At 73.3% G+C, this 57,671-nt stretch carries 45 protein-coding genes (2 of these 45 running past the window's edge); 30 read left to right on the top strand and 15 right to left on the bottom strand.

Translation table 11 applies throughout. The features are described from left to right. From ABD332_RS17075 to ABD332_RS17060, 4 genes are all read right to left on the bottom strand, one after another. Positions 1-1,791, bottom strand: the 5' portion of a protein-coding gene (locus tag ABD332_RS17075; protein ID WP_344502913.1) for a CheR family methyltransferase. The gene continues 111 nt to the left of window position 1, outside the view; 1,791 of the gene's 1,902 nt are visible here — the first part of the coding sequence; it begins with the start codon at positions 1,789-1,791; its stop codon lies off the left edge, out of view. 82 nt (positions 1,792-1,873) lie between these two features. Then, a complete protein-coding gene (locus ABD332_RS17070) occupies positions 1,874-2,722 on the bottom strand; it encodes a chemotaxis protein CheB (protein ID WP_344502912.1) in 849 nt (282 codons plus the stop codon). A 5-nt stretch (positions 2,723-2,727) separates the two neighbouring features. Next, positions 2,728-3,858: a sigma-70 family RNA polymerase sigma factor gene (locus tag ABD332_RS17065; RefSeq protein WP_344502910.1), complete on the bottom strand. Its 1,131-nt coding sequence runs from the start codon at positions 3,856-3,858 to the stop codon at positions 2,728-2,730. Positions 3,859-3,986: 128 nt separating this feature from the next. Continuing rightward, complete coding sequence (locus tag ABD332_RS17060) at positions 3,987-4,382, bottom strand: hypothetical protein (protein ID WP_344502909.1); 396 nt, start codon at positions 4,380-4,382, stop codon at positions 3,987-3,989. Between the two features lie 248 nt (positions 4,383-4,630). On the opposite strand from ABD332_RS17060, the gene ABD332_RS17055 reads away from it, so the two are divergent. The 9 genes from ABD332_RS17055 (at position 4,631) to ABD332_RS17015 (ending at position 24,416) form a co-directional block, all read left to right on the top strand. Beyond that, positions 4,631-7,684, top strand: coding sequence for an amino acid adenylation domain-containing protein (locus tag ABD332_RS17055; RefSeq protein ID WP_344502908.1), 3,054 nt, complete (start codon positions 4,631-4,633; stop codon positions 7,682-7,684). Then, positions 7,681-13,179, top strand: coding sequence for a non-ribosomal peptide synthetase/MFS transporter (locus ABD332_RS17050; RefSeq protein ID WP_344502907.1), 5,499 nt, complete (start codon positions 7,681-7,683; stop codon positions 13,177-13,179). Before ABD332_RS17055 ends, ABD332_RS17050 begins: the two co-directional genes overlap by 4 nt. Beyond that, positions 13,176-14,810 (top strand): class I adenylate-forming enzyme family protein, encoded by a 1,635-nt coding sequence (locus ABD332_RS17045; RefSeq protein ID WP_344502906.1) that lies wholly within the window; start codon positions 13,176-13,178, stop codon positions 14,808-14,810. The genes ABD332_RS17050 and ABD332_RS17045 overlap by 4 nt, the downstream gene beginning before the upstream one ends. Then, positions 14,807-17,740, top strand: coding sequence for a non-ribosomal peptide synthetase (locus tag ABD332_RS17040; RefSeq protein ID WP_344502905.1), 2,934 nt, complete (start codon positions 14,807-14,809; stop codon positions 17,738-17,740). Before ABD332_RS17045 ends, ABD332_RS17040 begins: the two co-directional genes overlap by 4 nt. Continuing rightward, positions 17,737-17,928, top strand: coding sequence for an MbtH family protein (locus ABD332_RS17035; RefSeq protein WP_344502904.1), 192 nt, complete (start codon positions 17,737-17,739; stop codon positions 17,926-17,928). The genes ABD332_RS17040 and ABD332_RS17035 overlap by 4 nt, the downstream gene beginning before the upstream one ends. Continuing rightward, a complete protein-coding gene (locus ABD332_RS17030) occupies positions 17,925-18,275 on the top strand; it encodes a hypothetical protein (protein WP_344502903.1) in 351 nt (116 codons plus the stop codon). The genes ABD332_RS17035 and ABD332_RS17030 overlap by 4 nt, the downstream gene beginning before the upstream one ends. Continuing rightward, positions 18,268-19,629, top strand: a complete 1,362-nt coding sequence (locus ABD332_RS17025; protein WP_344502902.1) for a condensation domain-containing protein — start codon at positions 18,268-18,270, stop codon at positions 19,627-19,629. The genes ABD332_RS17030 and ABD332_RS17025 overlap by 8 nt, the downstream gene beginning before the upstream one ends. Then, positions 19,626-21,506: a N,N-dimethylformamidase beta subunit family domain-containing protein gene (locus ABD332_RS17020; protein WP_344502901.1), complete on the top strand. Its 1,881-nt coding sequence runs from the start codon at positions 19,626-19,628 to the stop codon at positions 21,504-21,506. Before ABD332_RS17025 ends, ABD332_RS17020 begins: the two co-directional genes overlap by 4 nt. A gap of 1,347 nt (positions 21,507-22,853) precedes the next feature. After that, positions 22,854-24,416: a PucR family transcriptional regulator gene (locus ABD332_RS17015; protein ID WP_344502900.1), complete on the top strand. Its 1,563-nt coding sequence runs from the start codon at positions 22,854-22,856 to the stop codon at positions 24,414-24,416. A gap of 1 nt (position 24,417) precedes the next feature. On the opposite strand, the gene ABD332_RS17010 is transcribed toward ABD332_RS17015, so the two are convergent. Beyond that, entirely contained in the window at positions 24,418-25,422 is a 1,005-nt protein-coding gene (locus ABD332_RS17010) for a coiled-coil domain-containing protein (protein WP_344502899.1), read from the bottom strand. 44 nt (positions 25,423-25,466) lie between these two features. Here ABD332_RS17010 and ABD332_RS17005 point away from each other — a divergent pair, with 44 nt between their 5' ends. From ABD332_RS17005 to ABD332_RS16975, 7 genes are all read left to right on the top strand, one after another. After that, positions 25,467-26,744, top strand: coding sequence for an aspartate aminotransferase family protein (locus ABD332_RS17005; RefSeq protein ID WP_425552222.1), 1,278 nt, complete (start codon positions 25,467-25,469; stop codon positions 26,742-26,744). 352 nt (positions 26,745-27,096) lie between these two features. After that, positions 27,097-28,110, top strand: a complete 1,014-nt coding sequence (locus ABD332_RS17000; protein ID WP_344502897.1) for a MurR/RpiR family transcriptional regulator — start codon at positions 27,097-27,099, stop codon at positions 28,108-28,110. Further along, on the top strand, positions 28,107-28,859 hold the full coding sequence (locus tag ABD332_RS16995; RefSeq protein WP_344502896.1) for a sugar isomerase domain-containing protein: 753 nt from the start codon (positions 28,107-28,109) through the stop codon (positions 28,857-28,859). The genes ABD332_RS17000 and ABD332_RS16995 overlap by 4 nt, the downstream gene beginning before the upstream one ends. A gap of 21 nt (positions 28,860-28,880) precedes the next feature. Next, complete coding sequence (gene ngcE, locus ABD332_RS16990; RefSeq protein WP_344502895.1) at positions 28,881-30,326, top strand: N-acetylglucosamine/diacetylchitobiose ABC transporter substrate-binding protein; 1,446 nt, start codon at positions 28,881-28,883, stop codon at positions 30,324-30,326. 13 nt (positions 30,327-30,339) lie between these two features. Further along, positions 30,340-31,248, top strand: a complete 909-nt coding sequence (locus ABD332_RS16985; RefSeq protein WP_344502894.1) for a carbohydrate ABC transporter permease — start codon at positions 30,340-30,342, stop codon at positions 31,246-31,248. 11 nt (positions 31,249-31,259) lie between these two features. Further along, the gene (locus ABD332_RS16980; RefSeq protein WP_425552221.1) at positions 31,260-32,177 is read left to right on the top strand and encodes a carbohydrate ABC transporter permease; all 918 of its coding nucleotides are present in this window, start codon (positions 31,260-31,262) and stop codon (positions 32,175-32,177) included. A gap of 84 nt (positions 32,178-32,261) precedes the next feature. Beyond that, a complete protein-coding gene (locus tag ABD332_RS16975) occupies positions 32,262-33,917 on the top strand; it encodes a bifunctional 3'-5' exonuclease/DNA polymerase (protein ID WP_344503239.1) in 1,656 nt (551 codons plus the stop codon). A 24-nt stretch (positions 33,918-33,941) separates the two neighbouring features. Here ABD332_RS16975 and ABD332_RS16970 read toward each other — a convergent pair whose 3' ends face one another. Next, positions 33,942-34,445 (bottom strand): NUDIX domain-containing protein, encoded by a 504-nt coding sequence (locus ABD332_RS16970; RefSeq protein ID WP_344502893.1) that lies wholly within the window; start codon positions 34,443-34,445, stop codon positions 33,942-33,944. Between ABD332_RS16970 and ABD332_RS16965 the strand changes: the two genes are divergently transcribed. The 4 genes from ABD332_RS16965 to ABD332_RS16950 all read left to right on the top strand — a co-directional run bounded on the left by ABD332_RS16965 (position 34,444) and on the right by ABD332_RS16950 (position 38,332). Next, entirely contained in the window at positions 34,444-35,103 is a 660-nt protein-coding gene (locus ABD332_RS16965) for a nucleotidyltransferase family protein (protein WP_344502892.1), read from the top strand. The two genes, ABD332_RS16970 and ABD332_RS16965, sit on opposite strands and share 2 nt — an antisense overlap. Positions 35,104-35,297: 194 nt before the next feature. Beyond that, entirely contained in the window at positions 35,298-36,167 is an 870-nt protein-coding gene (locus ABD332_RS16960) for an AAA family ATPase (protein WP_344502891.1), read from the top strand. After that, the gene (locus ABD332_RS16955; RefSeq protein WP_344502890.1) at positions 36,157-37,221 is read left to right on the top strand and encodes a vWA domain-containing protein; all 1,065 of its coding nucleotides are present in this window, start codon (positions 36,157-36,159) and stop codon (positions 37,219-37,221) included. The genes ABD332_RS16960 and ABD332_RS16955 overlap by 11 nt, the downstream gene beginning before the upstream one ends. Then, on the top strand, positions 37,214-38,332 hold the full coding sequence (locus ABD332_RS16950) for an XdhC family protein (protein ID WP_344502889.1): 1,119 nt from the start codon (positions 37,214-37,216) through the stop codon (positions 38,330-38,332). The genes ABD332_RS16955 and ABD332_RS16950 overlap by 8 nt, the downstream gene beginning before the upstream one ends. A gap of 3 nt (positions 38,333-38,335) precedes the next feature. On the opposite strand, the gene ABD332_RS16945 is transcribed toward ABD332_RS16950, so the two are convergent. Continuing rightward, positions 38,336-38,617 carry a LysR family transcriptional regulator gene (locus ABD332_RS16945; protein WP_344502888.1) on the bottom strand — a complete coding sequence of 94 codons (282 nt, stop codon included), beginning with the start codon at positions 38,615-38,617 and terminating at the stop codon, positions 38,336-38,338. Positions 38,618-38,834: 217 nt separating this feature from the next. On the opposite strand from ABD332_RS16945, the gene ABD332_RS16940 reads away from it, so the two are divergent. The 4 genes from ABD332_RS16940 to ABD332_RS16925 all read left to right on the top strand — a co-directional run bounded on the left by ABD332_RS16940 (position 38,835) and on the right by ABD332_RS16925 (position 43,714). Next, positions 38,835-39,374 (top strand): (2Fe-2S)-binding protein, encoded by a 540-nt coding sequence (locus tag ABD332_RS16940; protein ID WP_344502887.1) that lies wholly within the window; start codon positions 38,835-38,837, stop codon positions 39,372-39,374. A 174-nt stretch (positions 39,375-39,548) separates the two neighbouring features. After that, positions 39,549-41,933, top strand: a complete 2,385-nt coding sequence (locus ABD332_RS16935; protein WP_344502886.1) for a xanthine dehydrogenase family protein molybdopterin-binding subunit — start codon at positions 39,549-39,551, stop codon at positions 41,931-41,933. Further along, on the top strand, positions 41,930-42,781 hold the full coding sequence (locus tag ABD332_RS16930; protein WP_344502885.1) for an FAD binding domain-containing protein: 852 nt from the start codon (positions 41,930-41,932) through the stop codon (positions 42,779-42,781). Before ABD332_RS16935 ends, ABD332_RS16930 begins: the two co-directional genes overlap by 4 nt. 180 nt (positions 42,782-42,961) lie before the next feature. Continuing rightward, positions 42,962-43,714, top strand: coding sequence for an SRPBCC family protein (locus ABD332_RS16925; RefSeq protein WP_344502884.1), 753 nt, complete (start codon positions 42,962-42,964; stop codon positions 43,712-43,714). A gap of 117 nt (positions 43,715-43,831) precedes the next feature. Here ABD332_RS16925 and ABD332_RS16920 read toward each other — a convergent pair whose 3' ends face one another. The 5 genes from ABD332_RS16920 to ABD332_RS16900 form a co-directional block, all read right to left on the bottom strand. Further along, complete coding sequence (locus ABD332_RS16920) at positions 43,832-44,425, bottom strand: hypothetical protein (protein WP_344502883.1); 594 nt, start codon at positions 44,423-44,425, stop codon at positions 43,832-43,834. Next, positions 44,422-45,291 carry an amidohydrolase family protein gene (locus ABD332_RS16915; protein ID WP_344502882.1) on the bottom strand — a complete coding sequence of 290 codons (870 nt, stop codon included), beginning with the start codon at positions 45,289-45,291 and terminating at the stop codon, positions 44,422-44,424. Before ABD332_RS16915 ends, ABD332_RS16920 begins: the two co-directional genes overlap by 4 nt. Then, a complete protein-coding gene (locus tag ABD332_RS16910) occupies positions 45,288-46,097 on the bottom strand; it encodes a metal-dependent hydrolase (RefSeq protein ID WP_344502881.1) in 810 nt (269 codons plus the stop codon). Before ABD332_RS16910 ends, ABD332_RS16915 begins: the two co-directional genes overlap by 4 nt. 54 nt (positions 46,098-46,151) lie before the next feature. Further along, positions 46,152-46,766, bottom strand: coding sequence for an SDR family NAD(P)-dependent oxidoreductase (locus ABD332_RS16905; protein WP_344502880.1), 615 nt, complete (start codon positions 46,764-46,766; stop codon positions 46,152-46,154). Between the two features lie 397 nt (positions 46,767-47,163). Then, positions 47,164-47,673: a DUF1707 SHOCT-like domain-containing protein gene (locus tag ABD332_RS16900; RefSeq protein WP_344502879.1), complete on the bottom strand. Its 510-nt coding sequence runs from the start codon at positions 47,671-47,673 to the stop codon at positions 47,164-47,166. Positions 47,674-47,858: 185 nt separating this feature from the next. Here ABD332_RS16900 and ABD332_RS16895 point away from each other — a divergent pair, with 185 nt between their 5' ends. Then, positions 47,859-49,679 carry a histidine kinase gene (locus ABD332_RS16895; protein ID WP_344502878.1) on the top strand — a complete coding sequence of 607 codons (1,821 nt, stop codon included), beginning with the start codon at positions 47,859-47,861 and terminating at the stop codon, positions 49,677-49,679. A gap of 70 nt (positions 49,680-49,749) precedes the next feature. Continuing rightward, entirely contained in the window at positions 49,750-50,415 is a 666-nt protein-coding gene (locus ABD332_RS16890; protein WP_344502876.1) for a response regulator transcription factor, read from the top strand. A gap of 334 nt (positions 50,416-50,749) precedes the next feature. Here ABD332_RS16890 and ABD332_RS16885 read toward each other — a convergent pair whose 3' ends face one another. Together ABD332_RS16885 and ABD332_RS16880 are read right to left on the bottom strand one after the other, a co-directional pair. After that, complete coding sequence (locus ABD332_RS16885) at positions 50,750-52,168, bottom strand: GH1 family beta-glucosidase (protein ID WP_344502875.1); 1,419 nt, start codon at positions 52,166-52,168, stop codon at positions 50,750-50,752. 152 nt (positions 52,169-52,320) lie between these two features. Further along, the gene (locus ABD332_RS16880) at positions 52,321-52,527 is read right to left on the bottom strand and encodes a hypothetical protein (RefSeq protein WP_344502874.1); all 207 of its coding nucleotides are present in this window, start codon (positions 52,525-52,527) and stop codon (positions 52,321-52,323) included. A 128-nt stretch (positions 52,528-52,655) separates the two neighbouring features. On the opposite strand from ABD332_RS16880, the gene ABD332_RS16875 reads away from it, so the two are divergent. The 4 genes from ABD332_RS16875 (at position 52,656) to ABD332_RS16860 (ending at position 56,371) form a co-directional block, all read left to right on the top strand. Beyond that, positions 52,656-53,630, top strand: a complete 975-nt coding sequence (locus tag ABD332_RS16875; RefSeq protein WP_344503238.1) for an LLM class F420-dependent oxidoreductase — start codon at positions 52,656-52,658, stop codon at positions 53,628-53,630. After that, positions 53,630-54,445 (top strand): SDR family oxidoreductase, encoded by an 816-nt coding sequence (locus tag ABD332_RS16870; RefSeq protein WP_344502873.1) that lies wholly within the window; start codon positions 53,630-53,632, stop codon positions 54,443-54,445. Before ABD332_RS16875 ends, ABD332_RS16870 begins: the two co-directional genes overlap by 1 nt. Continuing rightward, a complete protein-coding gene (locus ABD332_RS16865; protein ID WP_344502872.1) occupies positions 54,442-55,071 on the top strand; it encodes a nucleoside/nucleotide kinase family protein in 630 nt (209 codons plus the stop codon). The genes ABD332_RS16870 and ABD332_RS16865 overlap by 4 nt, the downstream gene beginning before the upstream one ends. Positions 55,072-55,159: 88 nt before the next feature. Then, entirely contained in the window at positions 55,160-56,371 is a 1,212-nt protein-coding gene (locus tag ABD332_RS16860; protein WP_344502871.1) for an alginate lyase family protein, read from the top strand. Between the two features lie 2 nt (positions 56,372-56,373). Here ABD332_RS16860 and ABD332_RS16855 read toward each other — a convergent pair whose 3' ends face one another. Continuing rightward, a protein-coding gene (locus tag ABD332_RS16855) for a transglutaminase TgpA family protein (RefSeq protein ID WP_344502870.1) crosses the window boundary here: on the bottom strand, positions 56,374-57,671 show its 3' portion. 916 nt of this gene lie beyond the right edge of the window; only the last 1,298 of its 2,214 coding nucleotides appear in the window; its start codon lies off the right edge, out of view; it ends in the stop codon at positions 56,374-56,376.

The following is a 57,671-nucleotide window of genomic DNA, read 5'->3' as shown; positions in this document are numbered from 1 at the left end:
GCCGTCGACCAGCAGGTTCGCGGCGATGCGCAGCGAGGTCGGGCGGCCGCGGCGGTTGATGGCGCTCAGCGTCAGGTGGTCCTGGGCCGGGCCGGGGCCGAGGACCGAGCGGATCAGCGGCCGGAGCCGGTCGGTGGGCAGGCCGATGTCGAGGTTGAGGAAGTGCTGGCCGACGGCCTCCTCGGCGCGGATGCCCCACAGGTCGTCCATGCGCCGGTTCCAGACCATGACGCGCAGCTCCGGGTCCAGCACGACGACCCCGGAGCGCAGGCTGCTGAGGATCGCCTGGAGGAAGACGTTCGACTCGTGCACCTCGCCGGTGCGGTCCTGCAGCTCCTCGTTGATGGCCTGCAGCTCGTCGTTCGTGGACTGCAGCTCCTCGTTCATCGTCTCCAGCTCCTCGTTCGTGGACTGGAGCTCCTCGTTGGTGGTCTCCAGCTCCTCGACCGTGGACTGCAGCTCCTCGTTGGTGGTCTCCAGCTCCTCGTTGGTGGACTGCAGCTCCTCGTACGCCGCCTCCAGCTGCTGGTTCGAGTGCTCCAGCTCCTGCTGCAGGCGCCGCGCCGTGGTGATGTCCTGGAAGACGATCGCCACGCCGAGCAGCTCGCCGGAGCCGGCGGTGAGCGGGTGGATCTGCACGTCGAGGTGGAACTTCTCACCCTGGCCGGTGGTGTACTGCACGTCGGCGACCCGGACGACCCGGCGGTCGGTCCTGGCCTTCTCGATGTGCCCGCGCAGCTCCACCGGCCGGTAGGAGAGGTCCAGGTCGCGGAACGGCCGGCCGCAGTCCGAGGACGACAGCCCGAACAGCGTCTCCGCCTGATGGTTGACGAGCGCGACCACCCCCCTGTCGGTGATCACGATCTGCGCGACCGGGCCGGCCGTGAACGCCTCGTGCCGCAACAGGTCCAGGCCGGTGAGCCGCGAGGCGTCGAGCGCCGGCGCCGGGACGGCGAGGACCGGGTCGCCGAGGAACGCCGGGCGGGCGGCCCGGCGGAACACCCGCCGCTTCAGGTCGACCGGCGCGAACAGGCTGGTGTGGCTCAGCAGCATCTCCGCCTTGCCGAGGAACAGCAGCCCGGCCGGCGCCAGCGCGAAGTGGAACCTGGTGAGGATCCGCGCCTGCGTCTCGGCGTTGAAGTACATCAGGGTGTTGCGGCAGACGAGCAGGTCGATGCGCGAGATCGGCGCGTCCTGGACCAGGTCGTTGCGGCCGAAGATGACCGACCGGCGGAGGTCCTTGCGGAAGCTGTACCGGTTGCCGGTGACGTCGAAGTAGCGCTCCAGCATCCCGTCGGGCAGGGCCTGCACGTCGCGCTCGTTGTAGACGGCCTGCCGGGCCTGGGCGAGGCCCTCCTCGTCGACGTCCGTCGCGTAGATCTTGACCCGGCGCCGGAACTCGTCGGGGCCGAGCACCTCGCACAGCAGCATCGCCAGGGTGTACGCCTCCTCGCCGGACGCGCACCCGGCGCTCCAGATCCGCAGCGGCGCGTCCGGCTTCGACTCGGCCAGCATCCGCGGGATCAGCTCGGTGCGCAGGTAGTCCCACGGCTCCGAGTCACGGAAGAAGCTCGTGACGTTGATGAGGATCGTGTTGAACAGCGTCGTGAACTCGTCCGGGTGCACCTGGAGCTGGTCGAGGTACTCGCTGTAGCCGTGCATGCCGAGCTGCGTGATCCGCCGGTCGACCCGGCGCATCAGGCTGGAGCGCTTGTACCCCGTGAAGTCGAAGCCCCGTGCCTCCTTGAGGTACGTGAGCAGCGCCTCAAAGGCATAGTCCGGCCCGGTCATCGTCACCCTTCCGTAGAGCCGCCACTGACGAACCGTACCGCCAGGGGCCGGCGTCGACACGGTCGCCACAGGGCGCGTCGCGCTACTGCCCGGCGGCGCCGATCCGGATGATCAGCTCGCGGATCACCGCGCCGGCGCGGGACGCCTCGGCGCCGGCCCTCTGGTAGCGCTCGGCGGTCGTGACGCTGCCGCGGTCCAGCGCCGTCGCCGACATGCGCTCGCTCAGCTCGGCCTTCTCCTCGAGACTGCGCACCGCCACCCGGAGCGCGTCCGTCACCCCCGCCGGCAGGTCCGGCAGGCCGGGCACCGGTCGCGGCGGCTCGGTGGGCAGCGGGTCCGGACGCGTGACGCCGGCGCCGGCGACAGCCGCGGCGAAGGCCGCCAGCGCGGGGGCGAGGCGGGCCACCGGCAGGACGTGGCAGCCGGAGACGCGCTCGGCCGCGTTGCGGGGCATCCGCGGGAACAGCGCCTCCTGCGGTGCCTGCGCGAAGGCCGCACCGCCACGGGCCACGACCGCCCGCAGCCCGCCGGTGCCGTCGTCGCCGCTGCCCGACAGCACCACCCCGGCGACCAGCGGCCCCCAGTGCCGCGCCGCCGACCGGAACAGGGGGTCGATCGCCGGCCGGTGCCCGTGCTCCTGCGGATCCGGCGACAGCCGGACGTGGTCGCCGTCGAGCAGCAGGTGCCGGTCGGCGGGTGCCACGTACACGTGACCGGCCAGCAGCGGCGCGCCGTCGGGCGGATGGCTGGCGGGCAGGGCGCCGGCCCGCGACAGGATCCGTGGCAGGGCGCTGACCATGGTCGGCGGGATGTGCAGGGTCACGCAGACTGCGGCCGGCAGGCCGGCGGGCAGGCCGGCGATCAGCGTCCGCAGCGCCTCGACGCCGCCCGCGGACGCGCCGACCACGACGACGGCCCTCGGGGCGGCCACCGTGCTCACTCCGTCAGCCGTCGGCGCAGCAGGTCGAGCGTCTGCTGCAGCAGCCGCGAGACCTGCATCTGCGACAGGCCGAGCTCGCGGGCGATCTCCGCCTGGGTGAGGTTGCCGTAGAAGCGCAGGCCGATGATCCGCCGGGCGCGCTCCGGCAGCTCGGCCATGACGACCGCGATCGAGCTGCGGTACTCCACCAGGCCGAACGCCGGGTCGTCGCCGCCGAGGGCGTCGATCAGCGTCGCGTTGTCGAAGTCGGACCCGGGGCCCGGCGCGTTCAGCGACAGCGGCCGGTCCGCGAACGTCGCGCCGAGCATCTCCACGACCTCCTCCTCGCCGACGCCCAGGTCCGCGGCGACGTCGGCGGCGGTCGGCGAGCGGCCGAGCCGCTGGGTGAGGTCGTCGCGGGCGAGTCCCGCGGCGAGGCGCAGCTCCTGCAGCCGGCGCGGCATCCTGATGCCCGGGGTCTGGTCGCGGAAGAACCGCTTGAGATCGCCGACGACGGTCGGCGTCGCGTACGCACCGAACTCCACCCCGCGGGACGAGTCGAAGCCGTCGACGGCCTTGACCAGCGCCAGCGACGCGATCTGCGTGAGCTCGTCGAGGTGCTCCCCGGCACCGGCGTAGCGCCGCGCCAGCCGGTGCGCGGCGGGCAGGCACAGCTCGATGATCGACCCGCGGGCCCGGCCGTGGTCGGGCCCGCCGGCCGGCATCGCGTGCAGCCGGTCGAGCAGGCCGGTCACCTCGATGGGCCACTGGTCGGGACCGGGGCGCAGGCTGCCGAGGTCGACGACGCGACGGTCGGCCCGCTCGGACCGGCAGACCCGGTCGTACGCCCCGAACTGCTTCGCGACCCCGGTGATCTCCAGCGCGGTCAGCGCGGCGCCGGTCGCGCCCACCAGCCGCAGCTCGCCGCCGAGCTGCCCGGCGCGCTCGCGCAGCCACAGCAGGTTCCTGATCGACGCGGCGTCGATGACCCGCAGCTGGGAGGCGTCGACGACGATCCGGCACCGTCCGGCGTCGAACAGCTCGAACAGCACCTGCCGCACGTACGGCACGGTCGCGTAGTCGACCGAGCCGGCGACCTCCACGAGGTCCTCGTCGCGCTGGGATGACACCGTGATCGTCAGGTCCATCTGACTCCCTGTGGCGGCACGCGGGGGCGGTCGCGCCGCGCGCTCCCTCAAGTCTCCCTCTCGCCGGGGCGCTTGAAGAGGTGATACCCGCGGATGGCCGCCGAATCGCAGCAATCACCCCGAGTCGATCACGCCTGGGTCGGTGACCGCCGGTCCTGCCCGGGCGGCGGCGCGGTGTTCTCGACGGCGGGTGGGACGCGGGTGGCCGCCCCCACCGGGAAGGAGCCGGGCGCGCGGGCGAGGCGGGGGGCCACCTGCTCGAACAGCTCCAGCAGCCGGGCCCGGGCCGCCGCGACCTCCCGCTGCCGCTCCCGCAGCATCGCGGAGGCCAGCCGCGCCTGCCCGGCGGCCGCCCGGCTCGCCTCCGCGGCGACCCGCGCGCTCGCCCGGGCCGCCGACCCGCTCAGCCGCAGCGGCTCCGTCTGTGGCTCCGTCTGTGGCTCCGTCTGTGGCTGGGTCCGCGGCTGGGTCCGCGGTGCCGCGGGAGAGATGTCTGGTCGGTCGACGGATCGATACGCGGACATGAGGCGCATTCCTCGGAGCTCACAGCCGACCCACTCGGCCCGTGCACGGAATGGGCGCTGTCGCGCCCGCGGCTCATGTCCGAACCGGCCCTCATCGTACCGCCGCGCGACGATGCGGGCCCGCCTCGGCGCGTACCGGCATCGACGGGCTCATCGTCGTCGATTCACTAGGTTAATCGTAAGGATTGTTGACAGTTTACGTATCGACTCGTACCTTACCGATGGTCACGCCGACGAGAGGGGGACTCGTGTCGGGAGCTTTGTCTTTTGGGCAGGAACGGCTCTGGTTCCTGGACCAGCTCGACCCAGGTGACGCCTCCTACAACATCCCGCTGGTGCTGCGGCTCGCCGGTGAGTTCGACCCGGCCAGGCTGCGCGCCGCGCTGGACGGGCTGGTCCAGCGGCACGAGACGCTGCGCACCAGGTTCCCGGCCGTCGACGGCCGCCCGTTCGCGACGGCCGGCCCGGCCCCCGTCCTGGACGAGGTCGCCTGCGCCGAGGAGGACCTCGCCGCGCTGCTCGCCGAGCGCAGCAACGCCCCGTTCGACCTCGCCGAGGGCCCGCTGTTGCGTGCCACGCTGGTCACTGTCGGTGACGAGCACGTGCTCAGTCTCGTCGTGCACCACATCGTTGCCGACGGCTGGTCGCTCAACGTGCTGCGCGACGAGCTCGCCCGCCGCTACGCCGGCACCTTCGACGAGCCGCCGCTGCCCACCACGTACACGGCCTACGCGCGGGCCCAGCGCGCCGCCGGCGCCGAGCAGGACACCACGTTCTGGCGCGAGCAGCTCGCCGGCGCCGCCGCGCTGGAACTGCAGCCCGACCTGCGGCGGCCCACCTCGAAGACGTCCGACGGCGCCTTCCACACCCGCCGGGTCCCGGGCGCCGCGGCGCTGGACGCCTTCGCCCGCGAGCAGCGGGTCAGCTCGTTCATGGTGCTGCTCGCCGCCTACCAGCTGCTGCTCCAGCGGCACACCGGGCAGGACGACGTCAGCGTCGGCGTGCCGGTCGCCGGCCGCAACGACCCCGACCTGGAGCCGCTCGTCGGCTACTTCTCCAACACCCTCGTCATGCGCGCCGACCTCAGCGGCGGCGGCACGTTCCGGGACCTGCTGAAGGCCACCCGCCGGACCGCGCTCGGCGCGTTCTCGCACCAGGACATGCCGTTCGAGCGGCTCCTCGACGAGCTGCGGGTCGAGCGGGACCTGTCGCGCAACCCGCTGTTCCAGACCCTGCTCACCGTGCACAGCCAGGACGGCGACCGGCACGGCGGGCCGCACGCGTTCGGCCCGCTGACCGCGGTGGAGATCGACGGCGGCCACGCGCAGACGAAGGTCGACGTGATGCTCGACGTCTGGCGCTCCGGCGACGAGCTCGTCTGCGTCTTCGGCTACCGCAGCGACCTGTTCCGCCCTGGGACGGTCGCCGCCCTCGCCGAGCGCTTCGAGGTGCTGCTGCGCGCCGCGGTCGCCGCCCCCGACACCCCGGTCCGTGACCTGCCGGTCCTCACTGAGGCCGACGAGGTGTTCCTGAGCTCTGCGGTCTTCGCCGGTACGGCCGGCGCCCCGCCGACCGGCACCGTCCTGGACGGGGTCGCGTCCCGTGCGGCCGGGCACCCGGACAAGGTCGCCCTCGACGGCATGACCTACGCGCAGCTCTGGGACGCGTCGGGCCGCCTGGCGGGCGCCCTGCGGGAGGCGGGCGCGACCGGGATCGTCGGCGTCTGCCTGCCGCGCGGCCCCGAGGCCGTCGTCGCGATGCTCGCCGCCTGGCGGGCCGGCGCCGCCTACCTGCCGCTCGACCCGTCGTACCCGCCGGCCCGCCTCGCCTTCATGGTCGCCGACAGCGGCGCGGGCGTCGTCGTGACCGACGGGCAGCACTTCGACGGCGTCCGGACGATCCCGGTGACGGCGACCGGCGCCGCCGCGCCCGTGGCCCCGGACCCCGAGGACGCCGCCTACGTCATCTACACCTCCGGCTCCACCGGCACCCCGAAGGGGGTCCTGGTCCCGCACCGGGCCCTGGCCGCCCGCGCCGCCTGGATGCGCGACGGCTACGGCATCACCGCCGCCGACACCGTCGCCCAGTTCGCGGCGCTGAGCTTCGACACACACGCCGAGGAGCTGTGGCCGGCGCTGACCGCCGGCGGCACCGTCGTCTTCGCCGACGCCGACCTGCCCGACTTCCTCGCGTCCCCGGCCGGGGCGGGCGTCACCGTCCTGGACCTGCCGACGCCGTACTGGCACCGCCTGGTCGACGACCTCGGCGGCGTGCCGTGGCCGGCCGGGCTGCGCCTGGTCATCCTCGGCGCCGACCAGGTCGAGGCGGCCGCCGTCGCCCAGTGGACCGCGGCCTTCGGCGACCGGGTCCGCCTCGTCAACTCCTATGGCCCCACCGAGACGACCATCATCGCCACCGCCGCCGACCTCACCGGCGACCGGTCCGGCGAACGGCCGCCGATCGGCCGTCCACTGTGGAACACCACCCTCGCCGTCACCGACCGGCACGGCCGCCGCGTGCCGCCCGGCGTCCCCGGGGAGCTGCGTATCGGCGGCGCCGGCCTCGCCCACGGCTACCTCGGCCGCCCCGGCCGCACCGCTGAGGCGTTCGAACCCGACCCCGACGGCCCGCCCGGCGCCCGCCGGTACCGCAGCGGCGACCGCGTCCGGTGGCGCCCCGACGGGCAGCTGGAGTTCCTCGGCCGGCTCGACGAGCAGGTCAAGGTCCGCGGCTACCGCATCGAACCCGGCGAGGTCACCGCCGCCCTGCTGGCGCTGCCGGACGTCGGCCAGGCCGCCGTCGTCGCCCGCACCGACGCCCTCATCGGCTACGTGACACCAGCGTCACTGGACCCGTCGGCCGTGCGGCAAGCGCTTGCCGCGACGCTGCCGGCGCACCTCGTGCCGACGGCGGTCGTGCCGCTGGAAGCCCTGCCGCTGACCGTCAACGGCAAGCTCGACAAGGCCGCCCTCCCGGATCCCGAGGTCCGCTCGTCGGCCGGCTACGTCGCGCCCCGCACCGACGCCGAGGACCTCGTCGCCGGGGTCTGGGCCGAGGTGCTCGGCGTGGAGAAGGTCGGCGCGCACGACGACTTCTTCGACCTCGGCGGCCACTCGCTGCTCGCCACCCGCATGGTCGCCCGGGTCCGCGCCGCCGTCGACCTGAGCGTCCCGATCCGCACGTTGTTCACCCACCGCACCGTCGCCGGGTTCGCCCAGGCCGTCGAGGCGCTGCTCATCGCCGAGATCGAGGCGATGGACGAAGAGACTGCACGGCACATGCTCACGGGGGACCTGTTATGACCGTGGAAGACCTGTCCGCCACCAAGCGGGCACTGCTCACCGCACGACTGCGCAGACGCCCGGCCGAGACCGGGCCCACCGTCCCGGCCCGGCCCGAAGGCACCGTCCCGCCCCTGTCGTTCGCCCAGGAACGACTCTGGTTCATGGAGCAGTTCGCGCCCGGGACCGCCGCCTACCACATCCCGGTCGCCCGCCGGCTGCGCGGCGCCCTCGACGAGGCCGCGCTCGCCCGCTCGCTCGACGACGTCGTCGCCCGGCACGAGTCGCTGCGCACCCGCTACCCCGTCACCGACGACGGCCGGCCCGTCCTGGAGCTCGCCGAACCGGGGCCGGTCACGCTGACGGTCGTCGACGCCGCCGGCGAGGACGCCGCCGCCAGGATCGTCGACGAGGCCGTCGGTCGGCTCTTCGACCTCGTCCACGGCCCGCTGCTGCACGCGCTGCTGGTCCGCATGGCCGCCGACGACCACGTGCTACTGCTGGTCACCCACCACAGCATCAGCGACGGCTGGTCCAGCGAGGTGCTCGTCGGCGAGGTCCTCGCCGGCTACGACGCGCACGCCGCCGGCGTCCCGTCACCCGTGCCGCCGCTGCCCGTCCAGTACGGCGACTTCGCCGCCTGGCAGCGCGGGCGGCTCACCGGCGACGCGCTCGCCCGCGAGGTGGACTACTGGCGCACCGAGCTCGCCGGCGTCGAACCCCTCGCGCTGCCCACCGACCGGCCGCGCCCGAAGCAGCAGACGTTCGAGGGCGCCGGGTACGGCTTCGACATCGACCGGGAGCTGCTCGACGGGCTCACCCGCCTCGCCAGGGCCCACGGCGCCACCGTCTACATGGTGCTGCTCGCCGCCTTCCAGGTCGTGCTGTCCCGGCACAGCGGCCAGCGGGACTTCGCCGTCGGCTCACCCATCGCCGGGCGGCCCGAGCCGGAGCTCGAACGGCTCATCGGCATGTTCGTCAACGTCCTCGCGATGCGGGCCCGCCTCGACGGCGACCCCACGTTCGACGAGCTGATCGAGCGCACCCGCGAGACGTGCCTGTCCGCGTACGCGCACCAGGAGCTGCCCTTCGCGCAGCTGGTCTCCGAGCTCAACGTGCCCCGCGACGTGAGCCGCTCACCGGTGTTCCAGGCCGTCCTCGCGGTGCAGAACTACGCCGCCGCCAACCTCGCCGGGGGCACCGGCCCGCTCGACGTCACCCCGTTCGGGCTGCGCGCCACCGGCACCCGCTTCGACCTCGAACTGTTCGTCATGGAGGACCCGAGCGGGCTGCGCGGGGCGTTCAACTACAACGTCGACCTGTTCGACGAGGCCACCATCGCCCGCCTCGGCCGGCACCTGGACAAGCTGCTGCGCGCCGTCGTCGCCCGGCCCGGCCTGCCGGTGTCCACCGTGGACCTGCTGGAGGCGGACGAGCGCGACCAGGTGCTGCACCGCTGGAACGACACCGCCGCCGACTTCCCGGACGGCGCGACCCTGCCCGGGCTCATCGCCGCGCAGGCCGCCCGGACCCCCGACGCCGTCGCCGTGCAGTTCCAGGACCGGCGCCTCACCTACCGCGAGCTGGAGGCCGCCGCCGACCGGGTCGCCCGCCGCCTGCGCGTCGAGGGCGCCGGCCCCGGCGGGCTCGTCGCGGTCAGCGCCGAACGCTCCACCGACCTCGTCGTCGGCCTCCTCGGCGTGCTCAAGGCCGGCGCCGCCTACGTGCCGCTCGACCCCGACTACCCGCCGGACCGGCTCGCGTTCATGCTCGCCGACGCCGACGCACCGGTGCTGCTGACCCAGTCCCGGCTGCCCGTGCCGGACACGACCGCGACCGTCATCTTCCTCGACGACCCGTCGGCGTTCGCCCGGAAGCTCCCGCCCGTGCCGGACACGCCCGAGGCCGGCGACGTCGCGTACATGATCTACACGTCGGGGTCGACGGGGAAGCCGAAGGGCGTGCCGAACACGCACCGCGGCATCGTCAACCGCCTCGACTGGATGCAGCGCACCTACCGGCTCGACGGCACCGACGTCGTGCTCCAGAAGACCCCGGCGAGCTTCGACGTGTCGGTGTGGGAGTTCTTCTGGCCGCTCATCACCGGCGCGCGGCTCGTCCTCGCCAAGCCCGGCGGGCACAAGGACGCCGCCTACCTGCGCGACCTGATCGTGCGGGAAGGCGTCACCACCACCCACTTCGTGCCGTCGATGCTCGCCATGTTCCTCGCCGAGGACGGCGTCGCCGCCTGCACCGGCCTCCGCCGGGTCGTCTGCAGCGGCGAGGAGCTCCCGCTCGACGCCGTCCGGGCCTTCGCCGCCGCGCTGCCCGGCACCGAACTGTGGAACCTGTACGGCCCGACCGAGGCCGCCGTCGACGTGTCCGCCTTCCGGTGCTCCGGCGACCTGGACACGGTCCCGATCGGCGCCCCGATCCAGAACATCCGCCTCTACGTCCTCGACCCCGCCGGCCAGCCGGTGCCGCCCGGCGTCCCCGGCGAGCTGCACATCGGCGGCGTCGGCCTGGCGCTGGGCTACCACGACCGGCCCGGGCTCACCGCCACCCGGTTCGTCCCCGACCCGTTCGGGCCGCCCGGCGGCCGGCTGTACCGCACCGGCGACCTCACCCGCTGGCGCACCGACGGCACCATCGAGTTCCTCGGCCGCATCGACCACCAGGTGAAGCTCCGCGGGCTGCGGATCGAGCTCGGCGAGATCGAGGCCGCCCTGCGCGCCCAGCCCGGCGTGACCGAGGCCGCCGTCACCGTCCGCGAGGACCGGCCCGGCGACAAGCGGCTCGTCGCCTACCTCACCGGAATCGCCGAGCCGGACGCGCCGGCGCTGAAGTCGGCGCTGAAGGCGAGCCTGCCCGACTACATGGTGCCCAGCGCGTACGTCGGCCTCGACAAACTCCCGCTCGGCCCCAGCGGCAAGCTCGACCGCCGCGCCCTCCCGGCACCCGTCGCGGCCGCGAGCGGCTCCGGGTCGGCCCCGCCGACCACCCCGGCGGAGCTGGTCTTCGCCGCCATCTGGGCCGACGTCCTGGGACTGCCGTCCGTCGGCGTCGACGACGACTTCTTCGACCTCGGCGGACACTCGCTGCTCGCCACCCAGGTCGTCGCCCGCGCCCGCAAGCAGCTGGACGGCATCGGGCAGCCGGTCAGCGTCATGGACGTGTTCACCCTCAAGACGATCCGCGAGCTGGCCACGTTCGCGTCCATGTCCGAGGACGACCGCGGGCCGCGGCGGCTGCTGCACAAGCTCACCAAGGCCTCGTCCACGCCGGACCTGTCGCTGGTCTGCGTCCCGTACGGCGGCGGCAGCGCCGTCGTCTACCAGCCCCTCGCCGACGCGCTGCCGGCCGGGCACGCCCTCTGGTCCGTCGCGATCCCCGGGCACGACGTCGGCCTCACCGAGGAGCGCCTGCCCTTCGAGGAGCTCGCCGACCGCGTCGCCGCCGAGATCCAGGAGCGCGTCAGCGGCCCGATCGCCCTGTACGGCCACTGCGGCGTCGGCAGCGCCCTCATCGTCGCCGTCGCCCGCCGCCTCGAGAACGCCGGCCGGGACCTCGAAGCGGTCTACATCGGCGCCCAGTTCCCGTTCGCCCGCCCGCGCAGCCGCGTGCTGAGCGCCCTGAGCCGGTTCGCGGCCCTCGAACCGCTGCTCGGCAACCGGGTCTACGAGAACTGGCTCACGTCGATGGGCGCCGACGTCGCCGACCTCGACGACACCCAGAAGCGGTTCATCATCGGCAACATGCGCCGCGACTCCGTCGCCGCCGAGGAGTACTTCACCGCCACCCTCGACGGCGGCGGTGGTCATGCGGCGGCCCGCCTCCGCGCGCCGATCGTGTCCGTCATGGGCACCCGCGACCCCGCCGCCGACTTCTACCAGGAGCGGTACAAGGAGTGGCTGCTCGTCTCCGACCGGGTCGCGCTCGTGCTCCTCGACGAGGCCGGGCACTTCTTCCTCAAGTACCGGGCGAAGGAGCTCGCCGACATCGTCAGCCGCACCCACCCGACGCTCGCCCCCGGCGGCCCCGCACCCGCGGACGTGCTGCCGGCGACGGCGGGGGACACGTCGTGGTGGCTGCACGGCACCGGCGCCGCGGCACCCGCACTCGCCGACCCGGCCGCGGCGAAACCCGTCGCGCAGCCCGGAATGGCGCGGTTCCTCATCGTCGCGCTCAGCCAGCTCGTCTCCATCACCGGCTCCGCGCTCACCGAGTTCGCCCTGCCGATCTGGATCTACCTGGAGACCGGGTCCGTCGCCCGGTACGCCCTCTACGCCGTCATCGGCATGCTCCCCGGCATCCTCGCCGGGCCCGTCGCCGGCGCGATCGTCGACCGGTTCGACCGGCGCAAGGTGATGCTCGCCGGTGACATCGCCGCCGGCGCCACCCAGGCCGCGCTGCTCGCCCTGCTCGTCGCCGGCGCGCTCGTCCCGTGGCACATCTACCCGCTGCTCGCCGCCCTGTCGATCGCGCTGACGTTCCAGCGGCTCGCGTACGCCTCCGCGGTCCCGCAGCTCGTGCCGAAGCAGTACCTCGGCCACGCCAACGGCATCGTCCAGCTCGCCGGCGGCGTCAGCGCCTTCGTCGTGCCGCTGATCGCCGTCGGGCTCATGGCCGGCATCGGCCTGCGCGGCATCCTCGTCATCGACGTGCTCAGCTACACCGTCGCGATCACCGTCCTCGCCGTCGTGAAGTTCCCGCGGACCCTGCCGTGGCGGCGCCGCGAGACGCTCCTCGCGGAGATCCGGCACGGCTTCGCCTACTCGTGGCACCACCGCGGCTTCCGGGCCATGCTGCTGTGGTTCGCCGGGCTGAACATCTTCCTCGCCCCGCTGTTCCTGCTCATGACCCCGCTCGTGCTGTCCTTCGCCGACCTCGGCACCGCCGCGCGGGTCGCCATGTGCGGCGGCGCCGGCGTCATCGTCGGCGGCATCGCCATGGGCTTCTGGGGCGGCCCCCGCCGGCAGCGGCTGCGCGGCATGCTCGGCCTCGCCGCCCTCCTCGCCGCCGCCGCCGTCCTCGGCGGCACCCACGCGAGCGTGTGGGTCGTCGGCGCCTGCGCCTTCGGCCTCTCCGCGGCGCTGTCGCTCGTCAACGGCGTCTACACCACGATCGTGCAGGTGAAGGTGCCGCAGCGGTACCACGGCCGGGTCTTCGCCCTGAACACCATGGTCGCCTGGTCGACGCTGCCGATCGGCCACGGCATCGTCGCGCCCCTCGGCACGAAGCTCTTCGAGCCGCTCCTCGCCCCCGGCGGCGCGCTCGCCGGGACCGTCGGCGCGGTCATCGGCACCGGGCCGGGCCGGGGGATCGCCCTCATGTACGTCGTGTTCGGGCTCGCGATGGCCGCGATGGTCGCCGCCGGGCTGCGGATCCCGGTGCTGCGCCGCTTCGACGCCGACGTGCCCGACGCCCTGCCCGACGACCTCGTCGGCATCCAGGAGCTGCGCCGCCGCGACCAGTCCGCTCCTGAGGACGCCCGGCGGCTGGAGCCGGCCCGATGACCACCACTTCCGCGGCCATCCCCGCCCCCAGGGCGGGCGGACGGGCGCCGGCGGTGCCGGCGACCCTGGTGGAGCTGCTCGCCCATCGCGCTTCGAGCGAACCGGCCCGGGTCGCGCTCGTCGCCGGGGACGAGCGGGTCACGTTCGGCGAGTGGCACACCCGCGCCGGGGCGGTCGCCGCCGGGCTCCGCGACCGCGGCCTCGCGCCCGGCGACCGGGTCGCGCTGCACTACGGCACCGGCGGCTGGCACGAGTACGCCGTCGCGTTCACCGGTGTCCTGCGCGCCGGGCTCGTCGCCGTGCCGATGTCGGACCGGCTCGCCCCCGCCGAGGTCCGCCACGTGCTCACCCACAGCGGCGCCCGTGCGGTCCTGCACCCCGCCGGCGCGGTCCCGCCCTCCGCCGGCGCGGTCCCGTTCCCCGACGGCGTCTGGGCCGCGGCCCTGGCCGACCTCGGCGGCGGGACCTTCGACGGGCCGCCGCCCTCGCCGCGGGACCTGGCGCAGATCCTCTACACGTCGGGCACCACGGGCGTGCCGAAGGGCGTCGGCGCCAACCACGCCAACCTCGCCCACGGCTGCACCCTCGACCCGCGCCGCCGCCCGCTCGCGCACTCCGCGCATTTCCTGCACGCGTTCCCCGTCGGCAGCAACGCCGGCCAGACGATGCTCGTCAACGCGCTCAACGCCCGCGCCGCCGCCCTCACCGCCGGCACCTTCACCCCCGGCCGCTTCGCGAAGCTCGTCGAGCGCCACGCCGTCGGCACCGTGTTCCTCGTCCCCGCCATGGCGATCGAGCTGCTGCACGCCGGCGTGCACAGGACACACGACCTGTCCACGGTGCGGCTCATCGGCTCGACCGCCGCCGCCCTGCCGCCGGCGGTCGCCCTGGAGCTCACCGCCGCGTTCCCGGGCGCGACGATCGTGAACTACTACACCTCGACCGAGGCCGCCCCGGCGCAGACGTCGATGGTGTTCGACCCCGAACGACCCGCCGCGCTCGGCCGTCCGACCGTCGCCGCCGACCTGATGATCGCCGGGCCGGACCGGCGGCCGCTGCCGGTGGGGGAGGCCGGCGACGTGTGGCTGCGCTCGCCGGTCGCCGCCCGCTCGTACTACGGCGACGGCGAGGCCACGGCGGAGGTCTTCCACGGCCGGTGGGTCCGGATGGGCGACGTCGGCCGGCTCGACGACGAGGGCTACCTGTACCTCGTCGACCGCGACCGCGACGTCATCAAGTCCGGCGCGCACAAGGTGTCGACGCTGCAGATCGAGCACGCCCTGCACGAGCACCCCCTGGTCAGGGAGGCCGCCGCGTTCGGCGTGCCGCACCCGGTCCTCGGCGCCGCCGTCGCCGCCGCGGTCGTCACCGACGGCCCGCTGACCGCGCCGCAGCTGCGCACGTTCCTGCTCGAACGGCTCGCCGGGCACGAGATCCCCGGCCGCGTGCTGTTCCTGGACCGGCTGCCCCGCAACGACAACGGCAAGATCCTCAAGCGCTCGCTCCGCGAGCTTCTCGAGCCTCCCTCGTCTCCCTCTTCCCACTCTTCTTCCTCTCCTTCTTCGCCTTCCTCTCCTTCTTCGCCTTCCTCTCCTTCCGAGCTTCCCGACGACGACAGGGCGGGCCGATGACCACCGTGACCACCGTGACCGCCCCAGCCGTGTTGACGCCCGCCCAGCACGGCGTGTGGGTCACCGAGCAGACCCTGCCCGCCGGGCCCGCCTACCACCTCGCGGTGACGATCCGGTTCACCGGCGCCCTCGACGTCGACCGGCTGAGCGCCGCCGTCGCCGCGGTCGTCGCCCGCCACCCGGTGCTGGCCGGGGCCGTCGACGAGGACCTCGTCGCGCTGGCGCCGGGCAGCGCCGAGGTCACCCTCGTGGTCCGGTCCGGTGGCGTGGCGGACGTGGCGGACCTCGTCGCGGCGCCTTTCGACCTGCGCCGCGGGCCGCTGGCCCGGTTCACGCTGCTGCGCACCGCGCCCGGCGAGCACCTGCTGTGCGTGGTCGCGCACCACCTCGTCTTCGACGGCACCTCCAAGCAGGTCCTCGTCGCCGACCTCGCCACCGCGTACAACGGCGGCACCCTGCCCATCGGGGACACGCCGGCAGCTTCGTCCATCGTGGACACCGCCGCCGCGGCCGCGTTCTGGGCCACGCGGTGGCAGGAGCCGCTCCCGCCGCAGCTGCCCGGCCTCCGGCACCCCGCGCCCGGCGCCGAATCCGTCGCGGTCCCGTTCACCGTCGGCACGGCCGCCCTCGCCGAGACCGCCGCCACCCTCGGGATCACCCACTTCGAACTGCTCCTAGCCGCCTGGCACGCGCTGCTGCGCCGGTACGGCAACGGCACCGTCACCACCGCCCTCGAACTGTCCACCGCGGACCGGGCGGTGCCGCGGATCGGCCTGCACGTCAACGAGCTGCCCGTCAGCTCCACGCCGGACCCCGCGCAGCCGTTCGCCGCGTTCGCCCGGGCACTGCGGACCCAGCTGCGGGAGCTGTACCCGCACCGCGCCGTCCCGCTCAGCCACGCCGTCCGGCTCACCCCGCGCGCGGCGCTCGCCCCGCTGACGGTCAGCTACCGGCGGCGGGCCGAACCGCCCACCTTCGACGGCGTCGACACCACCGTCGACTGGCTGGTGTTCCCCGGCGCCGTGCGCGGCACCGCCAACCTGCAGCTCGTCGAGGGCCCCACGGTCGTGGAGGGCAGCCTGCACCTCGTCGCGGGATCGTTCGCCGCCGAACAGGTCGCGGCGGAGTTCCAGGCGTTGCTCGCGGCCGCCGTCGCCGTCCCCGAGACCCCTGTCGCCGACCTGGCCCTGCCGTCCACGGTGGACGTGTCGACGGTCGGCCCCGCGCCGCGGGACACCGTGGTGGACAGGTTCCTCGCCCGGGCCGCCGCCGACCCGACCGCCGAGGCCGTCGTCTGCGGCGACCGGCGGGTCACGTACGGGCGGCTCGGCGCGGCGGCGGCGGGCCTCGCGGACCGGCTGCGGCAGCAGGGGATCGGGCCCGGTTCCCTCGTCGGGATCGCACTGCCGCGCACCGCGGAGCTGCTCGTCGCGGTGCTCGGCGTGCTGGAGACGGGTGCGGCGTACCTGCCGCTCGACCCGTCCTACCCGGCGGAGCGGATCGCGTTCATCCGCGACGACGCGGGCGCCGCGCTCGTCCTCACCCCGTCCGACGTGTCCCTCGACCACACCGGCGCGCCGGACGCCGGGGTGCCGGCCGCGGACGACACCGCGTACGTCATCTACACGTCGGGCTCGACGGGGAAGCCCAAGGGCGTCGCCGTCCCGCACGGCGCGCTCACCAACCTCGTCGACTCGATGCGCGACCACCTCGGCTCCGGCGCCGGCGACACCTGGCTCGGCCTCACGTCCCTGTCGTTCGACATCTCCACCGTCGAGCTGCTGCTGCCCCTGACCGTCGGCGCCCGGATCGTCCTCGTGCCGCCGGACCGGCACCGCGACGCCGCCACCCAGCTGCGGCTCGTCGAGCGGCACGGCGTCACCCACGTGCAGGCCACCCCGTCCGGCTGGCGGCTGCTGCTCGAGGCCGGGCTGACCCGCGGCGACCTGGTCGCCGTCACCGGCGGCGAGGCCCTTCCGGCGGACCTCGCGGACCAGCTCGCCCCGCTCGTGCGGCGGCTCGTCAACGCGTACGGGCCGACCGAGACCACCGTGTGGTCCGCCCTCGCCGACATCGCGCCCGGCGCCCCCGTCACCATCGGCGGGCCCGTCGCCAACACCACCCTGCACGTGCTCGACGACGCGCTGCGGCCGGTCCCCGACGGCATCGCCGGGGAGCTGTGGATCGGCGGGGTTGGCGTCGCTCACGGGTACCGCGGCCGGGGCGGCCTGACCGCGGACCGGTTCCGTCCCGACCCGTTCGGCGCGCCCGGCGCCCGCGTCTACGGCACCGGCGACCGGGTCCGGCGCGGGCCTTCCGGACTGGAGTTCCTCGGCCGGGTCGACAACCAGGTGAAGCTGCGCGGCCACCGGATCGAGCCCGGCGAGATCGAGGCCCGGCTCGCCACCCACCCCACGGTCGCGCAGGCCGCGGTGGTACTCGCCGACCCGCACGGCCCCCGAGCCCGCCTCGTCGCCTACGTCGTGCCCGCCGGCGGCACCGTGGACCCGGCGGCGCTGCGCGAGCACGTGGCGCAGGCCCTGCCCGGCTACATGGTGCCGTCGGCCGTCGTCGCGCTGCCGGCCTTCCCGCTGACCCCGAACGGCAAGCTCGACCGGGCCGCCCTGCCCGCGCCCGCGGATCCTCCCGCGGCCGGTCCCGCCGTCGCCGCCGTGGCCGGGGGCTCCGCCGGTACCGGCGACGACACCACCGCAACGGTCACCACCATCTGGCAGGAGGTGCTGCGCATCGACGACATCGGGCCCGACGAGGACCTGTTCGACCTCGGCGGGCACTCCCTCACCATCACCCAGATCGCGGTCCGCATCCGCAAGCGTCTCGGCGTCGACGTGCCGCTCGACGTCTTCTTCGACACCCCAACGATCGACGGCGTCGTCGCCGCGATCGCCGACCTGCGGGAGGCCCGATGACCGACACCTTCGCCGTCGTCGTCAACGACGAGGAGCAGCACTCGCTGTGGAACGCCGCCGAGGAGCCGCCGGCCGGCTGGCGGCGCACCGGGTTCACCGGCACCAGGGACGAGTGCGTCGCCCACATCGACGAGGTGTGGACCGACATCCGCCCGCTGAGCCTGCGGCAGCGGCTGGCCGCCCGATGAGCGCGCCTCCGGTCGACGCGGCGCTCCGCGACCGGGTCGCGACGATGGTCAGCACCGCCACCGACGGCGAGGTCACCACCGAGGAGATCCTCACCGGCGGCGGGTCCCTCGCCGCGCTCGGCGTCGGCTCCCTCGCCGTGCTGCGGCTCGTCGACGCCCTCGACGACGAGCTCGGCGTCCAGCTCGACCTGGACACGCCCGGCACGCACTTCGACGACTTCGACGACCTCGTGCGCACCGTGCAGGAGCGGGCGGTCGCCGACGACCTCGTGCGCACCGCGCAGGAGCGGGCGGTCGCCGACGACCTCGGGGGCACTGTGCAGGAGCGGGCGGTGCGTGATGACTGAGCCGCTCACGCTGCACCGGCTGCCGTTCGCGGGCGGACGATCGGGCACTGGCCCGCTGACGTGGGGGCAGCGGGCCATCTGGAACGCGATCGGTCGCACGGTGCCCAACGACCACTACTTCAACCTGGACCGGATCGTCGACCTCGGCCCGCGGACCGTGCCGGTCGACGCCGCCCTCGGCGCCCTGGCCGCGCTCGTCGCCCGCCACGAGGCGCTGCGCACCCGGCTCGGCTCCACCGGCGGCACGCCGGAGCAGGTGCTCGCCGCGGCCGGCGTCCTCGACGTGTCCATGGTGGACGGTGGCGACGACCCGGCCGCCGCCGCGGCCCGCGCCCGGGACACGCTCGCCGGCACCGCCTTCGACTACCGCGCCGAGTGGCCGGTGCGGGCCGCGCTCGTCACCCGCGGCGGCGCCGTCAGCCACCTGGTCCTGGTGCTGTGCCACCTCGCCACCGACGGCCACGGCGCCGAGGTCCTCGCCCGCGAGCTGCGGCTGCTCGCGCTGCGCGGCGACCGTGGCCTGCGCGCCCCCGAGACCAACCCCCTCGACCTTGCCGAGGAGCAGCAGTCGCCGGAGGGGCACCGCCGCGGCGCGGCCGCCCTGTCGTACTGGGCCGAACAGTTCACCCGCATCCCCGCCACCATGTTCCCCACCACGGCGGCGCCGCCGCAGGCGCCCCGCTACTGGACCGGGCGGATCGTCTCCACCGCGCTGCCCGGCGCCGTCGACGCGCTCGCGGCGCAGCACGGCGTCAGCGGCTCCACCGTGCTGCTCACCGCCGCCGGGGCGCTCGCCGCGGCCGCCGGCGGGCACCCGACGACCGCCGTCATGCCGATCGTCGGCAACCGGTTCACCACCGGGCACCGCGACCTCGTCAGCACGCTGTCGCAGGACGGCCTGTTCGTCCTCGACGTCGACCGGCCCACGTTCGGCGCGTTGCTGCGCCCCGGCTGGCAGGCGGCCCTGCGCGGGTACCGCGCCGCCGCCTACGACCCCGCCGGGTGGGACGCGATGTTCGCCGACGCGGAAGCCGCCCGGGGCGAGCCGGTCCACCCGTACTGCTGCTTCAACGACATGCGGCTCATCGACGGCCGGCCCCTGAGAACGGCAACCGACCTGAGGGCCCTGCAGCGCGACACCCGCTTCGACTTCCCCGCCACCCAGGAACGCGTCGCGTGCCGCTACTGCCTGCACGTCACGCTCGACGGGCAGGCGCTCGTCGTCACGCTCACGGCCGACACCGCGTACCTGCCACCGGCCGCGATCGAGGCGCACCTGCGGGCGATCGAGGAGTTGCTGGTCCGCGCCGCCGGTTCGGACGTGCCGATGTCCACGCTGACGGGGCTGCTGTGACCGTCGCCGACGGGGCCGCGGTCACCGTCTCGGCGTACGCCCGGGCCACCTCGGTCGTGTCCGGGGCCGCGCTGACGTTCGTGACGACCGGCGCCGCGACCGTCGTCGTCACCGACGCCGTCACCGGGCTCGTCATGTGCCGGGACACAGTGGACGGTCCGACGTGGACACTGCGGGTTCCCGTGTCGTGGCTGTCGTCGCTGTACCGCGCGACGTTCGCCGCTGCGGGCGCCCTGCCACGGATCAACGCCGCCGGCGACGACGAGGCCTGGTTCGTGGTGCGACCGGCAGCCGCCCGGGCGCCGATCCTGGTGTCGGTGCCGTTCTCGACGTGGCAGGCGTACAACCGCGCGGGCGTGCCGGGCGAAGGTCTCTACTACGCGGAGGAGCCGACCCGCGCGGCCGCCGTCAGCTTCGACCGGCCGGGCGGCGGGCCACCGCCGGAGCGCTGGGAGGAGCCGCTGCTGCGCTGGCTGCGGGCCGCGCGGTACGAGGTCGACTACTGCTCCAACCTGGACCTGCACCTCGACCCGGCGATCCTCGACGGCCACCGCACCCTCGTCGTCTGCGCCCACGACGAGTACTGGACCTGGGAGCAGCGCGACGCCGTCGAGGCCTTCGTCCGCCGTGGCGGCAACCTCGCGGTCTTCGGCGCCAACACCGCCTGGTGGCAGATGCGCCTGGAGGACGGGGGCCGCACCATGGTCTGCCACCGCGACGCCACGACCGACCCCATGTCCACAGTGGACCCCGGCCGGGTCACCGTCGAGTGGTCCAGCGCCCCGGTCAACCGCCCCGAGAACGCGATGACCGGCGTCAGCTTCCGCCGCGGCGCCGGCGCCTGGGGCGACGGCATGGCCGTCATCGGCCGGGAGGCGTTCACGGCCAGGTTCGCCGACCACTGGGTCTTCGACGGCACCGGCCTCAGCGACGGCGACAAGTTCGGCCAGGGCACCCTCGGCTACGAGACCGACGCCGCCGACATCGCCGACGTCGGCGGGGTGCCCCGCGCCACCGGCCGCGACGGGACCCCGCCGTCGTTCGTCGTGCTCGCCACCGCCGACCTGCGCCACTGGCGCCGCTACGGTCAGGGCGGCGCCGCCACCATGGGCGTCTTCGACCTCGGCGCCGGCACGGTCTTCACGGCCGCCACCGTCAACTGGGGCAAGGGCCTCACCGACCCCGTCGTCGACCGCATCACCCGCAACGTCCTGGACCGCTTCACCGCGACGTCCCCCGCCGGCTGGACCGTCATCGGCCCCCCAGCCGAGCTGCATGCCCTCACCGCCTGCGGCGGCGCCCTCTACGCCGTCAACGCCGACGGCGCCCTCCTCGCCCGCGAGGCCTGCGGCCAGAACCTCCCCTGGCACCGTATCGGCGACGCCCCCGACGTCCTGTGCCTGGCCTCCCCCCGCGAGGCCGCCGGCGGGATGCGCCAGGGCCTGTGGGCCCTCACCACCACGGGCCGGCTGATCTACCGCGACCCGGCCTTCGACGCCACGACGTGGACCGACGTGGCCGACGCACCCCCGAGCGCCCGCGCCCTCGCCCTGTGCGACGCCGGCCTCTTCGCCGCCGCCCGCGGCGACACCCTCTGGTACCTGCCTGCCCTGGAACTGGAGACCGGCGCCTGGCGCCAGATCGGCACCGCGGGCGGCAGCGTCTCTTTGACCACCCTCGGCGGCCGCCTGTACGCCATCACCGGCGACGACCGGATCGCCGCCCGCCCACCGGTACCCCGCCCGCACGCCTTCACCGACGTGTGCGACGCCGGCGCCGCCCGCACCCTGACCGCCCACGCCGGCCGCCTCCTCACCGCAGGCCCCGGCACCCCCCTCCGCCACCGCCTCCCCCCAGTTATGCTGACCAGCACGTAGTCGCGTTGAGTCGGCAAGCGATGACAACGCGTGTCCGCGATTTGGTCGGCAGTGTTACGGTCTCGAAGAGCGGAACGCCCGGGCACCGACCCACCTCCGTGCCCGACACAAGTGGACCCCTGAACGCCAGCCGACCAGACACCGCCGCCATCCGCCGCCGCTCCCGCGCGCGTACCCGCCGAGCACCGGTTTCGGCCCGCAGCGGCTCCCGGCCCGCAATGGGTTCGACGGGGACCGCGTCGTGGCTCGCATGGGCGCGACGGGGACAGCCAGGGGCTCAATGGCCCTGAGGGCAGGCGGCGGGGATCGGCGGGTCGGCCGGGACAGCCGGGCGTGCCCGGGGCGGCAAGGGCTCTCGGCGGATCCGGCGACGGGACGTCCGGGGCCGCAGCAGTCGGGGGCCGCAGCGGTCCGAGGGTGCGGCGGTCCGAGGGTGCGGCGGTCCGAGGGTGCGGCGGTCCGAGGGTGCGGCGGTCCGAGGGTGCGGCGGTCCGAGGGTGCGGCGGTCCGAGGGTGCGGCGGTCCGAGGGTGCGGCGGTCCGAGAGTGCGGCGGTCCGAGAGTGCGGCGGTCCGAGAGGGTGCAGCGGGCCTGACGGTATGTGGCGGGTTCGAGGGTGCGGCGGGCTCGCGCAGGGCCGGCGGGCTCGGCCTGCGACGCGGTGAGCGGCAGGGCTGCTCCTGGCGAACTGGGAAGCCCGCTTTCGGCAGCCGGGGCGTACCGGGCACGCCGCCGGCAAAGGCTGGCTCGTGACGGTCGTTGAGGCTGGGGCAGGGCTGTGGGCGACCGGGCGACCGGGCGGACGGGGTGGCGGGCTCGCGCAGGGCTCAGGCTCGATGTTTGCGGGGCTCGACGAGGCCGCGGCGGGGGCTCGCGAAGGTTCGACGGAGGCGGGCTCGATGACGGCATAGGTGGCTCGCGCAGGGGGCGATCAGGGCGGGGCCTCGACGGGAACACAACGAAACTCGCGCAGGGGTCACGGTGTCCGGGGGCTCGATGATGGCAGAGCTCGGCGAAGGCGCGGCGGGTTCGACGGGGCAGGGCTCGATGACTCGCGCAGAGGCGATGAGGGCGGGCGCTCGACGAGGGCGCAGTGGGCCTCGCGCAGGGATCTTGGGGTCCGCGGGCTCGACGAGAGTGGAGGCTCGACGAACGCGCGGCGGGCTCGGGCAGGGCCGGCGGGTGCGACGGGAGCGCGGTGGGCTCGCGTGGGGGCGACGGAGGCCGGGGACGGACGAGGGCACGCGGCGGGCCTGGGCGGGGGACGGGGGGCGACGGCTCGACGAGGGCGGGGGCGTGGCGGCGGGAGCGGTCAGGGGTGGGGTGGGAAGTTGTAGCATCCGCGCTGATGTTCCCGTCCGTGCGTGAGGTGCTCGAGCTCGACCCGGTCCGTAACGGTGCGCCGCGGGTCGTGGCGGGGGAGCGTGGGCTGGATCAGGCGGTGCGGTGGGTGCACAGCTCCGAGGTGCCCGACATCGCGACGCTGCTGCGGGGTGGGGAGCTGATCCTCATCACCGGGATCGGGTTGCCGCCTGATGATGCGGGGTTGCGGCGGTTCGTGGCCGAGATCGCCGACGTCGGGGCGTGCGGGCTGGCGGTGGAGATGGGGCGGCGGTTCGAGCGGCGGCTGCCGGCGGTGATGGTGCGGACCGCCGAGGAGCTCGGGTTTCCGCTGGTCGAGCTGCACCGGGGGACGCCGTTCGTGCTGATCACGCAGGCGGTGCACGGGATGATCGTGGATGCGCAGCTGGCCGAGCTGCGGGCGACCGCCGAGATCCACCAGCGGTTCACGGACCTGTCGGTGGAGGGGGCGGCGCCGGCGGAGGTGGTGGCGCAGACCGCGGCGCTCGCGGGGGCTCCCGTCGTGCTGGAGAACCTGTCGCGGCAGGTCCTCGCCTACGACGCGGCGGGCGGGTCCGCGGAGCTGCTCCTGGCGAACTGGGAGGCGCACTCGCGGGCGGTGCAGCCGGCGGGGCGCACCGGGCACGACGCCGGCAAGGGCTGGCTCGTGACGGTCGTCGGGGCGCGCGGGCAGGACTGGGGGCGGCTGCTGATCCGGCTGCCGGTGGCCCGGGACCGTGACGTGACGCTGATCGAGCGGGCCGCGGCGACGCTGGCGCTGGCGCGGCTCACCAAGAGAGACGAGCACCAGGACGCGCTGGAGCGGCAGGCGCAGTCGGCGCTGCTCGTGGCGCTCGTGGGCCACACCGCCCCGGTGGCGGACGTGATCGTGCGGGCGAAGGCGCTGGGCGTACACCTGGAGCGACGGCAGCTCGTCGGGGTTGTGCTGCGTGGGTGCTCCGCCGGGGTGGCGGCGCGGGCGTTGCGGGACACGTCGCTGGCCGGGCTCGCCGGGGCGCTCGACGGCGATCTCGTCGGGGTCCTGCTGGCGTTGCGGGCCGCCGAGGACGAGCCGGACGCGCTGCGGCGGCTCGCGGTGCGGGTGCGTGAGCTCGCCGGCGGCGCGGTGGTGGTCGCGGCGGGGGAGGGGGTCGCGACGCCCAGGGAGGCGCGCCGGTCGCTGCTGGAGGCGAGCCAGGTCGCGGTGTCGGTCCGGCGGCCGGCGGCCGGCCCGGGGGACGTCGTCCGCCTCGCCGATGTGGGCCTGCCGGGGCTGCTGCACATGCTGCGTGACGAGCCGCGGCTGCAGACGTTCGTGGAGCGGGAGCTCGGGCCGCTGCTCGCGCACGACGCCAGGAACCCCCGCGAGCAACTGTTGGGTGTGCTTCGGGTGTACCTGGAGTGCGGGCGCAACAAGTCGGCGGCGGCGGAGCACAGCCACCTGTCACGGCCCGCGTTCTACGAGCGGCTGGCCCGCATCCGCAGGATCATCGGCGCGGACCTCGACGACGTGCAGGCGTGCCTGTCGCTGCACGTCGCGCTGCTGGCCCTGGACGCGCAGCGGGACTAGCTCACTGCATCGACAGGTGTACGTGGTTGTAGTGGTCACCGGCGGGGGTGCCGTCGCCGCCGTACGACTTCCAGCCGCTGCTGGGCTGCCAGATCCGTTTGTACCAGATGACGTACTTGACGCCGAGGTTCTTCGCGTTGGCGACGCACCACGCGGCGAGCCGGTTGCCGTAGGCGAGGTCGTCGCCGGTCGCCCGGGCGTTGACGAACGTGCTCTTGTTGGCGGAGAAGTCGCACGCCTTGCCGAGCGGGTGGTCGCCGCCGCCACCGCTGCGGTAGCACGACGTGTAGTGCGTGAACCCGGCCAGCCTCGCCTCGTTGTAGGCGTTGAGCATCCGCGGGGAGATGCAGTTGCCGGTCGTCGGGTCCTTGAGGCTGCAGGTCTCCTTCGGATACGAACCGTCGGAGTTGCGCGCGACCGGCTTGGTGGTGACGGTGCCGCCCGTCGGGGCGCCGGTGGTCGCTCCGCCGCCGCCCGCCTTCTTCAGCGCGTCCTCGGCGGCCTTCTTGTTCGCCTCCATGACCTTCAGCTGGGCCTGCTGGTTGGCGACCGCCGCGGCGATGTCCGCCTTCTGCTGCTCCAGCTTCTTGCGGGTCTCGGCCAGTTCGTGCAGGGCCTTGTCGTCGCGGGAGATCATGTACTCGATCGTGGACATGTCGTGCAGCAGCTGGTCGGGGTTGTCGCTGCCGACCAGGACGTTGAACAGGCTGACGCGGCGGCCGCGGTACGCGGCGCTGGCGACCGACCCGGCCGACACCTCCAGCTCGGCGAGGCGGGCCTGGGTCTTGCCCAGTTCGGCCTCGATCGCCGCCTGGTCGGCGGTCGACTTGTCCAGGCGGCCCTTGGCGTCGTTGTATTCGCCGAGCGCCTTGTCGAGAGCCTGACGGACAGTGAGGTTGCTGCCACCGTCCTCGCCGGGCTCGGCGGCCGCGGGGTCGGCGAACACGATCACCAGCATGCATGTGGTGACCAGGAACGTGAGGATCCGTCGCGGCGCCGTCAACATCGCCGGACAGCATATCGAAGCAGCGTGAAAACGCCAGCGCGAGAATGTGCGGTATGGATGACCTACTCCGCCGGCACCGGGGCGTCATGCCCTCGTGGATGCCGATCTACTACGCCGAGCCGATCGAGCTCGTCACCGGTAAGGGCGCAAGAGTCACTGACAGTAACGGTCGGAGCTATCTCGACTTCTTCGGCGGGGTGCTCACCAACTCCCTCGGCTACGACGTGCCGGAGGTCCGCGAGGCGGTCGAGCGGCAGCTGCGGACCGGCATCGCGCACACGTCGACGCTGTACCTGATCCGCCAGCAGGTCGAGCTCGCCGAGAAGATCGCGCGGCTGTCGGGCATCCCCGACGCCCGGGTGTTCTTCACCAACTCCGGCACCGAGGCCAACGAGGCCGCCCTGCAGCTGGCCACCAACCGGCGGCAGAGCAACACGATCCTGGCCGTGCGCAACAGCTACCACGGCCGGACCGCGGCGACGATCGGCGTGACCGGCAACAGGGCCTGGTCCGCGTCGCCGCTCAGCCCGTTCAACGTCAGCTACCTGCACTCCGGCGACCGGCTGCGTGGCGTGCTGAAGGGCCTCTCCGACGAGGACTACCTGCGGGCCGCCGCCGAGGACCTGCGTGAGGTCCTCGCCACGACCACGGCCGGCCCGGTGGCGTGCCTGATCGCCGAGCCGATCCAGGGCGTCGGCGGCTTCACCAGCGGCCCCGACGGCCTGCTCCGGGTCTGGAAGGAGATCCTCGACGAGCACGGCATCCTGCTCGTCTCCGACGAGGTGCAGACCGGCTGGGGGCGCACCGGCGAGCACTTCTGGGGCTACCAGGCACACGGCGTCACGCCGGACCTGCTGACCTTCGCCAAGGGCATCGGCAACGGCTTCGCCCTCGCCGGCGTGGTCGGCAGCGCCGAGGTGATGGAGTCGGTGCAGGGCATCTCGTTCTCCACGTTCGGCGGCAACCCGATCTCCACCGCCGCCGGCAACGCGGTGCTCGACTACATCCTCGACCACGACCTGCAGGCCAACGCCGCGCGCGTCGGCGGCATCCTGCTCGACGGGCTGCGGGCGGTGTCCTCGCCGGCCGTCGTCGAGGTCCGCGGCAAGGGCCTGATGCTCGGCGTGGAGCTCGTCGACGTCGCCACGACCAACGCGGTGTTCGAGGCGTGCAAGCGCGAAGGGCTGCTGGTCGGCAAGGGCGGCCTGTACGGCACGACGATCAGGATGGGCCCGCCGCTGAACCTGAGCGAGCAGGAAGCCCGTGAAGGGCTGGAAATTTTGACCAAGGTACTGACGGCGCATGGGAGCGCTTCCGACTGAGTGCGCTCACAAGCGGTGCAAAGGGCCGAACGGACCGAAAGGGTCTGTTCGGCCCTTCTTCATGAAAACCACCGATCACCGCGGCATCCCCGCTTGTAACAAAACGGGCTATATCTGCGGCTCACCCTGACGATCACCCGGTCGCATCTGGTCTTCTTGGTCGGGTCGGCCAGCGCTCGGCGGCCGGGGTGCAGACACGTGTCGAACGGCTCTGAGCTGCACTTTTAGCTGTCTTTAAGATCCACTTCTTAGGTAACAGTTTGAAAACTTCGCCCAACTCCTTGACAAGAAGGGCCCCTCAGTAAGAACTTTTACCACTAACAGTTAAGGAACTTTGCTGAAAGGGAACGACATGGCATCTCGCGAGGAGCTCACGACGGCGGTGCACACCGCTGTCAGTGCCTCGCCGGTGTCGTCGATCCCGGCGGGCGCACCGTCCGGCCAATTTTCTGGCGCCGACGGCTTCCCGGCCATCGTCACCGGCGACAGCGTCCTGGCGAAGGTCCGGGCGCAGCTGCCCGAGCTCACCGGTGCCCTGCAGCGGGTCGCCGAGCTGATCCTCGCCGACCCCGCCGCCGCGGCCCGCTCGACGATCGTCGAGCTCGCCGAGCGCAGCGGCACCTCACCGGCGACCGTGACCCGCTTCTGCCGGGCACTGGGCTTCGTCGGGTACGCCGAGCTGCGCCTCGCCATCGCCGGTGAGACCGGCCGCGCGTCGCGTACCGGCGGCTGGACGATGGACATCGGCCGCGAGATCCAGCCGACCGACCCCCTCGAGCGTGTCCTCGGCCAGATCATGGCGGCCGACACGCAGGCGATGCACGACACCGCCTCGCTGCTGGACCTCACCGAGGTCGAGCGCGCCGCGGAGGCCATCGCCCGGGCCGACCGGGTCGACATCTACGGCGCCAGCGGCAGTGCCCTCGTCGGTGGCGAGATGCAGTTCTGCCTGCACCGCATCGGCATCGCCGCGTGGGCGTGGACCGATGTGCACAACGGCCTGGCCAGCGCGGCGCTGCTGAAGTCCGGCGACGTGGCGCTGGGCGTCTCGCACAGCGGCCAGACCCGCGAGACCATCGAGATGATCGCCGAGGCGAGCAGCCGGGGCGCGACCACGATCGCGCTGACCAGCTTCCCGCGCTCGCCGCTCGCCGAGGTCGCCGACATCGTCATGCTCACCGCGACGCAGGCGACGACCTTCCGGCCCGATGCCCTTTCCGCCCGGCACCCCCAGCTGGTGGTGCTGGACCTGCTGTACATCGCGGTGGCGCAGCGCACGCACGAACGCGCGCACGCGGCCTTCAGTGTCACCGCGCAGGCGGTCGCCGGTCACCGGTCGGCCAGTGGAAAAGAGGCATCCGCATGACCGTCACTGCCCATGGCTATGTCTCCGCGATCCAGACGGTCATCGACCGGATCGCCACCACCCAGGTCGGCAACGTCAGCCAGGCGGCCGACCACATCGTCACCGCGCTGCGCGCCGGTGGCCTCCTCCAGGCGTTCGGCACCGGGCACTCCGAGGCGGTGGCGGTGGACTTCGCCGGCCGCGCCGGCGGGCTCGTGCCGACGAACAAGATCCTCCTGCGGGACCTCGTCGTCTACGGCGGCCAGGACCCGCAGATCCTCGAGGACGAGAAGCTGGAACGCGATCCCCGGATCGCCGCCCAGCTGTACGAGATCGCCGCGCCGCGTCCCGAGGACGTGTTCGTGATGGCCTCACAGTCCGGGATCAACGGGGGGATCGTCGAGATGGCGCTGCTGATCAAGCAGCGTGGACACAAGTTGATCGCAATCACGTCGGTCGAGCACACCGAGAGGGTGTCCCCCAGGCACCCCTCGGGCAAGCGACTCGCCGATATCGCCGACGTCGTGCTGGACAACGGCGCGCCGTACGGTGACGCACTGCTGTCGCTGGATAGCGGCGGCGCGGTCTGCCCGGTCTCTTCGGTCACCAACGCGCTCATGGCGCAGCTGGTGGTCGCCGAGGTCGTGCGACGCATCGAGGCTGCGGGCGAGGTGGCTCCCGTCTACCTGTCCGCAAACGTCCCCGGCGGGGACGAGCACAACCACACCCTCGAGTCGCGGTACGCCGGACGTGTCCGGCGCACCGCCTGACCCGAACCGAGGAGACAGATCATGTCCGTTACCCCCGAGTCCCCGTCGACGCCGAACGCGCTCTCGCGGCGGACTGTCCTGCAGCGCGCCGCCGTTGCCGGCCTCGTCGCCACGCCCGCGGCGGGCTTCCTCGCCGCGTGCGCCGACAGCGGCAGCGACGACGAGCCGGGCACCAGCAACACCGGTGCCGTCAGCGCGACCAACCCGCTGGGTGCCCCCGAGGACCAGCCGATCAACGTCGTCATCTTCAACGGTGGCTACGGCGACAAGTACGCGACCGACGTGCACGAGCCGATGTACAAGAAGGCTCACCCGAAGTCCGAGGTCAAGCACCAGTCCAGCCAGGCGATCTCCACCCTGGTGCAGCCCCTCATCGCCGGTGGCAACGCGCCGGAGTTCGTGAACAACTCCGGTGAGAAGTCGCTGGACTTCGGCGCGCTCGTCGCCGACGGCCAGCTGCAGGACCTGACCGCGCTGTTCGACGCGCCGTCGGTCGACGACCCGACCAAGAAGGTCCGCGACACCCTGGTCCCCGGCACGGTGGACACGGGCTCGTTCAACGGCAAGCCGTACGTCCTGTACTACGTCTCGACCGTGTTCGGCATCTGGTACTCCGGCAAGCTCTTCGCCGACAACGGCTGGGCCGCGCCGAAGACGTGGGCCGAGTTCACCGCGCTGTGCGACAAGATCAAGGCCAAGGGCATCGCCCCCTACGCCTACGCCGGTGCCAACGCCGCGTACTACCAGTGGAACATCATCCTCACCAGCGCCGCGAAGATCGGTGGCGCGGACGTCCTCAAGAACATCGACAACCTCGAGGACGGTGCCTGGAAGACCGACGCGGTCAAGCAGGCCGCCGAGGCGTGGGCCGAGATCGGCGCCAAGTACAACCTGCAGGGTGCCGAGGGTCTCAAGCACACCGACGTCCAGCTCAAGCAGAACCAGTACCAGCTGGGCATGTACCCGTCGGGTGACTGGCTCGAGAACGAGCAGAAGAAGGACACACCCGAGGGCTTCAAGTACCAGATGATGACCACCCCGAGCGTCACCGGCTCGGACAAGCTCAAGTCGACGGCGCTGCGCGCGACCGCCGGTGAGGGCTACATGGTCCTGGCGAAGAGCAAGAACCCCAAGGGTGGCATGGAGTACATGCGCCAGATGCTGTCGAAGGCCGGCGGCAAGGGCTTCACCGAGGTCGTCAAGGCGCCCACGGTGGTCCTGGGCAGCACCGACGGCCTGACCTTCACCCCGGGCACCCAGTCGTCGCAGGACGCGCTGAAGGCCGCCGGCTCCGAGGTCTTCAACCTGTTCTTCGACGGCTGGTACAAGGACCTCGACAAGGAGGCCCGTACCGCCACCAACGAGCTGATGTTCGGTCGCATCAAGGCCGACCAGTTCGTCGAGCGTATCCAGAAGAAGGCCGACGAGATCAAGAAGGACTCGTCGATCACCAAGTTCAAGCGCTGATCGGAGCCTGATCATGCGGCATGGGAGAGTCCCCTTCATCCTGGGGTTCCTGGTTGCGCCGGTAACGCTCTACACGTACTTCGTCCTGTGGCCGTACGTGCAGACGATCAATCTGTCGTTCTACCAGTGGCGCGGCTTCACCAAGAAGCGATGGGTCGGGCTGGAGAACTACGATCGGATGCTGCACGCCGACCGGTTCTGGCAGGCACTGGAGCACCACGCAGTCATTCTCGTTCTCCTGCCGCTGGCCACGATCGCATTCGCCCTGTTCTTTGCCTTCCTCCTCAACGTGGGAGGCAAAGGCAGGGGTGGCAAGACGTCGGGGGTCTGGGGGTCGAGCTTCTACCGGGTGGTGTTCTTCCTCCCCCAGGTCCTCGCCGTGCCGGTCATCGGCGTGCTCTTCGCGACGGTGTACCGGCCCAACGAGTCCGGCCTGATCAACGGTGTGCTGTTGAAGGCCGGGCTCGAGAAGCCGATCGGCTTCCTGATCGAGAAGAACCTGGCGCTGCCCGCGCTCATCGCGGTGCTCGTCTGGCAGGCGGTCGGCTTCTACGTGGTGCTCTTCTCCGCCGGTATGGCCAACATCCCGGCCGAGATCTACGAGGCCGCCGAGCTCGACGGCGCGTCCAAGGTGTCGCTGTTCTTCCGCGTCACGCTGCCGCTGCTCTGGGACACGATCCAGACCGCTTGGGTGTACCTCGGAATCCTCGCCTTCGACGCGTTCGCCATCGTGTCGGTGCTCGCCCAGGACAACGGTGGACCCGACGGCGCGACCACCGTGCTCGGCCTGGAGATCTACAACAACATGCAGCAGAACCGCTACGGCGACGCTGCCACCTACGGTGTCGCGCTGTGCGTGCTGTCGCTGGTGTTCGCCGCGTTCACGCTGCGGCTCACCCGTCGTGAGTCCTACGAGTACTGAGAGGCCGAGACATGACCACAACCATCGGCCGCGACGCGCCGGGTCAGCGCAGCGGCGGGCACGGTGCCCGCGTGGTACCGAAGAGTGAGCGCCCGCGCAGCAAGCCCAATGTGGCCGGCGCCTTCGGCCACGTGTTCCTCGCCATCTGGGCCCTGATGATCATCATCCCGCTGGCCTGGGTGTTCCTGGCGTCGTTCAAGAACACGACGGAGATCTTCAGCGCACCGTGGACCCTCCCGGACCACCTGCGCTGGGAGAACTGGAGCCGGGCCTGGAACAAGGCCCACGTCGGCCAGTACGTGCTCAACAGCGTCCTGGTCGTCACGCTCGCGACGTTCGGCACGATGCTGCTGAGCTCGATGGCCGCTTATGTACTGGCGCGCTACAGGTTCTTCGGCAACCGGATCATCTACTTCCTGTTCGTGGCCGGCATCGCGTTCCCGCCGTTCCTCGCCGTCGTGCCGCTGTTCTTCCAGGTCAAGCAGCTCGGCCTGCTCAACACGTACACCGGCCTGATCATCGTGTACATCGCGTACTCGCTGCCGTTCACGATCTTCTTCCTGACCTCGTTCTTCCGGTCGCTGCCGAACTCGGTGGCCGAGGCGGCGACGATCGACGGCGCCTCGCACACCAGGCTGTTCTTCTCGGTCATGCTGCCCATGGCCAAGCCGGGCCTGATCAGCCTCACGATCTTCAACCTCATCGGTCAGTGGGGCCAGTTCCTGCTGCCCCTGGTGCTGATGGCCGGCGCGGAGGACAAGTGGGTGCTCACCCAGGGCATCCAGGACATCTCCACCGCCGCGGGCTATGAGGCCGACTGGTCGGGTCTGTTCGCCGCCCTGACGATCTCGATCCTTCCGATGATCGCGATGTACATGGTCTTCCAGCGGCAGATCCAGGCCGGCCTCACCGCCGGCGCAGTGAAGTAACCCACCAAAGGCACGCGCACCCCCGGCGGTTTCTCGAAAACTGTCGGGGGTGTGCGATGTAATGCGGTCGTGCTCATCGCGGTGATGCCCTCAGGTGCCGGTGGTCTGATCAGACCGCTGGCCGACGACGGCACCCCGAGCGGCTCCGAGCGCCGCGTCGACGACCTCGCCACCGCGGTCGCCGCAATCGAGGCCCGCGACCGGCCCCGCTGGCTGTGGCCGTCGACCGCCGAGCTCTATCCGCGCCTCCTCGCCGCCGGCGTCCGCGTCGAGCGCTGCCACGACCTGGAGCTCGCCGAGGCGCTCCTGCTCGGCGCCGAGGGCCACTGGGGCCAGCCCCGCTCCCTCGCCGCCGCCCACGCCCGGCTCACCGGCGCCCCCGTGCCGCCCGACCCGCCCTCCCGCGCCGCCCTGCCACCGGGCGAGGCGCAGGACTCGCTCTTCGACATCGCGGCGGACTCCGAGCTGCCGCTCGATGCGGTGCTCGGTGTCTTCTCCGCTCAGCGCACCCGCGCGGCGGCGGCGCCGTCCATGGCCCCCGGCGGCGGCGCCATGCGCACCCTCGTCGCCGCCGAGTCCGCCGCCGCCCTCGTCGCCGCCGAGATGGGCGCCGCCGGCCTGCCGTGGCGCGCCGACGTGCACGACGCCCTGCTCCGCGAGCTGCTCGGCCCGCCCTCACCGATCGAGGGGGCGCCACCGGCCCGCCTCGTCGAGCTCAACGCCCGGCTCAACGAGGCCTTCGGCGCCCGGGTCCACCCCGACTCGCCCGCCGAGGTCCTGCGCGCCTTCGCCCGCCAGGGCATCACGCTGCGCAACACGCGCCGCTGGGAGCTCCAGCACGTCGACCACCCCGCCGTGCCGATCCTGCTGGAATACAAGGAGCTGTATCGGCTCTGGGTCGCGCACGGCTGGTCCTGGCTCGACCAGTGGGTCAGCGGCGGCCGGTTCCGCGCCGAGTACATCCCCGGCGGCGTCGTCTCGGGCCGCTGGGCCACCCGCGGCGGCGGCGCCCTGCAGATCCCCAAGGTCGTGCGCAAGGCCGTCATCGCCGACCCGGGCTGGACCTTCGTCGTCGCCGACGCCGGCCAGCTCGAGCCGCGCATCCTCGCCGCCGTCTCCGCCGACCACCGGCTCGCCCGGGCCGGCGCGGCCGGCGACCTCTATGCCGCGCTCGCCGCCGAGGCCTTCGACGGCGACCGCCCGAAGGCGAAGGTCGCGCTCCTCGGCGCCATGTACGGGCAGACCGGCGGCATGGCCGCACCCGCCCTCGCCGCCCTGCGCCGCTTCTACCCGACCGCCTGGGACCTCGTGGAGGAGGCCGCCCGCACCGGCGAGGCAGGCGGGCTGGTCCGCACCTGGCTCGGCCGCACCTGCCCGCCGTCGTCGGTCAGCTGGCGGGAGGGCTTCGACGAGCCCGGCCTGGAGGTCGACGCCCGCGGCGGGGCGAGGGGCCGGGCGCGCGGCAGGTTCACGCGCAACTTCGTCATCCAGGGCACCGCCGCGGAGTGGGCCCTGGTCGTGCTCGCCAGGCTCCGCACGCACCTCGCCGGCCTGGCCGCCGAGCTGGTCTTCTTCCAGCACGACGAGTTCATCGTGCACTGCCCCGCCGAGGAGGCACCGGCGGTGGTGACGGCCGTCCACACCGCCGGCGACGAGGCCCGCCGCCTGCTCTTCGGCGACACCCAGGTCCGCTTCCCACTCGACGTCGCCGTCGTCGACCGCTACTCCGACGCCAAGTAGCCACGACAGCGCCCGGCGCTGGGGTTACCAGTCGGCGGAGGCGAGGTAGCGGGCCATGGCGTCGGTGTGCGTGGGGAAGCACAGCTGCTGGGGGCCGACGCCGATCTCGAAGCCGAGGGACTCCTCGGTCGCCACGGAGGCGGGGATCGCGGACAGGGGGCGCGGGGGGAGCACGCCGAAGACGATGAGGTTGCTGCCGGGGGTGCTCTGGACGTCGAAGAGGCGGACGTCGGCGGGGTCGGCCAGCAGCGTGGTCTCCTCGCGCAGCTCGCGGACCATGCCCTCCTGCCAGGTCTCGCCGAACTCGATGAAGCCGCCCGGCAGGGCCAGCTCGCCGCGCTTCGGCTCGATGTCGCGGCGGACGAGGACCAGGCCGCGACCCTCGTCGGTCTCGACGGGCAGGAGCGTGACCGCCACGGGCAGCGGGTTTCGCCAGGTCGTCTCGCCGCAGGAGGCGCAGACGCGGGGCCACGGCGCGTTCGACGCATAGGCGACGCCGCAATACGAGCAGTGATCGTGCAGGGCCATGAGCAAGGAGCGTACCGGCGGTATTAGGCTGCACCGAGGAGCACCCAGGAGCACGGAGGAGTCCCCGCTGAGCGCGATCGTCGGACTGGTTCTCGCCGCAGGTGGCGGCCGCCGGTATGGCGGGCCCAAGGCTCTCGTGCGCCACCACGACGGCCGTTTGCTGGTCGAGCGCGCCGTGGCGACCCTCCGTGAGGGCGGCTGCACGCGGATCGTGGTGGTCCTGGGCGCCGAGTCGGCGCGGGTCCGCGACGAGGCGCAGCTCGGTGACGCGCGGCTGGTGGACAACCCGGCCTGGAAGAGCGGCATGGGCTCGTCGCTGCGGGTGGGGCTGGCGGCGGTCGCCGAGGCCGAGACGGAGGCCGACGCGGTCGCGGTCGCGGTGCTGCTGGTCGACACGCCCGGCATCGGGCCCGACGCGGTGGCCAGGCTGCTCGCCGCGGCCAGCAGCGGGTCGAAGGCGCTGGTGACCGCGTCGTACCAGGGGAAACGCGGCCATCCGGTGATCCTCGGCCGCGACCACTGGGCCGGCGTGAGCACCCTCGCGACCGCTGACGTCGGCGCGCGCGCCTACCTGATCGCCCACGCCGACCAGGTCCAGGCCGTGCCGTGCGAGGACATCGCCGACGACACCGACCTCGACGTCCCGCCGGAGCAGTAGCCGCCGGACGAGCCGGACAGTCGGAGCCAGCAGCCGCCGGACGGGCCGGCCGACCGGAGCGGCAGGCAATGCCCGTACACCTGCCGCAACCGGAACCAGAGCGGCGGGCGCTGCCAGTACATCCGCCGCAACCGGAACCGGAGCGGCCTGGTGCGGCAGTAGCCGCCGGGAGAATCCACGCGCATAGTGGAGCGGTGCCGGACTTCGAGTCTCCGGCCGCGCTGGCGGCCGGCCTGGCCGACGCGGGCTACCTCGCCGACGAGGGCCTCGCGATGGCGGGCTTCCTCGCGCTGCGCCTGCACCGGCCGATCTTCCTGGAGGGCGACGCCGGCGTCGGCAAGACCGCGTTCGCGGCGGCGCTCGCCGAGACCGCGGGCGTCGAGCTGATCCGCCTGCAGTGCTACGAGGGCCTGGACGCCTCGCACGCGCTGTACGACTGGGACTTCGCCCGCCAGGTCCTGCACCTGCGGGCGGTGGAGACGGCGGCGCACGGCGCACTGTCGGCGGAGGAGCTCGAGGCGGACCTGTACCACCGCCGGTTCCTGCTCGCCCGGCCGCTGCTGCGGGCGATCGAGCGGGCACCGTGCGTGCTGCTCGTCGACGAGGTCGACCGGGCCGACGACGAGTTCGAGGCGTACCTGCTCGAGGTCCTCGCCGACGCCGCCGTGACCGTGCCGGAGCTCGGCACGATCACCGCCGAGGTGCCGCCGGTCGTGGTCGTCACCAGCAACAGGACCCGCGAGGTGCACGACGCGTTGAAGCGCCGCTGCCTGTACCACTGGGTCGGCCACCCCACGCCGGAGCGGGAGACCGCGATCCTGCGGCGGCGCCTGCCGGGCCTCGACGAGCGGCTCGCCGCGCAGGTCGCCGCGGCCACCGCCCACCTGCGGACCCTCGACCTGGTCAAGCCGCCGGGCGTCGCCGAGGCGATCGACTGGGCCGCGGCGCTGCGCGCGCTGGCCGCGGACACGCTGACCGCCGGGCTCGCCGACGCCACCCTCGGCGTGGTGCTCAAGGTCCGCGAGGACATCGAGCTGGCAGCGGGGACCGTCGGTGCTCGTTGAGGTGGCGGCGAAGCTGCGGGCGGCGGGGCTGCCGGTGACGCCCGACCGGCTCGCCGCCTTCGGCGAGGCCCTCGACGCAGCCGGGGTCGCCCACGCGTACTGGGCCGGCCGGCTCACCCTGTGCGGGTCGCCCGACGACATCGCCCGCTACGACGCGGCGTTGCTGACCGGGGCGTCGCGGGCGCGTGGCCCGTCGTGGCAGGTGCGGCGGCTGCCGGAGCGGTCCCTGTTCCGGGCCACGATGCCGCCGTCGGCGGAGGCCGGCGGGCAGGACCCGGCGCTGTCCGTGCGGGCCGCCGACACCGAGGTGCTGCGCCACCGCGACCTCGCCACCCTGTCACCCGCCGAACGCGCCGAGGCCCTCGCGCTGCTCGCCCAGGTGGCGCTCGCCGACATCACCCGCGCCGGGCGGCGGCACCGGCCGGCGGGCCACGGGCGCGTCGACCGCCGTCGCAGCGTCCGGGCGATGCTGCGGGCCGGCGGCGAGCCGAGGCCGCTGCTGCACCAGCGGCGGGCGCCGCGACCCCGCCGGCTCGTGCTGCTGATCGACGTGTCGGGGTCGATGTCGCCGTACGCGGACGCCCTCCTGCGCCTCGCGCACGCCCTCACCCGGCACCGTCCACGGTGGACGGAGACGTACACGCTCGGCACCCGGCTCACCCGCCTCAGCCCGGCGCTGCGGACCCGGGACCCGGAGGCGGCGATGCGGGAGGCCGGGCGGCTCATCCCCGACTGGCGCGGCGGGACCCGGCTCGCCGACGGGGTCGCCGCGTTCGTCCGGGGCGACGGCCGCCGGGGTGCCGCCCGCCGCGCCGCGGTCGTCGTCTTCAGCGACGGGTGGGAGTCCGCGGAGCCGGCCCGGCTCGGCGCCGCCGTCGCCCACCTGCGCCGTCTCGCCGCCCGGACCGTCTGGGTGAGCCCGCACGCGGGGCGTCCGGGCTTCGCCCCGACCGCCGGCGGCCTCGCCGCGGTGCTCCCGCATGTCGACGCGCTCGTGGCGGGGCATACGGTGGCGGCGCTACACGCCGTCCTTGAGGAGGTCCGCCGTGCGTGAGGTTCTCAGCGAGCTGCTCGGCTGGTGGGAGTCCGGCCGTACCGTCGGCATGGCCACCGTCGTGCGCACCTGGCGCAGCTCACCGCGCCCCGCCGGCGCCACGATGCTCGTCGGCCCCGAGGGCGACGCGGTCGGCAGCGTCTCCGGCGGCTGCGTGGAGGGTGCCGTCTACGAGCTGTCCCGCGAGGTCGTCGACTCCGGTTCGCCGGTCGTCCAGCGGTACGGTGTGAGCGACGACGACGCGTTCGCCGTGGGCCTGACCTGCGGCGGGATCATCGAGCTGCTGGTCGAGCCGGTGTCGCGGGACACGTTCCCCGAGCTGGACCGGGTCGCCGCGGCGATCACCGCCCGCGAGCCGGTCGCCGTCGTGTCGGTGGTGGAGGGCCCCGACGACCGCATCGGACGGCGGCTCGTGGTCTGGCCCGCGTCCACGTCCGGGTCGTTGGGGTCCGAACGGCTCGACGCGGCCGCCGCCGACGACGCCAGGGGGCTGCTGGCCGCCGGGCGGACCGACACGCTGCACTACGGCCTGGACGGCGAGCGGCGCGGCGAGGGGCTCACGCTGTTCGTCGCCTCCTACGCGCCGCCCGCCCGGATGGTCGTCTTCGGCGCGATCGACTTCGCCGCGTCGGTGGCCCGCATCGGGGACTTCCTCGGCTACCACGTCACGGTCTGCGACGCGCGGCCCGTGTTCGCCACGTCGAAGCGGTTCCCCGGCGCCGACGAGGTCGTCGTCGACTGGCCGCACCGGTACCTGCGGGCGGAGCTGGACGCCGGCCGCGTCGACCCGCGCACCGTGGTGTGCGTGCTGACCCACGACCCGAAGTTCGACGTGCCCGTGCTGCAGGTGGCGCTGCGTGAGGACCTCGCCTACGTGGGTGCGATGGGATCCCGCCGTACGCACGACGACCGGCTCGCCCGGCTCAGGGAGGCGGGGATGACGGAGGAGGAGCTGGGCCGGCTGTCCTCGCCGATCGGCCTCGACCTCGGCGCCCGCACCCCGGAGGAGACCGCCGTCAGCATCGCCGCGGAGATCATCGCGGGACGCTGGGGCGGCGGCGGCGCGCGGCTGACGACGACCGCCGGCCGCATCCACCACGAGGTGTCGTAGGCGCTAGCCGTCCGGTGGCTGGCAGCCGGGCTGGTCGCGGCCGCGGCGCAGGTTGTTGAGCAGCTGCTGCCCGTCCGGTGACAGCGCCACCCGGCGGCTCGTCCGCGCGAACAGCCGCGCACCGACCCGCAGCTCGAGCGACCTGATCGCCTGGCTGATCCGCGCCGTCGACACGTGCAGGCGCATGCCGGCGCGGCCGAAGTGCAGCTCCTCCGCAAGGGTGAGGAACGCCTCCAGCTCGTGCCGCGCTGCACCGTGGTGGTCGATCCGTCGATCCTCACCCATATCGCCGTCGATCGACACTCGGGTGGGAGTCAGGAAGCCGACACTTCACCGCCGCCGTCCGCGGCGGTCTCGTCGCTGGTCTGGCGGAGCTGATCGAAGTCAAGACCCGCGGAGGGTTGCGTTGATCACTGCTTGTGCGATCTGCTGATCAGGCAGTGGCCCGGGTGCGTCCGCCGCGCGACGGGCCGTTTCGGCACGTCCCCGCGGGAGGTCAAGCGTGTCCTCTTCCCATCGCGTCCGGGTGAGCGTCGACGTCGACGGCAGTCGCTACGTCGACGATGTCGAGCCCCGGACCCTCCTGGTTCATCACCTGCGAGAACGTCTCGGCAAAATCGGCACGGTCGTCGGCTGCGACACCAGCAACTGCGGTTCGTGCACGGTCCTGATGGGCGACCCCGACGGCGTCCAGCACTCCGTCAAGAGCTGCTCCGTGCTCGCCGTCCAGGCCGACGGCGCCGCCGTCACCACGATCGAAGGCCTCGCCGGTCCGGGCGGGGCGCTGCACGCCGTGCAGCAGGCGTTTCACGAGCTGCACGCCCTGCAGTGCGGCTTCTGCACGCCCGGCATGATCCTGTCCGCCGTCGACCTGCTCCGCGACAACCCGGCGCCGACCGAGGAGCAGATCCGCGAGGGCCTGTCCGGCAACCTGTGCCGCTGCACCGGATACCAGAACATCGTCCGTGCGGTGCAGTCCGCCGCAACGGCCTTGCAGGCGGCCGGCGAGGACGTCCCACTCAAGGATGAGGTGACGGCATGACCGGCCCGGAGCGCAGCGGAGGGCCGGTCATCATGGGCGCAGGCTTCGGGTCAGGCCGGCGCCGGAGCGCAGCGGAGGTGACGGCATGACCGGCCCGGAGCGCAGCGGAGGGCTGGTCATCATGGGCGCAGGCTTCGGGTCAGGCCGGCGCCGGAGCGCAGCGGAGGTGACGGCATGACCGCCGTCGTCGAACCGTCGGCCACCGCGGGGGAGGTCGGCGCGGCGCGCCGGCGCAAGGAGGACGCGCGGCTCATCACCGGGCGGACCCGCTGGACGGACAACATCGCGCTGCCCGGGATGCTGCATCTGGCGATCCTGCGCAGCCCGCACGCCAGCGCCCGCATCACCGCCGTCGACGTCGGTCCGGCCCTGCGGATCCCGGGCGTCGTCGACGCGTTCAGCGGGGCCGACGTCGCCGAGATCCAGGGCAGCCTGCCGTGCGCCTGGCCGGTCACGGAGGACATCGTGCACCCGGTCCGGCCGCCGCTCGCCGACGGCTTCGTGCGCCACCACGGCGAGGCGGTCGCCGTCGTCGTCGCCCGTGACCGCGACACCGCCGCCGACGCGCTCGACGCGATCGAGGTCGAGTACGAGCCGCTGCCGCCGGTCCTGGACCTGGAGGCCGCGTCGCGCGACGAGGGGCTCGTCCACCCCGACAAGGGCACCAACCGCTCGTACACCTGGATCTTCGACTCCGCGCAGGCCGGCACCGGCACCGACGTCGCCGCAGAGGCCGCCACCGCCGAGGTGACGCTGCGCCGCCGGTACGTCCAGCAGCGGCTCATCCCCGCGTTCATGGAGCCCCGCAGCGTCGTCGTCGACCCCGGGATGGGGGAGTACACCATCTGGTCGGCCACCCAGATCCCGCACATCCTGCGGGTGTTCTACGCGCTGCTCACCGGCGTGCCCGAGCACAAGATCCGGGTCATCGCCCCCGACGTCGGCGGCGGCTTCGGCGGCAAGCTGCAGGTCACCCCGGAGGAGATGATCGCGTTCTTCGCCGCACAGCGCGTGCAGAAGCCGGTCAAGTACACCGAGACCCGCGGCGAGTCGATGCTGTCGGCGCACCACGGGCGCGACCAGATCCAGGACATCACGCTCACCGCCCGCCGCGACGGCACCCTGACCGGCATCGACGTGAAGCTCATCGCCAACATGGGCGCCTACCTGGGGCTCGTCGGGCCGGGCGTGCCGATCCTCGGCGCGTTCATGTTCAACTCGATCTACAAGGTGCCCGCGTACCGCTTCGAGTGCGTCGGCGTCTTCACCAACACGACCATCACCGACGCCTACCGCGGCGCGGGCCGGCCCGAGGCGACGTACGCCATCGAACGGGCCATGGACGACCTCGCCGACGAGCTCGGCATGGACCCCGTCGACCTGCGCCGCCGCAACTGGATCAAGGCGGACGAGTTCCCGTTCACCACGGTCGCCGGCCTCGTGTACGACTCCGGCGACTACGACGCCGCGACAGACAAGGCCCTCGACCTGTTCGACTACGCCGGCCTGCGCGCGGAGCAGCGGCGCCGCCGGGACAGCGGCGACCCCGTGCAGCTCGGGATCGGCGTGTCCACCTACACGGAGATGTGCGGCCTCGCGCCCTCCCGCATCCTGGGCGCGCTGCGGTACGCCGCCGGCGGCTGGGAGACGGCGTCGGTGCGGGTCCTGCCGACGGGCAAGGTCGAGGTGGTCACCGGCACCAGCCCGCACGGGCAGGGGCACGTGACCGCGTGGAGCCAGATCGTCGCCGACGAGCTCGGGGTCGCGTTCGAGGACGTCGAGGTCCTGCACGGCGACACCCGCACGTCGCACAAGGGTCTGGACACGTACGGGTCCCGTTCCCTCGCCGTCGGCGGGGTCGCGCTGGTCGAGGCGTGCCGGAAGGTGCGCGACAAGGCCCGGGTCGTCGCCGCGCACATGCTGGAGTGCAGCCCCGACGACATCGAGTTCACCGGCGGCGCCTTCCGCGTCCGCGGTACACCCGACGCCGCGAAGACGATCGCGGACACGGCGTTCGCGGTGTTCGCGGCGCACGACCTGCCCGACGGGGTCGAGGCGACCCTCGACGCGGACGCGACCTTCGACCCGCAGACGTTCTCGTTCCCGCACGGCACCCACCTGTGCGCGACGCTCGTCGACACCCAGACCGGGCGGGTCAGCATCCACCGGTACGTGGCGGTCGACGACGTGGGCAAGGTCGTCAACCCGCTCATCGTCGAGGGACAGGTGCACGGCGGTGTCGCGCAGGGCATCGCACAGGCGTTGCACGAGCAGGCGGTGTACGACGAGTCCGGCACCCTGCTGACCGGGTCGTTCGTCGAGTACACGATCCCCAGCGCGGCCGACCTGCCGCACCTCGTCACCGACCGCACGGAGACGCCGGCGACCTCCAACCCGCTCGGCGTCAAGGGTGTCGGCGAGGCCGGCGCCATCGCGTCCACCCCGGCCGTCGTCAACGCGATCGTCGACGCGTTGCGCCCGTACGGCGTGGACGACATCGCGATGCCCTGCACACCCGAACGGGTGTGGCGGGCGATCAAGCGCGGAGGTGTGGCGTGATCCCCGTGGCGTTCGACTACCTGAGACCGTCCACAGTGGAAGAGGCGGTGGCGGCGCTCGGCTCCTCCGACGACGCCAAGGTCCTCGCCGGCGGGCAGTCGCTGCTGCCGGTGCTGCGGCTGCGCCTCGCCGCGCCCGCGCTGCTGGTCGACCTGGCCGGCGTGCCCGGGCTCAGCGGGGTCCGGCTCGACGGCGACACGCTCGTCGTCGGCGCCATGACCACGCACGCCGAGGTGGCGTCGTCGCCGCTGGTCCAGCGGCACGCGCCGCTGCTCGCGGCCGCGGCGGCGACCGTCGGCGACCGGCAGGTGCGGCACCGCGGCACGATCGGCGGGTCCCTCGCGCACGCCGACCCCGCCGCCGACCTGCCCGCCGTCGCGGCCGCCCTCGACGCCACGTACGTCGTCCAGGGCCCCGCCGGGCGGCGGTCCGTCAGCGCCGCCGACTTCGCGGTGGACCTGTTCACCACGGCGCTCGCCCCCGACGAGGTCCTCGTCGAGATACGGCTGGCGGGCGCGAACGGCTGGTCGGCGCACTACGAGAAGTTCCACCGCACGGCGCAGGCGTGGGCGATCGTCGGCGTGGCGGTCGCGGTGTCCCGCTCCGACGGCGCCATCGCCGGGGCGCGGGTCGCGCTGACCAACATGGGGCCGGTGCCGCACCGCGCCGTCGAGGTCGAGGCGGCGCTGACCGGAGCGCCGGCGACGGCCGAGGCGGTGGCGGCGGCCTGCGTCTCCGCCTCCTCCGGCACGTCACCGGTGGACGACCTCACCGCCTCCGCGGACTACCGGCGCGACCTGGCGCGGGTGCTGACCACGCGGGCGGTGTGCCGGGCGCTGGGCGTCTGAGAAGCCTGTCAGGGGGCCGCCCGGTTCCGGGCGGCCCTCGTCCCCGCGGCGCGCCGGACCCGGTCGGGGAACCTATCGCGTGGCCGTGCTGCGCGGCGCGCGCCGACGGGACTATGGTCGGAAGCGCGGTCCGGATCACCGGGCGGGCCGTTGCCGCCGAGCGCTGGGGGTCTGACGACCGTGCTGCTGGAACACAGTTTCACCGTGCCCGTCCCGGCGTCGCAGGCGTGGGACGTGCTGCTGGACATCGAGCGGATCGCGCCCTGCATGCCGGGCGCCGCGCTGACCTCCTTCGAGGGCGACGACTTCGCTGGGACCGTCAAGGTCAAGCTGGGTCCGGTGAGCCTCACGTTCAAGGGCAAGGGCCGGTTCGTCGAGCGGGACGAGGCCGCGCACCGGGTGGTGCTCACCGCGTCCGGCGCCGACAGCCGGGGCGGCGGCACCGCATCGGCGAGGGTGACGGCGCAGCTGCACGAGGCCGGCGACGGCGGCACGAGGGTCGAGGTCGCCACGGACCTCGACATCACCGGCAAGGCCGCCCAGTTCGGCCGCGGTCTCATCGGCGACGTGAGCGCGAAGCTGATCGGCCAGTTCGCCGACTGCCTGGCCGGCAAGGTCGCCGCGGGCGGTCCCGCCGCGCCCGCCGCGGCGCCGGCTTCAGCGGCCGACTCGGACTTGGCCGTTGCGTCGGACTCGGTTTCAGGTCCGGCTGCGGTGCCGGACTCGGTCCCGGTCGAGGGGGCGCGGTCCGCGCCCACAGCGTTGTCGGAGGCCTCCGTGTCGGTGCAGCCCGATGACGAGGTGGAGCCGATCGACCTGCTCGCCGTCAGCGGAGTCGGCGCGGTCGTGCGCCGTGCCGTCCCGTACGTCGTGACCGCCGCCGCCAGCTTCGCCGTCGTGTTCGGCATCATCTGGTGGATCAAACGCCGCTGACCGCCTGCCGCAGCGCCACTGCCCACTTCAGGGCCGCCGCCCGCCGCTGACCGCCCGCCGCCGCGCCGCTCCACCCGCGGTGCTCCGGCGACGGCAGGGCGGGCGTCCGGGCTCGTCTCAGCCGGCAGCGGCGGCGCGGCCCTCCGCGAAGAACCCGGCCACCGCGGTCGCGTCGCCGAGGGCGCTCAAGGGTCGTGCGGCACCGAACGACACGTTCCAGAAGGCGCCCTCGCGCGGCGTCCACGGGCCGACGTACGCGTACGGCTCGGGGATCGCCGAGTCGCCCGTGGACACCCCGTAGTTCACCTCGTCGAGCGAGATGCCGACGTCGAAGTGCTCCGGCCACAGCACCGGCGTGAGGTCCGGTGCGAACAGGCGCAGCGCCGCGTCGCCGACCGCCAGGGCGCCCAGGGTGGTGCTCGCGCCGGTGGTCACGACCGGGTCGCCGGGCCGGGCGCCGGAGCCGTCCTTGTAGACGCCCTCGGCGGCGCCGACGTCCAGCCCCGCGGCCGCTGCCAGCTGGGCGAACGTCTGCCCCTCGTACGGGATGCGGCGCCCGTCGACGACGAGCGCGTCGGCCTCGGCCTGCACGTCGGGTGCGGCGACGGTGGCGAAACCGGCCGGCGTGACCCTGAGCCGAATGGTGCCGCTGCGCCGGTACTGCGGGCCGGCGAGCAGCAGCTCCGCCAGGCCGTGGAAGGAGTTCGTCACCGTTCCATCATGCCCGCCGCGTTGCCCCAGCAGACCGCCCGCAGCCAGTCGTCGCCGAACCCCAGGCGCCGCAACGAGTCCAGCTGGTGCGCATAAGGGTGCGGGATGTTGGGGTAGTCGCTGCCGAGCAGCACGCGACCCGCGAGACCGAGCTCCTCCACCCTGGGGAGGAGCTCCGGCGGGAAACCCGGGAAGAACGTTGTGAAGACCATCGTCGTGTCGAGCATGACGTTGGCGTACCGGTCGGCGAGGTCGAGGAAGCCCTCGTACTCGGGCGCGCCGAAGTGGGCGATGACGGCGACGAGCGACGGGTGGCGGCGCAGCACCTCGCCGAACGGGCCCGGTCCGGTGTACCCGTTGGCGACGGGACCGGAACCGGCGTGCACGACCACCGGCGTGCCGGTCTCGGCGAGCCGCCCCCAGACCGGCTCCAGCAGCGGATCGTTCGGGTCGTAACCACCGACCTGCAGGTGCACCTTGAAGATCCTGGCGCCGCCGTCGAGCGCCGCGTCGACGATCCCGGGCACGCCGGGCTCCGGGTAGAACGTCGCGCTCGGCACGCACCCCGGCGTCCGAGCGGCGAAGCCGAGCGTCCACGCGTTGAGGTCGGCGGCCATGTCGGGACGGTGCGCGTACGCCAGGGCCGTGAAGTGCCGCACCCCCATCTCGCGGAGGTGGTCCGCCCGTTCGGCGTCGCTTCCGCGGTACCGGATGGGCCACGGCCGCCCGACGAGCGGACCCCCGGCGTCGAAGTGGGCCCAGACCTTGCGCATCATGCGCTCAGGCAGGAAGTGCGTGTGCACGTCGAACAGGCCGGGCAGGCCCAGCGCCTGCCAGAACGCGGGGACCTCGTCGTCATCGTTCACACGGATATGTTGAACCGTTCGAGCAGGATCGGCGCGACCAGCAGGGAACCGGCGAAGATCGCGACCGTGGTGAAGACGATGCGCAGCACGACCGTCTCGGTCTTGTCACCCGCGGTCAGCGCCACCGAGTGCGGCAGGCCGATGTTGCGCCACAGCCGCCGGCCGGTCGGGATCGGCCAGAAGATGGGGGAGCCGTGCCGGGTGATCATGTCGCCGGCCAGATGGATGAGCCCGCCGACGCCGACCGCCATTCCGAGCAGCGGGTAGCCGCGGTCGCCGGGGAGCCGCTCGTAGACGAGGTACGCGGCCCCCGCGGCGGCGAGGGTCACGATGAGCCAGCCGGCGCGCTCCGCCCACCGCTCGAACAGCCCGCGCAGCGCCATCGCGAACGCGAAGAACAGCACGCCCATGACGGCCCACTTGCCGAACGCGTTGCACAGCGCCAGGGTGCCGTACCCGACACCGACGTTGAACACGATGGTGTGCGTCAGGGTCCGGTGCCCGTTGCGGCGGCGCGGGTCGTGCTTGAGGCGGGTCAGCATGTAGACGCCCAGTGAGAACTTCTCGACCACCTCGGCCAGGAACAGCGTCAGCACCCCGAACGTGTGCGCCACCGTCGCACCGCCCTGCCGGGTGGTGACCCGCCCCGACAGGTCGAGGTCAGGCAGCAGCGCGCCACCGGCGCAGATCGCCGTGCCGACGGCCAGCTGGAGCGGCGTCTGGTGGAAGTCGGCGAGCTGGTCCAGCGCTAAGGAGCCGGCCAGCCACACGGCCGCCCCGGACAGCGCATGCGAAGAGCCCATCATGATCCGGACTATCCCATGTGGACCCGCGTTCGTACATAGGAGCTACAGCCGCGTTCACCTGCCGGCCACGTCGAAGGTGGTCGCCGTCAGCGTCGGCGGCGCGTCCGAGGCCAGGTAGACCGCGGCGAAGGCCACATCCTCCACCCGCTCCGCCTGTGGTGTCCAAGACACGACATTCGCCCGCACCCCCGACGCCGCGACCTCCCGCGCCACGTGCTGCGTGAGCGCCGTCACCCCACCGCCGACCGCGCTCGTCGCCGCATCCGTGCCGAACGGCGCGACCGTCACCACCGTCCCCGTCCGCGCCTCCGCCATCCGCGGCACGAACGCCTGCAACGCCTCGAACGTCGCCGTCAGTCCACTGTCGACACTCGCGCGGAAGCCGCCGCCACCCGTACACGGGACGACGAACAGCAGGTCGGGAACCCCGACCTCGGTGAGCACCCCCGCGTGCACCGACGCCGTGTCCACTCCGGTCGACACGATCCCGACGGCGTCCGCACCCACCCACCGCAGCTCGTCGACCAGGTCCTGCAGCTCGGCCTCGTCGTCGCCGATGACGGCGATGCGGGCCCCACGGGCGGCGAGCAGCCGGCACACCGCGGCCCCGACCCCGTCAGCACCGCCGAGCACCACCGCGACCCTGCCCTTGAGCTCGGTTCGGTACATGCCACATCCAGCCTCTCGTCGTCTCGTCGTGCCGTTCCCGCAGGGCGCCTCGCCGGTTGCCCCAGCTTCTCTGCCGTCGTGCCGCGGCCGGCGAGGCCGTCGCGCGCCCCCGTGCCGACCGCTGCTGTTGTCTCCGCTCCTGTACTGCCGGTGCCGGCCGTCGCGGTTTGCCTCAGCGCTTGTACTGCCGGCCCCGCGCACCGCCGCTCGCTGTTGCCGCTTCGCTGCTCCCCGTTCGCTGCTCCCCGTTCGCTGCTTCCTGCTTTGCTGCTCCCCGCTTTGCTGCTCCCCGCTTCGTGGCTCCCCGGCCGGCCGCCGCGTCGGTCGCGGCTTCACGGCGCCGGTCGCTGCCGGCGGGACGCCGCGCTGGTGGCGACGCCCCGCCGGGACAGCTGGCTCAGCTCCAGCCGTGCCGGTCCGAGGCGGCCGCCCACGGTCCATGACCGTGGCCGTGCCCCCAGTGCCGCCGCCCCCACGGCGGCCCCCCCGACCACGGCGCGCCTCCCGACGCCGCCCACCGCCGCCAGCGGGCGTGCCTGAAGACGCTGAGCACCAGGAAGAACAGCGGGATCGCGGGCCAGAAGAAGTGCGCGCCCGACAGCGCCCACAGCCCGGTCAGCGCGACCGCCAACACGGCCACGAAGGCGCCGTGCCGTGCGAGGTGCCGCCGGCCCTGCCGCAGGAACTCCGCCTGCGTCTCCGGCAGCTCGAACAGCCCGCGCCGCCCCCCGTCAGGCAGGTCGGCGGTCACCGGCGGCAGCTCGTCGCGGAACTTCGCCGCATATGCCTGCGCGAGCCGCTCCTCGCCCTCCTCCAGCGTGAGCCGCCCCTCCGTCATCCCGGCCCGCACCATGTCCGCGTACTGCTCGCGCTCCTTGTCGGAGGCTCGCACCCGTTCGCCGGCCATCTCGGCCCCCCTTCCTTGTTGCTTTCAGCCTGCCGCTGACCGCCGCCACGCGCGTCGCACCTGTGTCGTGTCGTGCTGTACTTCCCAGGTCGCACACCAGCCCCCGACGTACGACCCAGGGAGTACGCGACCGCGCGACCTGAGTGCGACGCCGCTGGTCCCGGCCCTGGACTACCTTGGGCGATGTGAGACGACGACCGCCCTGGACCCGGGAGCTGCGCGAGGCGCGCGACGCCCGGCACGCCGCGCGGCTCGCGCACCGCATGGAGTCCATGGAGCGCCACGGCCGCAGGCGATGGGGCGGCGGCCCGCACCCGGCGGCGATCGTCATCGCCATGGCCCTCGTGCAGGTCCTCGGCACCCGCGCCGCGGCCTATGGCTCGACCGGCCCGCACGTCCTGGACGGCACCGCCTATCTGCTGCTGCTCGCCGGCCCCATCGCCCTCGCGGTCCGCGAGCGCTGGCCGCTGGTCTCCCTCGTCGGCGCGCTGGTGCCGACCGCCGCCTACTTCAGCATGGGCTATCCCGACGGCCCCGGGTTCGTCGCCGCGATCGTCGCGATGTTCACCGCCCTCGCCTCGGGCTATCGCTGGCTGACCTGGGCGGCCGTCGCCGCCGCGTTCAGCGTGTTCGCCGTGCTGGTCCGCGGCGACGAGTCGCTGCCCCGCGTCATCCTCATCGGCGTCTGGTGCCTCGTCATCGCGGGCTTCGGCGAGGCCGCCCGGGTGCGTGGCATGCGCTACTCCCAGATGGCCCGCGACTGGTCCGCGCAGCAGCAGGTCGCCCGCGCCGAGGAGGAGAAGGCGCGGGCCGAGCAGGAGCGTCGCCAGGCCAGCGACGAGCGGCTCCTCATCGCCCGCGAGCTGCACGACGTCATCGGCCACCACCTGTCCCTCATCAACGTCCAGGCGGGCGTCGGCCTGCACCTGATGGACGAGCAGCCCGAGCAGGCCAGGGTCGCCCTCGCCGCCATCAAGCACGCCAGCGCCGAGGCGCTGCGCGAGACCCGCTCCGTCCTCGCCGGCCTCAACCCCGCCGGCGCCGCCCCCCGCACGCCCGCCCCGGGCCTGCGCGACCTCGACCGCCTCGCCGAGGAGGCCCGCGCCGTCGGCCTGCCCGTCACCGTCGACACGACCGGCGTGCCGCGTCCCCTGCCACCCCAGGTCGACCGCGCCGCGTTCCGGATCGTGCAGGAGGCCCTGACCAACGTCCGCCGCCACGCGGGCCCCGGCGCCTCCGCCACCATCGCCATCGGCTACACCCCGACCGAGCTCACGCTCCACATCACCGACGACGGCCACGCCCAGGCGACCTCCACGCCCGTCCAGCCGCCCGCGTCCGTCCAGCCGTCCGCGCCCGTCCAGCCGTCCGCGCCCGTCCAGCCGCCCGCGCCCGTCCAGCCGTCCGCGCCTGTGACCGACTCGCCGCCCGTGACCCGCTCGCCGAGCGCAACCGGTCCATTGAACGCCGCCGGCTCGCCGAGCGCCGGTCCCGATGGGCGCAGGTCCCCTTCGAACGCGGCGGGGAATGGTTCGATGGCTTCCGTTTCCGGGTCGGCCGGCACCGCGGATGCCGCATCCACGGGCGGGGAAGCGAGTGCGGCGTCCCTGGCCGGAGTGGGCCCCGACCAGACCGTCGGCACGACACACGGCGACCCGGCCAGTGACCGGCTCGGCGACGGCGGCGACGGGGGATCCGTCCAAGTCGGCGCGGGTGCAGGTCCTGCCCAAGTTGGTGCAGGCGTGGGTTCCGTCCAGGCTGGCGCGGGCGCAGGGTCTGTTCAGGCTGGTCCGGGTGCGGGCTCCGCCCAGGCGGGTGCGGGTGCCAACGCGGGCGCGGGTGCCAACGCGGGCGCCGGCGGTGGTGCGTCGGTGCGTAGTGAAGGCAATGGCATCGCGGGGATGCGGCACCGGGCGGCGGCGTTCGGGGGGTCGCTGGAGGCCGGGCCCCGGGCGGGTGGTGGGTTCGCGGTGGTCGCCAGGATTCCCGTTCGGGAGCAGTCATGATCCGGAATGGTTGTTGCGGTCAGGGCGACGAGAAGTCTTCCGGATCATCGGTGGTGGGGGAGGGGGACGGGTGATCAAGGTTCTGCTGGCGGATGACCAGGCGTTGGTGCGGGCCGGGTTTCGGGCGTTGCTCGATGCGCAGGCCGACATCGAGGTGGTCGGGGAGGCGGCGGACGGGGCCGAGGCGGTGCGGCTCGCGGTGCAGACGCGGCCTGACGTGGTGTTGATGGACATCCGGATGCCGGTGCTCGACGGGCTTGAGGCGACGCGGCAGATCGTGGCCGATGCGCGGCTGGCGCAGGTGCGGATCGTGATTCTGACGACGTTCGACCTGGATGAGTACGTGTTCGAGTCGCTGCGGGTCGGGGCGAGTGGCTTTCTCGTCAAGGACACCGAGCCGGTCGACCTGCTGCGGGGGGTGCGGGCGGTCGCGGGCGGGGACGCGTTGCTGTCGCCGGGGGTGACGCGGCGGTTGATCGAGGAGTTCGCGAGCAGGTCGCGGGCGCCGCTGGCGCCGATGTCGCTGGCGGTGCTGACGGATCGGGAGCGGGAGGTGATGGCGCTCGTCGGGGCGGGACTGTCCAATGAGGACATCGCGACGAGGTTGTTCGTCAGTCCGGCCACGGCGAAGACCCATGTCAGCCGGGCGATGATCAAGCTGGGGGCGCGGGACAGGGCACAGCTCGTGGTGTTCGCGTACGAGGCGGGTCTCGTCAAACCGGGCTGGCTCGGCTGACGCGAATCAGAGGTCAGCGCCCGAACCGGCGCAGGACCCGGGCTGCGTCACGCCCGAGCTGCGTCACGCCCGAGCTGCGTCACGCCCGAGCTGCGTCACGCCCGAGCTGCGTCACGCCCGAGCTGCGTCACGCCCGAACCGGCGCAGCGCCCGGGCCGCGTCATGCCCGGGCCGCGTCATGCCCGAACCGGAGGTCGAGCCCGAACCGCGTCACGCCCGAGCCGGAGGTCGAGCCCAAACTGAAGGTCGGGCCCCGAGCCGGAGGCAAAGCCCGAGCCGGAGGCAGAGCCTGAACCGGCGGCCAGGTCCGAACCCGGTGCAGACCGGGCCGGGGTCAGATGCCGTTGCGGGCGATGACCTGCTGGTACCAGTCGGCGCTGGCCTTGCGGTGGCGTTGCTGGGTGGAGTAGTCGACGTGGACGATGCCCCAGCGCTGGGTGTAGCCCTCGGCCCACTCGAAGTTGTCCAGCAGGGACCAGACGTGGTAGCCCTCGAGCCGCACGCCCTCGCGGATGGCCCGGTGGGCGGCGGTCAGGTGGTCGCGCAGGAACGTGATGCGGTCCTCGTCGTCGGTGGGGTGGACCGAGGGGATGCCGTTCTCGGTGATGGTGAGCGGGATGTCGCCGTAGTCGCGCCGGATGCGGGTGAGCAGGTCGTAGAGGCCCTGCGGGTACACCTGCTGCCAGCTCGCCTGGGACGTGGGGTGCTTCTGGACGCGGGCGCCCGTCGCCGTGACGTAGGCGGGGTTGTAGTACTGGACGCCGAGGATGTCGCTCTTGGTGCCGATGACGGCCAGGTCGCCGGCGTGGATGGCGGCGCGGACGGGGGCGTCGGCGGGCTGGGTGGCCAGCCAGTCGTCGGGGTAGCGGCCGAGCAGGACAGGGTCGAGCCAGCGCCGGTTCTCCTCCGCGTCGCCGATGACCGCCTGCTTGCGAGCGGCGTCGGAGTCGTCGGCCGGGTACACGGGGGAGAGGTTGAGCGCGGCGCCGATGCGGCCCTTGCGGCCGGTGGCGCGGAACGCCTGCACCGCCAGGCCGTGGCCGAGCAGGAGGTGGTGGGCGGCGACGTTGGCGACGCGGCGGTCGCGGACGCCGGGGGCGTGGACGCCGGCCGTGTACCCGACCTCGGTGACGGTCTTCGGCTCGTTGAGGGTAAGCCAGGTCTGCACCTTGTCGCCGAGGGAGTAGCAGACCATGGAGGCGTAGTCGGCGAACCACGACGCGCAGTCACGGTTGGTCCAGCCGCCCGCCTCCTGCAGCGTCTGCGGGGTGTCCCAGTGGAAGAGGGTGACGACCGGAGTGATCCCGCGCGCGAGGAGGCCGTCGACGAGCCGGTGGTAGAAGTCGAGGCCCTTGGCGTTGACGGTGCCGCGGCCGGTGGGCAGGACCCGCGGCCACGAGATCGAGAAGCGGTAGCTCTTCAGGCCCAGGTCGCGCATGAGGTCGAGGTCCTCGTAGCTGCGGTGGTAGTGGTCGGCGGCGACGTCGCCGGTGCCGCCGTCCCTGGTCCGGCCGGCCTCGTGGCTGAACACGTCCCAGACCGACGGGCCGCGGCCGTCCGCCGTCGCGCCGCCTTCCACCTGGTACGCGGACGTCGACGCACCCCAGGCGAACCCCTTCGGGAAGGCCAGGCCGACCAGGGCGGCGGACGCCGACGGGGAGGAGGCGGCGGCGGACGGCGTGCGCCGGCGGGTCGAGCAGCCGGCGGTCGCGGCACCGGCGGCGGCCAGGGTGAGCACGTGACGCCGTCGCATGCCGCAAACGTATCTCGCCCGTGCACGCCGAAGGCCGCCCCCGCGAACAGACGGGAGCGGCCCCAAGCAAAAGCCAAAGCAAAAACCAAAGCAAAAACCGAAGCAAAAGCCGAAGTGCAGGCCGAGGTACAGGCCGAAGCGGGAAGAAACGATCAGTCGGCGAGCGCGACGAGGCCCTGCGCCCAGCGGAAGTACTTGTTGGTGCCCAGGTCACGGACGGTCTTGATGCCGAACGCGGCCAGGAGCTTCTCGGCGTCGCCCTCGGAGACGCCGGCGATCGCGGTGACGGGGGCGTCGGCGATCTCCTGGGCGCTCTTGCCTTCCCATTCCTTCACGAGCTTCTTTTCCAGACCCAGCATGAGGTTGCTCCTTCTCGATCGAGTCAGCGCGGACCGGTGTGGGAAACCAGCGGAAGGCTACCCGGCCCTCTCGCTTGCCACACTAGCCGTGTCACGGAGATGATCGGTTGATGACCAGCCAATGGGGGCTGACGGTGCCGCTGACCGGTGTGCCGTTGCCCGAGCACGCAGGGTTGCTGCAGGCGTTGCCGGATCTGGGGTTCACCGACGTCTGGACGAGCGAGGTCTCCGGCACGGACGCGTTCACACCCCTGGCGCTGGCGTCGGTGTGGTCGCCGCGGCTGCGGCTGGGCACCGCGATCGTCCCGGTCTTCACTCGCGGGCCCGCGCTGATCGCCATGCAGGCCGCGGCCCTGGCCGAGGCGGCGCCGGGGCGGGTCGCGCTCGGCATCGGCGCGTCGTCGCCGGTCGTGGTCGGCGACTGGAACGCGGTGCCGTTCGAGCGGCCGTACGAGCGCAGCCGGGACGTGCTTCGGTTCCTGCGCACGGCGCTCGCCGGCGAGATGGTCGACGGGGCGTTCGACACGTTCCAGGTCAGGCGCTTCCGCCTCGAACGGCCGCCGGTCACGCCGCCGAAGCTGCTGCTCGCCGCCCTGCGGCCGAAGATGCTGCGCCTGGCGGCGGCCGAGGCCGACGGTGTGGTGCTCAACTGGCTGTCGGTGGAGGACGTCGCGACCGTCCGCGCCGAGCTGAACAGCAAAAACAGCGAGAACGGCGAGAAGGAGGTCGCGGCCCGCATCTTCGTCTGCCCCACGGAGGACGAGCAGGTGGCGCGGGAGACCGCCCGCAGGCTGATCGCCGCGTACCTGACCGTGCCCGCGTACGCCGCGTTCCACCGCTGGCTCGGCCGCGGCGAGGCGCTCAAGGCGATGTGGGACGCGTGGGCCGCCAAGGACCGCAAGGCGGCCCTGCGGGCGATCCCCGACGAGGTCGTCGACGCGCTGATCGTGCACGGCAGCCCGCGGCGGTGCCGGGAGCACGTCCAGCGGTACGCCGACGCCGGCGTCACCACCCCGGTCATGGCGCTGCTGCCGACGCCGGAGCTGGCGGCCGGCGGCCCGGAGGTCCTGCTGGACACGCTGCGCGAGCTGGGGGCCCGGTAATGGAGCTCAAGGACAAGGTCGTCGTCATCACCGGCGCGGCCGGCGGCATCGGCGCCGCGCTGGCCCGCCGGTTCGCCGCTGAGGGCGCCGCCGCCCTGATCCTCGCCGACCTGGACGGCGACGCCGCCGAGGCGCTGGCCGGCGAGGTCGGCACGGAGATCGGCACGGAGACAAGGGCGGTCGCCGTCGACGTCACCGACGAGAACCAGGTCGCCGAGCTGGTCGCCGAGACCGAGGAGCGCTTCGGCCGCGTCGACCTGTTCTGCGCCAACGCCGGCATCCTCACCGGCCAGGGCCTGGAGGCGTCCGCGGAGACGTGGGCGCGGACCTGGGCGGTCAACGTCCAGTCGCACATCTACTCCGCGCGCGCCGTGCTGCCGGGCATGCTGGAGCGCGGCGAGGGGTACCTGCTGCACACCTGCTCGGCGGCGGGGCTGCTGACCGCGGTCGGCGACGCGCCCTACGCGGTCACCAAGCACGCGGCCGTGTCGTTCGCGGAGTGGCTGTCCATCACGTACGGCGCGCAGGGGATCAAGGTCAGCGCACTGTGCCCGCAGGGCGTCGACACGCCGATGATGCAGGACGGGCTCGCCGCCGGTCACATCGGTGCGAAGGTCACCGCCGCCGGAGGGGCGGTCCTGCCGCCGGAGGAGGTCGCCGCGTCCGTCGTGGAGGGGCTCGCCGCGGAGCGGTTCCTGATCCTGCCGCACCCCGAGGTCCAGAAGTACTACCTGCACCGGGCGAGCGACACCGACCGCTGGCTGGCCGGCATGCGGGGGCTCGCCGCGAGCCTGCAGGCAAACGCGGAAGCATGAGAAGACCCGACGTCCTCAGCGAGGCCCTCGAGGTCATCAAGCCGTTCGTCCGCCAGCAGGAGGGGCGCACGATCATCGGCATCTGCGGGCCGCCGGCCGCCGGCAAGTCGACGCTGTCCACGGCCCTCGCCGCGGCGCTGGACGGCAGCGTGGCCGTGCCGATGGACGGGTTCCACCTGTCCAACGCGGAGCTGGACCGGCTCGGCCTCGCCGACCGCAAGGGCGCCCCGGAGACGTTCGACGCGGCTGGGTTCGTCCACCTGCTGCGGCGCCTTCGGGCCGGCGAGGAGCTCGTGTACGCCCCGAGCTACAGCCGCACCCTGCACGAGTCGATCGGCGGCGTGATCCCGGTGCCCGCCACCGTCCGGGTCATCGTCGTGGAGGGCAACTACCTGCTGCTCGACGAGGGCCCCTGGGCGGCCGTGCGGGACCTGCTGGACCTGGCGCTGTACCTGGACGCGCCCGACGACCTGCGGCAGGACTCGCTGGTGCGCCGGCAGCTGGCGAAGGGCCTCGACCTGCACGACGCCCACGACTGGGTGGAGCGCAGCGACGAGCGCAACGCGGCCGTCATCGCCGGCACCCGCAACCGCGCGGACCTCATCCTGACTCGAAGCGCGTCTTAAGTCTTCCTGTGCCCGATTGACCCGCGCCGATCGAGCGGCGACGGTTAGGCAACCTGACTTACAGTTGTCCAACCGAAAGAGGAGCGCCATGCGCAGACTCGTCCTCGGCGCCGCCGGGCTCGCGGTCGCGATCGCGGTGGCCGGCACCACCTACGCCGTCGCCGCCGTGACCAAGCAGCAGGCGGCGACCGGCCCCGGAGCCGCGAACGTGGCCGCCGCCCCGGCCACGTTCCCCCACCCGGGCGTCTTCGTCAGCCGCGCCCAGCTCGACTTCGTCCGCGGCAAGGTGCAGGCCGGCGCGCAGCCGTGGAAGGCCGCCTACGACCAGATGATGGGCAGCCGCTACGCGTCGCTGTCGCGGACCCCGAAGCCCCGGGCCGTCGTCGAGTGCGGCTCCTACTCCAACCCCAACAACGGCTGCACCGACGAGCGCGAGGACGCCCTCGCCGCCTACACGCTGTCCCTGGCCTGGTACGTCACGCGGGACAGCCGGTACGCCACGAAGGCCATCGCGATCATGGATGCCTGGTCCGCCACGATCAGGGACCACACCAACAGCAACGCGCCGCTGCAGACCGGCTGGGCCGGGTCGAGCTGGCCGCGCGCCGCCGAGATCATCCGCTACACCTACCCGTCGTGGCCCGACCAGGCCCGGTTCGGCACGATGCTGCGCACCGTGTACCTGCCGAAGCTCATCAACGGCTCCAGCAGCAACGGCAACTGGGAACTGTCCATGATGGAGGCCGCGATCGGCATCTCCGTCTTCCTGGAGGACCGCACCAGCTGGGACAAGGCCATGGCGAAGTTCCGCGCCCGGGTGCCCGCCTACCTGTACGTCACCGCCGACGGCGCCCTGCCCAAGGGCATCGGCAGCATCGACACCCGCGCCGAGATCGTCAACTACTGGCAGGGGCAGAGCACGTTCGTCGACGGGCTCTCCCAGGAGACCTGCCGCGACTTCACCCACACCGGCTACGGCATCTCGGCGATCTCGCACATCGCGGAGACCACCCGCATCCAGGGGCAGGACGTGTACCCGGAGATCGCCGACCGGCTGCGGCACGCGCTCGGCTTCCACAGCAGGTACCAGCTGGGCGAGGGCGTCCCGTCGTGGCTGTGCGGCGGAAAGCTGACGCTCGGCCTCGGCCCGGTCACCGAGGTCGGCTACAACGCCCTGCACAACCGGATGGGCATCGCGATGTCCAACACGCAGCGGCTGACGGAGCAGTCCCGCCCGGCCGGCAGCAACAACCTGTTCGTCGCGTGGGAGACCCTGACCCACGCGGACAACCCCGCCTGACGCTACTTCCAGAACAACGGGCGGGGGTCGAGGCTCCACCGCAGCCGGCGCCAGAACCCCCGCCTGGCCCGCAGCTCGTCGACGTAGGCGACGGCCTGCACGGCGGCCCGGGCGGCCTGCTCCTCCGAGACGCTGCCCGCGAAGGCGAACGCCACGGTGTTGACCAGCGCCGCGAGGTCGTCGACGGGCGGCGTGGCGGAGCGGATCGTGGCCACCCCGCCGGGTTTGGAGTGCGCGCGGCCGGTGGCGGCGGTCGCCGCGTATCCGGCCACCTCCGACGCGGACAGGTGCGGCGGCGCGGGCCGGCCCGCGAGGCGCAGGCCCGTCAGCACCTCCGCCCAGGCCGCCTCGACGCGCTGCTCCGGCGTCCCCCTGCCGAGTCGGCGACGGCGGCGGGTCCGGCGGGCCAGCGGTACCGACGCCGCCAACGCCAACAGGGCCAGCAGCAGCGACCCGGCGGTGACGGTGACGGCCACCCCCGACGAGCGCCGGGGCCCGGCCTCCGTGGAGGGCGTGACGCTGGGCTTCGGGGACTGCGGGGCGGCCGAGTCCGACGGCGCCGGCACCGTCTCCGGCGGCGGCTGCGACGCGGGCGGCTTCGGCCGGAAGTCGTCCTCGGTCGGGCGCTGGACCGTGTCGGCCTTCGGCATCGGGTCGAACGGCTCCCACACGCCGTTGAACAGCACCTCCGGCCACGCGACCGCGTCGCCGCCGCGGACCTCGTTGCGGCCCGGCTCGACGCGGAACCCCACGGCGAGCCGGGTCGGCAGGCCCATCAGCCGGGCGAGGACCGCGAACGCGGCCGCGAACTGCTCCGACGTGCCCTTCTGCCCACCGGCCTGTTTGGGGCCGAACAGGAAGTACTCGACGTTGGGGTAGGCGTGGCCGCTGGGCGCGTCGCCGACGACCTTGTAATGCTCCGACAGCCAGCCGACGATCGCGAACGCCTTCTGGTACGGCGACGACACGCCCTCCCCGAGGTGCCGGGCGAGCTGCGCGATCGAGTCGGGGACCTTGCCGGGCAGCGCCAGGTGGCGGGCGACGGCGTCGGTGTTGGGCACGTCGGCGACCTGCATCGCGTTCTCGTCGGGGCGGTGCACGCGGGACACGACGCTGTACTCGAGGCCGGGGCGCAGCCCGTCGGACAGGATCATCGTGCCGTCGCTGGTGTCGACGGCGACCCGGACCCCGTTGACCTCCTCCGGGGTGGCGATTCCGGGCAGCAGCCGCCCGTCGAGGTCGGCGATGCGGAACGCCTGCCGGACCTGCGGGTCGGTGAGGACGGGCTTCGCCGCGACGA

Origin of the sequence: Dactylosporangium maewongense, from assembly GCF_039531485.1 — a bacterium.
Classification (GTDB): domain Bacteria; phylum Actinomycetota; class Actinomycetes; order Mycobacteriales; family Micromonosporaceae; genus Dactylosporangium; species Dactylosporangium maewongense.
Note: the sequence above shows the minus strand (reverse complement) of the source record. Positions and strands in the feature narration are given on the sequence as shown.

Coding starts and splice junctions, on each gene's coding strand:
- ABD332_RS16880 (WP_344502874.1), bottom strand. CDS start 52,527: ATGCTGGGTCTGGAAAAGAAGCTCGTGAAGGAATGGGAAGGCAAGAGC.
- ABD332_RS16870 (WP_344502873.1), top strand. CDS start 53,630: ATGGAGCTCAAGGACAAGGTCGTCGTCATCACCGGCGCGGCCGGCGGC.
- ABD332_RS16965 (WP_344502892.1), top strand. CDS start 34,444: ATGAGCAAGGAGCGTACCGGCGGTATTAGGCTGCACCGAGGAGCACCC.
- ABD332_RS16985 (WP_344502894.1), top strand. CDS start 30,340: ATGCGGCATGGGAGAGTCCCCTTCATCCTGGGGTTCCTGGTTGCGCCG.
- ABD332_RS16995 (WP_344502896.1), top strand. CDS start 28,107: ATGACCGTCACTGCCCATGGCTATGTCTCCGCGATCCAGACGGTCATC.
- ABD332_RS16900 (WP_344502879.1), bottom strand. CDS start 47,673: ATGGCCGGCGAACGGGTGCGAGCCTCCGACAAGGAGCGCGAGCAGTAC.
- ABD332_RS16945 (WP_344502888.1), bottom strand. CDS start 38,617: ATGGGTGAGGATCGACGGATCGACCACCACGGTGCAGCGCGGCACGAG.
- ABD332_RS17005 (WP_425552222.1), top strand. CDS start 25,467: ATGTGCGGTATGGATGACCTACTCCGCCGGCACCGGGGCGTCATGCCC.
- ABD332_RS17065 (WP_344502910.1), bottom strand. CDS start 3,858: ATGGACCTGACGATCACGGTGTCATCCCAGCGCGACGAGGACCTCGTG.
- ABD332_RS17045 (WP_344502906.1), top strand. CDS start 13,176: ATGACCACCACTTCCGCGGCCATCCCCGCCCCCAGGGCGGGCGGACGG.
- ABD332_RS17000 (WP_344502897.1), top strand. CDS start 27,097: ATGGCATCTCGCGAGGAGCTCACGACGGCGGTGCACACCGCTGTCAGT.
- ABD332_RS17025 (WP_344502902.1), top strand. CDS start 18,268: ATGACTGAGCCGCTCACGCTGCACCGGCTGCCGTTCGCGGGCGGACGA.
- ABD332_RS17015 (WP_344502900.1), top strand. CDS start 22,854: ATGTTCCCGTCCGTGCGTGAGGTGCTCGAGCTCGACCCGGTCCGTAAC.
- ABD332_RS16910 (WP_344502881.1), bottom strand. CDS start 46,097: ATGATGGGCTCTTCGCATGCGCTGTCCGGGGCGGCCGTGTGGCTGGCC.
- ABD332_RS16935 (WP_344502886.1), top strand. CDS start 39,549: ATGACCGCCGTCGTCGAACCGTCGGCCACCGCGGGGGAGGTCGGCGCG.
- ABD332_RS17010 (WP_344502899.1), bottom strand. CDS start 25,422: ATGTTGACGGCGCCGCGACGGATCCTCACGTTCCTGGTCACCACATGC.
- ngcE (WP_344502895.1), top strand. CDS start 28,881: ATGTCCGTTACCCCCGAGTCCCCGTCGACGCCGAACGCGCTCTCGCGG.
- ABD332_RS16905 (WP_344502880.1), bottom strand. CDS start 46,766: ATGTACCGAACCGAGCTCAAGGGCAGGGTCGCGGTGGTGCTCGGCGGT.
- ABD332_RS16975 (WP_344503239.1), top strand. CDS start 32,262: ATGCCCTCAGGTGCCGGTGGTCTGATCAGACCGCTGGCCGACGACGGC.
- ABD332_RS17040 (WP_344502905.1), top strand. CDS start 14,807: ATGACCACCGTGACCACCGTGACCGCCCCAGCCGTGTTGACGCCCGCC.
- ABD332_RS16980 (WP_425552221.1), top strand. CDS start 31,260: ATGACCACAACCATCGGCCGCGACGCGCCGGGTCAGCGCAGCGGCGGG.
- ABD332_RS17035 (WP_344502904.1), top strand. CDS start 17,737: ATGACCGACACCTTCGCCGTCGTCGTCAACGACGAGGAGCAGCACTCG.
- ABD332_RS17030 (WP_344502903.1), top strand. CDS start 17,925: ATGAGCGCGCCTCCGGTCGACGCGGCGCTCCGCGACCGGGTCGCGACG.
- ABD332_RS16865 (WP_344502872.1), top strand. CDS start 54,442: ATGAGAAGACCCGACGTCCTCAGCGAGGCCCTCGAGGTCATCAAGCCG.
- ABD332_RS16860 (WP_344502871.1), top strand. CDS start 55,160: ATGCGCAGACTCGTCCTCGGCGCCGCCGGGCTCGCGGTCGCGATCGCG.
- ABD332_RS16885 (WP_344502875.1), bottom strand. CDS start 52,168: ATGCGACGGCGTCACGTGCTCACCCTGGCCGCCGCCGGTGCCGCGACC.
- ABD332_RS16970 (WP_344502893.1), bottom strand. CDS start 34,445: ATGGCCCTGCACGATCACTGCTCGTATTGCGGCGTCGCCTATGCGTCG.
- ABD332_RS17050 (WP_344502907.1), top strand. CDS start 7,681: ATGACCGTGGAAGACCTGTCCGCCACCAAGCGGGCACTGCTCACCGCA.
- ABD332_RS17060 (WP_344502909.1), bottom strand. CDS start 4,382: ATGTCCGCGTATCGATCCGTCGACCGACCAGACATCTCTCCCGCGGCA.